The organism is Shewanella sp. HN-41, assembly GCF_000217915.1.
Taxonomy (GTDB): Bacteria; Pseudomonadota; Gammaproteobacteria; order Enterobacterales; family Shewanellaceae; genus Shewanella.
On sequence record NZ_AFOZ01000024.1, the window covers coordinates 1 to 55266 of the forward strand.

General features: G+C 46.2%; 44 protein-coding genes, 9 tRNA genes and 3 pseudogenes. 26 read left to right on the forward strand and 30 right to left on the reverse strand.

What is annotated here, in order from left to right:
• Positions 1 to 25: 25 nt before the first annotated feature.
• Positions 26 to 649, reverse strand: a complete 624-nt coding sequence (locus SOHN41_RS09460; RefSeq protein ID WP_007648226.1) for a DUF2987 domain-containing protein — start codon at positions 647 to 649, stop codon at positions 26 to 28.
• Entirely contained in the window at positions 642 to 1454 is an 813-nt protein-coding gene (locus tag SOHN41_RS09465; protein WP_037458678.1) for a glucosaminidase domain-containing protein, read from the reverse strand. Before SOHN41_RS09465 ends, SOHN41_RS09460 begins: the two co-directional genes overlap by 8 nt.
• A 370-nt stretch (positions 1455 to 1824) precedes the next feature.
• Here SOHN41_RS09465 and SOHN41_RS09470 point away from each other — a divergent pair, with 370 nt between their 5' ends.
• Positions 1825 to 2748 carry a YvcK family protein gene (locus tag SOHN41_RS09470; RefSeq protein ID WP_007648230.1) on the forward strand — a complete coding sequence of 308 codons (924 nt, stop codon included), beginning with the start codon at positions 1825 to 1827 and terminating at the stop codon, positions 2746 to 2748.
• Between the two features lie 73 nt (positions 2749 to 2821).
• Here SOHN41_RS09470 and SOHN41_RS09475 read toward each other — a convergent pair whose 3' ends face one another.
• The 5 genes from SOHN41_RS09475 to SOHN41_RS09495 all read right to left on the reverse strand — a co-directional run bounded on the left by SOHN41_RS09475 (position 2822) and on the right by SOHN41_RS09495 (position 6370).
• Entirely contained in the window at positions 2822 to 4015 is a 1194-nt protein-coding gene (locus SOHN41_RS09475) for an amino acid aminotransferase (protein ID WP_007648232.1), read from the reverse strand.
• Between the two features lie 295 nt (positions 4016 to 4310).
• Positions 4311 to 4397: transfer RNA gene (locus SOHN41_RS09480), tRNA-Leu, on the reverse strand.
• A gap of 49 nt (positions 4398 to 4446) precedes the next feature.
• Positions 4447 to 4520 (reverse strand) — tRNA-Cys (locus tag SOHN41_RS09485).
• Between the two features lie 21 nt (positions 4521 to 4541).
• Positions 4542 to 4617 (reverse strand) — tRNA-Gly (locus SOHN41_RS09490).
• A 319-nt stretch (positions 4618 to 4936) separates the two neighbouring features.
• Complete coding sequence (locus tag SOHN41_RS09495; protein ID WP_007648234.1) at positions 4937 to 6370, reverse strand: glyceraldehyde-3-phosphate dehydrogenase; 1434 nt, start codon at positions 6368 to 6370, stop codon at positions 4937 to 4939.
• Positions 6371 to 6573: 203 nt separating this feature from the next.
• Between SOHN41_RS09495 and SOHN41_RS09500 the strand changes: the two genes are divergently transcribed.
• Both SOHN41_RS09500 and gap read left to right on the forward strand, forming a co-directional pair.
• The gene (locus SOHN41_RS09500; protein WP_037458664.1) at positions 6574 to 7458 is read left to right on the forward strand and encodes a DUF2989 domain-containing protein; all 885 of its coding nucleotides are present in this window, start codon (positions 6574 to 6576) and stop codon (positions 7456 to 7458) included.
• A gap of 206 nt (positions 7459 to 7664) precedes the next feature.
• Positions 7665 to 8675 carry a type I glyceraldehyde-3-phosphate dehydrogenase gene (gene gap / locus SOHN41_RS09505; RefSeq protein ID WP_007648238.1) on the forward strand — a complete coding sequence of 337 codons (1011 nt, stop codon included), beginning with the start codon at positions 7665 to 7667 and terminating at the stop codon, positions 8673 to 8675.
• Between the two features lie 89 nt (positions 8676 to 8764).
• Here gap and sodC read toward each other — a convergent pair whose 3' ends face one another.
• The 6 genes from sodC to astE all read right to left on the reverse strand — a co-directional run bounded on the left by sodC (position 8765) and on the right by astE (position 15734).
• A complete protein-coding gene (gene sodC / locus SOHN41_RS09510) occupies positions 8765 to 9277 on the reverse strand; it encodes a superoxide dismutase family protein (RefSeq protein WP_007648240.1) in 513 nt (170 codons plus the stop codon).
• Between the two features lie 306 nt (positions 9278 to 9583).
• A complete protein-coding gene (gene nadA / locus SOHN41_RS09515; RefSeq protein ID WP_007648242.1) occupies positions 9584 to 10666 on the reverse strand; it encodes a quinolinate synthase NadA in 1083 nt (360 codons plus the stop codon).
• A gap of 133 nt (positions 10667 to 10799) precedes the next feature.
• Positions 10800 to 12368, reverse strand: coding sequence for a dihydrolipoyllysine-residue acetyltransferase (locus SOHN41_RS09520; protein ID WP_007648244.1), 1569 nt, complete (start codon positions 12366 to 12368; stop codon positions 10800 to 10802).
• 9 nt (positions 12369 to 12377) lie between these two features.
• Positions 12378 to 13355: an alpha-ketoacid dehydrogenase subunit beta gene (locus tag SOHN41_RS09525; RefSeq protein WP_007648246.1), complete on the reverse strand. Its 978-nt coding sequence runs from the start codon at positions 13353 to 13355 to the stop codon at positions 12378 to 12380.
• A gap of 3 nt (positions 13356 to 13358) precedes the next feature.
• On the reverse strand, positions 13359 to 14537 hold the full coding sequence (locus SOHN41_RS09530) for a thiamine pyrophosphate-dependent dehydrogenase E1 component subunit alpha (RefSeq protein ID WP_037458668.1): 1179 nt from the start codon (positions 14535 to 14537) through the stop codon (positions 13359 to 13361).
• Between the two features lie 162 nt (positions 14538 to 14699).
• The gene (astE, locus tag SOHN41_RS09535) at positions 14700 to 15734 is read right to left on the reverse strand and encodes a succinylglutamate desuccinylase (protein WP_007648256.1); all 1035 of its coding nucleotides are present in this window, start codon (positions 15732 to 15734) and stop codon (positions 14700 to 14702) included.
• Between the two features lie 328 nt (positions 15735 to 16062).
• Here astE and msrA point away from each other — a divergent pair, with 328 nt between their 5' ends.
• On the forward strand, positions 16063 to 16542 hold the full coding sequence (gene msrA, locus SOHN41_RS09540; protein WP_007648257.1) for a peptide-methionine (S)-S-oxide reductase MsrA: 480 nt from the start codon (positions 16063 to 16065) through the stop codon (positions 16540 to 16542).
• A 90-nt stretch (positions 16543 to 16632) separates the two neighbouring features.
• On the opposite strand, the gene pgm is transcribed toward msrA, so the two are convergent.
• Positions 16633 to 18285: a phosphoglucomutase (alpha-D-glucose-1,6-bisphosphate-dependent) gene (pgm, locus tag SOHN41_RS09545; RefSeq protein ID WP_007648258.1), complete on the reverse strand. Its 1653-nt coding sequence runs from the start codon at positions 18283 to 18285 to the stop codon at positions 16633 to 16635.
• A gap of 68 nt (positions 18286 to 18353) precedes the next feature.
• A complete protein-coding gene (gene seqA, locus SOHN41_RS09550; protein WP_007648259.1) occupies positions 18354 to 18908 on the reverse strand; it encodes a replication initiation negative regulator SeqA in 555 nt (184 codons plus the stop codon).
• 296 nt (positions 18909 to 19204) lie between these two features.
• On the opposite strand from seqA, the pseudogene SOHN41_RS09555 reads away from it, so the two are divergent.
• From SOHN41_RS09555 to efp, 6 genes and pseudogenes are all read left to right on the forward strand, one after another.
• Positions 19205 to 19980 (forward strand): annotated as a pseudogene (locus tag SOHN41_RS09555) (alpha/beta fold hydrolase).
• A gap of 101 nt (positions 19981 to 20081) precedes the next feature.
• A complete protein-coding gene (locus tag SOHN41_RS09560; protein ID WP_007648263.1) occupies positions 20082 to 20303 on the forward strand; it encodes a DUF2788 domain-containing protein in 222 nt (73 codons plus the stop codon).
• 11 nt (positions 20304 to 20314) lie between these two features.
• Positions 20315 to 20587, forward strand: coding sequence for a LexA regulated protein (gene ybfE / locus SOHN41_RS09565; protein ID WP_007648264.1), 273 nt, complete (start codon positions 20315 to 20317; stop codon positions 20585 to 20587).
• A gap of 56 nt (positions 20588 to 20643) precedes the next feature.
• Positions 20644 to 21171, forward strand: coding sequence for a flavodoxin FldA (gene fldA / locus SOHN41_RS09570; RefSeq protein WP_007648266.1), 528 nt, complete (start codon positions 20644 to 20646; stop codon positions 21169 to 21171).
• Positions 21172 to 21273: 102 nt separating this feature from the next.
• Positions 21274 to 22452, forward strand: coding sequence for an elongation factor P maturation arginine rhamnosyltransferase EarP (earP, locus tag SOHN41_RS09575; RefSeq protein ID WP_007648267.1), 1179 nt, complete (start codon positions 21274 to 21276; stop codon positions 22450 to 22452).
• Positions 22453 to 22497: 45 nt separating this feature from the next.
• Positions 22498 to 23058, forward strand: coding sequence for an elongation factor P (efp, locus tag SOHN41_RS09580; RefSeq protein ID WP_007648268.1), 561 nt, complete (start codon positions 22498 to 22500; stop codon positions 23056 to 23058).
• 143 nt (positions 23059 to 23201) lie between these two features.
• Here the strand turns inward: efp and SOHN41_RS09585 are convergent, their stop codons facing one another.
• Positions 23202 to 24380, reverse strand: coding sequence for a glutamine synthetase family protein (locus tag SOHN41_RS09585; RefSeq protein ID WP_237703915.1), 1179 nt, complete (start codon positions 24378 to 24380; stop codon positions 23202 to 23204).
• A gap of 397 nt (positions 24381 to 24777) precedes the next feature.
• Positions 24778 to 26160 (reverse strand): Na+/H+ antiporter NhaC family protein, encoded by a 1383-nt coding sequence (locus tag SOHN41_RS09590; RefSeq protein WP_007648270.1) that lies wholly within the window; start codon positions 26158 to 26160, stop codon positions 24778 to 24780.
• A 684-nt stretch (positions 26161 to 26844) separates the two neighbouring features.
• Here SOHN41_RS09590 and SOHN41_RS09595 point away from each other — a divergent pair.
• From SOHN41_RS09595 to SOHN41_RS09605, 3 genes are all read left to right on the forward strand, one after another.
• Positions 26845 to 28059, forward strand: a complete 1215-nt coding sequence (locus tag SOHN41_RS09595; protein ID WP_007648271.1) for a pyridoxal phosphate-dependent aminotransferase — start codon at positions 26845 to 26847, stop codon at positions 28057 to 28059.
• Positions 28060 to 28264: 205 nt separating this feature from the next.
• Positions 28265 to 28852, forward strand: a complete 588-nt coding sequence (gene yfbR / locus SOHN41_RS09600) for a 5'-deoxynucleotidase (RefSeq protein WP_007648273.1) — start codon at positions 28265 to 28267, stop codon at positions 28850 to 28852.
• A 25-nt stretch (positions 28853 to 28877) separates the two neighbouring features.
• On the forward strand, positions 28878 to 30227 hold the full coding sequence (locus SOHN41_RS09605) for an anti-phage deoxyguanosine triphosphatase (RefSeq protein ID WP_007648275.1): 1350 nt from the start codon (positions 28878 to 28880) through the stop codon (positions 30225 to 30227).
• Positions 30228 to 30395: 168 nt separating this feature from the next.
• On the opposite strand, the gene SOHN41_RS09610 is transcribed toward SOHN41_RS09605, so the two are convergent.
• Genes SOHN41_RS09610 through zwf form a run of 4 tightly spaced genes read right to left on the reverse strand, consistent with a single transcriptional unit; the run spans position 30396 to position 35089 of the window.
• On the reverse strand, positions 30396 to 31037 hold the full coding sequence (locus tag SOHN41_RS09610) for a bifunctional 4-hydroxy-2-oxoglutarate aldolase/2-dehydro-3-deoxy-phosphogluconate aldolase (RefSeq protein WP_007648279.1): 642 nt from the start codon (positions 31035 to 31037) through the stop codon (positions 30396 to 30398).
• Positions 31038 to 31057: 20 nt separating this feature from the next.
• The gene (edd, locus tag SOHN41_RS09615; RefSeq protein ID WP_037458680.1) at positions 31058 to 32884 is read right to left on the reverse strand and encodes a phosphogluconate dehydratase; all 1827 of its coding nucleotides are present in this window, start codon (positions 32882 to 32884) and stop codon (positions 31058 to 31060) included.
• Between the two features lie 24 nt (positions 32885 to 32908).
• On the reverse strand, positions 32909 to 33607 hold the full coding sequence (gene pgl / locus SOHN41_RS09620) for a 6-phosphogluconolactonase (RefSeq protein ID WP_007648283.1): 699 nt from the start codon (positions 33605 to 33607) through the stop codon (positions 32909 to 32911).
• 9 nt (positions 33608 to 33616) lie between these two features.
• Positions 33617 to 35089, reverse strand: a complete 1473-nt coding sequence (gene zwf / locus SOHN41_RS09625) for a glucose-6-phosphate dehydrogenase (RefSeq protein WP_007648284.1) — start codon at positions 35087 to 35089, stop codon at positions 33617 to 33619.
• Between the two features lie 312 nt (positions 35090 to 35401).
• Here zwf and SOHN41_RS09630 point away from each other — a divergent pair, with 312 nt between their 5' ends.
• Both SOHN41_RS09630 and pyk read left to right on the forward strand, forming a co-directional pair.
• Complete coding sequence (locus tag SOHN41_RS09630; RefSeq protein ID WP_007648285.1) at positions 35402 to 36256, forward strand: MurR/RpiR family transcriptional regulator; 855 nt, start codon at positions 35402 to 35404, stop codon at positions 36254 to 36256.
• 185 nt (positions 36257 to 36441) lie between these two features.
• A complete protein-coding gene (pyk, locus tag SOHN41_RS09635) occupies positions 36442 to 37881 on the forward strand; it encodes a pyruvate kinase (protein WP_007648286.1) in 1440 nt (479 codons plus the stop codon).
• A 166-nt stretch (positions 37882 to 38047) separates the two neighbouring features.
• Here pyk and SOHN41_RS09640 read toward each other — a convergent pair.
• Together SOHN41_RS09640 and SOHN41_RS09645 are read right to left on the reverse strand one after the other, a co-directional pair.
• Positions 38048 to 40326 (reverse strand): annotated as a pseudogene (locus SOHN41_RS09640) (acyl-CoA dehydrogenase).
• Between the two features lie 15 nt (positions 40327 to 40341).
• On the reverse strand, positions 40342 to 40980 hold the full coding sequence (locus tag SOHN41_RS09645; RefSeq protein WP_007648289.1) for a TetR/AcrR family transcriptional regulator: 639 nt from the start codon (positions 40978 to 40980) through the stop codon (positions 40342 to 40344).
• Between the two features lie 218 nt (positions 40981 to 41198).
• Here SOHN41_RS09645 and SOHN41_RS09650 point away from each other — a divergent pair, with 218 nt between their 5' ends.
• Positions 41199 to 43064: a M2 family metallopeptidase gene (locus tag SOHN41_RS09650; RefSeq protein WP_007648290.1), complete on the forward strand. Its 1866-nt coding sequence runs from the start codon at positions 41199 to 41201 to the stop codon at positions 43062 to 43064.
• 81 nt (positions 43065 to 43145) lie between these two features.
• Here the strand turns inward: SOHN41_RS09650 and smrA are convergent, their stop codons facing one another.
• Positions 43146 to 43736 (reverse strand): DNA endonuclease SmrA, encoded by a 591-nt coding sequence (gene smrA / locus SOHN41_RS09655; protein WP_007648291.1) that lies wholly within the window; start codon positions 43734 to 43736, stop codon positions 43146 to 43148.
• A 134-nt stretch (positions 43737 to 43870) separates the two neighbouring features.
• Between smrA and SOHN41_RS09660 the strand changes: the two genes are divergently transcribed.
• Positions 43871 to 44446 (forward strand): hypothetical protein, encoded by a 576-nt coding sequence (locus SOHN41_RS09660; RefSeq protein WP_037458673.1) that lies wholly within the window; start codon positions 43871 to 43873, stop codon positions 44444 to 44446.
• A 45-nt stretch (positions 44447 to 44491) separates the two neighbouring features.
• Complete coding sequence (locus tag SOHN41_RS09665; protein WP_007648293.1) at positions 44492 to 44989, forward strand: YchJ family protein; 498 nt, start codon at positions 44492 to 44494, stop codon at positions 44987 to 44989.
• Between the two features lie 126 nt (positions 44990 to 45115).
• On the opposite strand, the gene SOHN41_RS09670 is transcribed toward SOHN41_RS09665, so the two are convergent.
• The 3 genes from SOHN41_RS09670 to SOHN41_RS09680 form a co-directional block, all read right to left on the reverse strand.
• Positions 45116 to 47299 carry a sensor domain-containing phosphodiesterase gene (locus SOHN41_RS09670; RefSeq protein WP_007648294.1) on the reverse strand — a complete coding sequence of 728 codons (2184 nt, stop codon included), beginning with the start codon at positions 47297 to 47299 and terminating at the stop codon, positions 45116 to 45118.
• Between the two features lie 198 nt (positions 47300 to 47497).
• Complete coding sequence (locus tag SOHN41_RS09675; protein WP_007648295.1) at positions 47498 to 47785, reverse strand: DUF406 family protein; 288 nt, start codon at positions 47783 to 47785, stop codon at positions 47498 to 47500.
• Between the two features lie 189 nt (positions 47786 to 47974).
• Positions 47975 to 48463 carry a VC2046/SO_2500 family protein gene (locus tag SOHN41_RS09680; RefSeq protein WP_007648297.1) on the reverse strand — a complete coding sequence of 163 codons (489 nt, stop codon included), beginning with the start codon at positions 48461 to 48463 and terminating at the stop codon, positions 47975 to 47977.
• Positions 48464 to 48588: 125 nt separating this feature from the next.
• Between SOHN41_RS09680 and SOHN41_RS09685 the strand changes: the two genes are divergently transcribed.
• From SOHN41_RS09685 to SOHN41_RS09695, 3 genes are all read left to right on the forward strand, one after another.
• Positions 48589 to 48673 (forward strand) — tRNA-Tyr (locus SOHN41_RS09685).
• A 40-nt stretch (positions 48674 to 48713) separates the two neighbouring features.
• A tRNA-Tyr gene (locus tag SOHN41_RS09690) sits at positions 48714 to 48798 on the forward strand.
• A gap of 99 nt (positions 48799 to 48897) precedes the next feature.
• A tRNA-Tyr gene (locus SOHN41_RS09695) sits at positions 48898 to 48982 on the forward strand.
• A 265-nt stretch (positions 48983 to 49247) separates the two neighbouring features.
• Here the strand turns inward: SOHN41_RS09695 and queE are convergent.
• Positions 49248 to 49916 (reverse strand): 7-carboxy-7-deazaguanine synthase QueE, encoded by a 669-nt coding sequence (gene queE, locus SOHN41_RS09700; protein WP_007648301.1) that lies wholly within the window; start codon positions 49914 to 49916, stop codon positions 49248 to 49250.
• 176 nt (positions 49917 to 50092) lie between these two features.
• Here queE and queC point away from each other — a divergent pair.
• A pseudogene (gene queC, locus SOHN41_RS09705) lies at positions 50093 to 50843 on the forward strand (7-cyano-7-deazaguanine synthase QueC).
• The gene (rrtA, locus tag SOHN41_RS09710; protein WP_037458676.1) at positions 50840 to 51433 is read left to right on the forward strand and encodes a rhombosortase; all 594 of its coding nucleotides are present in this window, start codon (positions 50840 to 50842) and stop codon (positions 51431 to 51433) included. Before queC ends, rrtA begins: the two are co-directional and overlap by 4 nt.
• 94 nt (positions 51434 to 51527) lie before the next feature.
• Here the strand turns inward: rrtA and uvrB are convergent, their stop codons facing one another.
• Together uvrB and SOHN41_RS20155 are read right to left on the reverse strand one after the other, a co-directional pair.
• Positions 51528 to 53534, reverse strand: coding sequence for an excinuclease ABC subunit UvrB (gene uvrB / locus SOHN41_RS09715; protein WP_007648309.1), 2007 nt, complete (start codon positions 53532 to 53534; stop codon positions 51528 to 51530).
• A gap of 659 nt (positions 53535 to 54193) precedes the next feature.
• Entirely contained in the window at positions 54194 to 54331 is a 138-nt protein-coding gene (locus SOHN41_RS20155; protein ID WP_007648314.1) for a hypothetical protein, read from the reverse strand.
• Positions 54332 to 54933: 602 nt separating this feature from the next.
• Here SOHN41_RS20155 and SOHN41_RS09720 point away from each other — a divergent pair.
• The 3 genes from SOHN41_RS09720 (at position 54934) to SOHN41_RS09730 (ending at position 55243) form a co-directional block, all read left to right on the forward strand.
• Positions 54934 to 55009 (forward strand) — tRNA-Asn (locus SOHN41_RS09720).
• Positions 55010 to 55062: 53 nt separating this feature from the next.
• Positions 55063 to 55138, forward strand: a tRNA-Asn gene (locus SOHN41_RS09725).
• A gap of 29 nt (positions 55139 to 55167) precedes the next feature.
• Positions 55168 to 55243 (forward strand) — tRNA-Asn (locus SOHN41_RS09730).
• The last annotated feature ends 23 nt before the right edge of the window (positions 55244 to 55266 follow it).

Here is a 55266-nt window from a genome sequence, read left to right on the forward strand (position 1 = left end):
GGCATTTTTATTGTTCCTCAAAGCGCTATTTCACCCAGGGGCTTAATATCGTGGGTGGCTGGCTAAAGCGTAACGAATTCAACGAACCAAGCTCTACGGTGGTTAATTTAAAACTGCTTTTGACTTGCTGTTCACGTCCATCAACACTGACGCTGATGTCTCGCTCGGGACTAAACTCAAAATTCAGCCCTGCTATTGGCGCCCTAAAATAGCGCATGGGGAATCCTTGCATGGCGCCAAGCAAATTATCCATTTCTTCGACAAGTTGCTGCAACTGTGCTTTATCGTACTCTGTTAGGGTCCGTTTAGCACGGACCTGCATCGCAATCGCGCAGCCCTCGGCACTATCAGCAAAATTCAGATTAACCAAGGCCCGCTGATCCTTTAACTCATCATCAAAGGGGATAAATAACCGCTGAGCCGATGTATAGGTCAATGGCGTTGAAGTTTTTTCACTCGAAATAGTACCGCTTTGGATAATGCAATTTGATTGCATAGGGACACTGAACGCAACTTCAACGAGTTGATAACCGCCTTTATTAACCTGCTTTAATCTATCATAAAATCCTTTATATTCAAGGGATATTGTGGCTGAGTGTGCCATAGACGTCCACAAGCACAGCCCCGCTAACAAGCATTTTTTATACATCAAGCTTCACCAAGTATTTTTCATTGTGACGTAACATATCGAGCAGTTCATCGATATAAGCCTCTTGCCTTTCAGAATAATTCACTAATCCATAAATTAATTGATCAGCGGTGGGCTCTAGCTCCTGCGAACGTAAGTCGGCACGAATAGAACGAAATAATGCATAGGCAGTATTCGCATTCAAATTGCGCATATAAGACGACACTGAGGCATCTACCGAAGGAAAGACTTTGACTTCGTGGATTTTTCCTGAGCCACGGGAAGATGGCACAATGCCACAACCCTCGCTAAAGCACCATTCGCCAAAGAAATTAAAACCTTCTCGAGCGAAACGTGAACTCCCCCAACCCGACTCATTCGCAGCCTGAATCAGCACCATAGATTCTGGCACTATATCAACACGCTTGAGCAAGCTGTTCAGTGACTTAGTATCAATATTTCGTGCGGCATACTGATATTTATCAAAAAGTTGATTGAGCTGTGCTAGCTGTGTTTCCGATAAACTCTCACCATTCTCAATCAGCTTACCCATGTCGCTCACGAAATCACGCTCAGTCGTGATAATGGCATTTTGTTGTTGAATGATGGGTCTTAGGAAATCGAAAAAAGCTTTCTTCTTTTGAGCAATATCGTTTATAGCTGAGAAGTCAGGTACTTGAGTCACAGGATCGACTGAGTTTTCCAATTGGGCCACAATGGACACAGACTCATCAGCGGTCGGGATGAGCCAAATTCTCAGCGAAAATATTGCTAATATCACCATGGCTAACGCCAGTGTAAATGAACCTATTCTACCCGTTTTCAATAAGCCACCTTTGCTCTCAGTCTGTATTGGCAAAATAAACGCCAGATTATATGTCATATCTCGGATTTTACGAAATCGAGTGTTCTTGAGCCGATATTGATAAACGACATCAATAAAAGCATGGCAAGTCTGTCGTGAGCCGTCAGAAAAGTGCAAACTCCCATAGGTGGAATATTTAAGTCGAATTTTTAGTGCATGCATTTGACTGAGCTTTTATACTAAGGTTCCCATAACCGACAGAACCATTTAATGCATTTAGATGGCCATCGATTGGAACCGCCCCGCCTAAATTAGGTTTAAATAGCGCAATTTAGGTTTAGCGGATGGACAGACCAAGATTTTATCGGGTATTCAGGAAGGAGCAACCCATATGCAGCATCAGCTCTTAAATCAGTATAATCATGTTGTCGCCATAGGTGGAGGCCATGGTTTAGGCCGAGTTCTCTCATCACTCGATTTTCTAGGTAAGCGCCTCACTGGCATTGTCGCCACAACGGATAACGGTGGCTCAACTGGCAGATTAAGGGCGCAGCAGGATTGTATTGCTTGGGGCGATCTTCGTAATTGCCTATCACACCTTGCCTATCGCCCTTCTGTCGGCTCACAATTGTTTGAATATCGTTTCCAAGGTGACACTGAGTTGAGTGGCCATAATCTAGGAAACCTAATGCTGCTGGCACTCGATCAACTTTGTGTTAGACCACTCGAAGCGGTGGATCTTATTCGAAATCTGTTGAAAATAGAGACTCGGCTTATTCCGATGTCAGAACAGCCTACTCACTTGGTCGCCCTTCAAGCATGCGGTAGCAAGGTTTTTGGTGAAGTGAATGTCGATAACATGGCTGAAGCACCTATTGCACTGTGCCTTGAACCCATGGTAGACGCCACCTTTGAAGCCTGCGAAGCCATTCGCCAAGCCGATCTGATTATCTTAGGCCCTGGTAGCTTCTTGACCAGTATCATGCCACCCCTCCTATTGCCCCGTTTTGCAAAACGTGTGGCGGCATCGAAAGCGCCGGTGATCTTTATTGATAATCTCGATGAGGAATCATCCCCCGCAGCTCAATTTAGCCTTGAACAACGCATTGCTTGGTGCCATCAGGTAATTGGAAAGCCAGTGATCACTAAGGTGCTACGTCACGGGGAGCAGGTTCGTTTAGACACCTTAGTTAACTATTTTCCACTCAAAAACAGGCATAATCCCAATCTGCATGATCAAACGGGACTAAGGGATGCACTGAGTGCTGTGCTGCGAATAAAATCGGATTTAGGCCTACAATCCCTCGCCTGTTAATTGATCTTCAAAAATGTGAAAGGACAGCCTAGGCTGTCCTTTTCGTTATGGCGAATATCACCATGGCGATGGCTTAAAGTACTTGTGCAATAGCCTTGCAGATCACTGGCATGTTGGTTTTAGTCATACCAGCAACGCTAATGCGGCCAGATCCCACAATATAAACACCAAATTCATCCTTTAGGCGTGCAACTTGGGCTTTATTTAAGCCTGAGAAACTGAACATGCCATTTTGACGGGAAATAAAGCTAAAGTCCTGAGTCACGCCTTCGGCTTTTAAGCTGTCAACGAACAGAGTACGCATTTCTGCGATACGCTCACGCATCTCCGTCACTTCTTGTACCCACATGGCTTTCAATGTCGCATCACCCAGGATGGTGCTAACGATCAAGGCACCGTGGGCAGGTGGATTTGAATAATTTGCGCGAATGGTGCGTTTGACTTGACTAAATGCGCGTATGGCTGCATCGGTGTCCTCGGCAACCACAGTCACGGCACCGATACGTTCATTGTACAAACCAAAATTTTTAGAGAATGAGTTCGCCACTAATAGTTCAGGCACTTTAGCTGCGACTAAGCGTAAACCCGCAGCATCCTCTTCAATTCCACTACCAAAACCTTGATATGCAAAATCAAATAATGGGACCAGTTTTTTATCGGCAAAAAGCTGGGCAACGCTATCCCACTGCGCCAAGGTTAAATCGATACCGGTTGGATTATGACAGCAACCATGCAGCAGAATGATATCGCCCACTTCGGCATCGGCAAGATCCGTCATCATGGCATCAAAATCGATATCATGGGTGCTGGCATTGTAATAACCGTACTCTTTGACCGTTAATCCTGCGGTCTCAAAGATATTTTGATGGTTTGCCCAAGTGGGATTACTCACCCACACGGTACGGGATGGGGTGTTACGCAGTAAAAACTCGGCTGCGATACGTAATGCTCCCGTACCACCAGGCGCTTGGGCCGTTGCGGCACGACCCGATGTGGTCAGTGCACTGCCCGCACCAAACAGCAGTTCTTGTACTACGCGGTTATAGGCTTGTACGCCTTCAATCCCTAAGTAGTTTTTTGTCTTCTCTTGCTCGAGCAACAGTGCCTCAGCCTTTTTAACAGACTGTAATACGGGGGTCTGTCCTGCTTCGTCCTTATAAATCCCCACTCCGAGGTTGACTTTATCTTGGCGAGGATCAGCCTTAAAAGTGTCTGTTAAGCCAAGGATGGGATCGGCGGGTGCAAGTACTACCTGAGAGAAAATCATGACTACTTATCCTAAATATTCGCGTGTAGGGAAATTTCGGCTTATTTATACCACTCTCTTAGGAGGGGTAATAGCTCCTTATTCCCGATCTAAATGAAATTGTTTCACTATTATGGATTTATCAAAATAATTGGCAAATAGATGAGATATCTTCGGCGTGTATGGTGAATAGTTTTATAAATGTTATTTTTACTGCCTAGGTCACAATAGGATGACAGGAATGATCGTAGGAGAGATAAAAATAACATTGATTAAAGTAAAAAGGCCTAACAATTAAGTTAGGCCTTTCTAATTATGGTACCCGAGGCCAGACTTGAACTGGCACGCTGTTACCAGCGAGGGATTTTAAATCCCTTGTGTCTACCGATTCCACCACTCGGGCAAACTCTGTGTATTAACGACGGGAATTGTGTCATTAACACCTTAATCTATGGAGGCGCGACCCGGAGTCGAACCGAGATCGACGGATTTGCAATCCGCAGCATAGCCATTCTGCCATCGCGCCAATCTACCAAGCATTAAAATTTGGAGCGACATATCGGGTTCGAACCGATGACCTATACCTTGGCAAGGTATCGCTCTACCAACTGAGCTAATGTCGCCTTTTATGCCTGCATTCTCAGAGAAATAATCTAGTCGCTTTCCCTGACTGCGGATTGGCATTCTACCGATTTAGATCCCAGAGTCAATCAACAATTTTTAAAAAATGATCTTATCCGCATCGTTTGCCCAATAAACCACCATCACCCAACAAAGTTGCTGTTTCATTCATCAATTTAGGTTTTTGTAGATGATTACGCTAAATAAATAAGTGGTAGAACCTAATTGATTATTTAGTCTGTGTTAACTCACTACAAAAGAGCGCAAAACAAAAGCGCCCTATTGGGCGCTTTTGGCTCGAACAGAATCTATGCAGGTAAGTTACGCAGGTAGAGATAGCGTCGTTAAACCTAACATGGTTTGCATTACGCCAACCACTTGGCAACTGTAACCAAACTCATTGTCATACCACACGTAAAGAATCGCGCGCTTACCTTCAGCAATGGTTGCTTGCGAATCAACCACACCCGCGTAGCGAGAACCCACTAAATCGCTCGATACAATCTCAGTAGAGTCGGTGTAATCGATTTGATTTTGTAGCGGTGATTGTAGCGCGATATCTTTGAGGTATTCATTCAGTTCATCTTTATTGGTTTCAGCATTCAGATTCATGCTGATAATAGCCATAGAGACGTTGGGTGTTGGTACACGAATCGCATTACCAGTTAACTTGCCTGCTAATACAGGTAACGCTTTAGCAACGGCTTTCGCTGCACCTGTTTCGGTGATCACCATATTCAATGGTGCACTGCGGCCACGGCGGTCAGCGCTGTGATAGTTATCGATCAGGTTTTGATCGTTGGTATAAGAGTGGATAGTTTCTACGTGACCATTCTCGATACCGTACTTATCATTCACGGCTTTCAGTACAGGTGTAATGGCATTGGTGGTACAACTTGCCGCAGAAACGATAATATCTTCAGGTGTAATATCACCTTCGTTCACGCCGTAAACGATGTTCTTGATCGCGCCTTTTGCAGGAGCTGTCAGCAATACTTTGCTCGCACCAGGGCTCTTTAAGTGTAAGCCTAAGCCCGCTTCGTCTTTCCAAATACCCGTGTTATCTACAACAAGGGCATCAGTGATGCCGTATTTGGTGTAATCCACTTCATCTGGCGAGTTTGCGTAAATGACTTGGATATATGTACCGTTAGCGATGATGGCGTTGTTTTCTTCGTCAACTTCTACGGAGCCATTGAATGGACCATGGACTGAGTCACGACGCAGTAAGCTGGCGCGTTTTTCTAAATCGCCCTTCTTACCACCACGTAAGACGATAGCACGCAGTCTTAATTTGTTGCTGCGACCAGTGCGCTCAATCAGTAATCGCGCTAATAAACGTCCGATACGACCAAAGCCATAAAGTACTACATCACGAGGAGCAATGTCATCGGCATGGTCTACGGCATCAGCTAAGGCTTTTGCCATATAACTTTCGATTTCACTGGCATCGGTATGGTCACGCCAATAGTTAACGGCAAGCTTACCAATATCCACTTTGCATTGTTTAACGGCGAGTTTGCTTAAGGCTTGAACGAAGGGGAAACTCTCGCGTAAACGTAATTTTTCGCCCACATGGCGACGAACTAAACGGTGCGCTTTAATGATTTCAATAGTAGAAGCATTGAGTAACGGCTTACCATAAACCACTACTTCGACGCCCTGGTTACGGTACAACTTGCCCAACAAAGGCTGCATCGCCTCTGCCATTTCAAAACGTTCTTGCCAACTTTGTAGGTGTTTATCAGCGCTCATTTACAGATCCTTTATCTCACTTTTCAATAAAATGTACTGAAAGGTTTGAGTAACATGACGAAAAGACCAATAATCTTATATAGGTTTTAGGGAAAACCCTGTTTTGGTCGGCGCCATTGTAATGAAAAGCGTGCTTTCTTGCCAGTAAGATATTTTCCGTAAATCTGTAATTTTATTAGAAAAAATATCATTTGGAGAGTATTTTGAGACGAAATCTAGTAATAATTACATCATTTATGCTCGGGATGAGCTTTTTCGGTCTTTTAGGTTGTGATAATAGTCGAAATATCACAACGATTTGTAAAAATAATCCTGAAATTTGTGCCGATCTGCATAAAGATGGCTGGTGCATGAGGGAGAAAACCAAGCTCATTCAAAACCGCTTCGATTTAAAAGACAATCTCAATCCCACGGGAAAGCAGCTCTATCTGCAACTCACCTATCTTGAGGACTATAGCCGCTGTATCGAATTGGCCTCAGGGGTACAACATATCATCCACACCAATCGCACCGCAGACAGAGCAAGGGCATTTAGGCTCAGTACCCAAAATTTAAGCCTGTTGCAAGAACAGACACGCGAACGGCAAGATCCCTTTATGTCCTATTATCAATGGACTCGTTTTGGTGATACTGCGGCATTGAATCGATTGCTAGATCTAGAAAATACGGGTGAAGTTACCGATCCCTTTTTACTCGCCCAGGTGGCAACTTATTACAGCAATCGAAATGCCATTAAAGCGCAACAACTCTACCTTAAGGTTTTTGCAGAGATCCAATATGATGATTTCGACGTCAACTGGTTGCTTGGACTCGCTTCGACCTATCGTCAAACACAGGAACTGGAAAAAACTTATATGCTGACCAAGGCTAATTTACTACTTACGCAGCAGAAGTATTCTGAGGATAAAATGCTAGCCTTGATCGGTGGCAACAAAAGTTTGGCGGCAGAACTCGACAGCTATGCCGAGAATTTAATTGATTCGTTAAAGAATGGTAAATATCCAACTAGCACGGTGAGATATTGGCTCGAACCACAGGCTCAAGGCACAGCCAAGCCAGCCCTTGACGCCTCGGTCGACGAAAAATAGCCCAGTTTCTGAGTTGGCAAAATGTTTGCCATTTTGTAATTTTTTACCCAAAAAGACCGCTAAAAATAGTAAATTCGCGAGCGATGTAAAAAAACACCTAATTTGTTAACCAAATATAGGGGAAATTGCCGAATTAACTTGACGATAGCTGTCAGTTTGGTAATTTTACTACCAGTTGAATTTTATAATCACCAGAGGGATATGAGATGACTATCCGTGTAGCAATAAATGGCTATGGCCGTATCGGTAGAAACGTATTACGCGCCTTATATGAAAGCGAAAAAGCGTATCCAATTAAGATTGTCGCTATTAACGATTTAGGTGACGCTTCCATCAACGCTCACCTGACAAAATACGATTCTGTTCATGGTCGTTTCAATGCCAAAGTTGATCATGATGCCGAAGCCATTTATGTCAATGGCGATAAGATCCTGACTTTCCAAGAACGTGATCCTGCAAAATTGCCTTGGGGCGAGCTGCAGGTTGATGTGGTTTTCGAATGTACGGGTATCTTCACCTCTAAAGAAACTGTCCAACCCCATTTAACCGCTGGCGCGAAGAAAGTGATTATTTCTGCTCCAGGTAAAAATGTGGATGCCACCGTAGTTTACGGTGTGAACAACAATGTACTGACTTCAGACATGACTGTGATTTCAAATGCGTCATGTACCACTAACTGTTTAGCGCCTTTTGCTAAGCCGTTAAATGACGAGATTGGTATCGAATCAGGTTTGATGACTACCATTCACGCCTATACCAACGATCAACGTTTATCAGACGTGTACCACACAGATTTACGCCGTGCCCGTGCTGCGGCGCTGTCGATGATCCCAACGAAAACGGGCGCAGCTGCTGCCGTAGGTTTGGTTGTACCTGAATTACAAGGTAAATTCGACGGTTTAGCGGTACGTGTACCTACAGTTAACGTGTCTTTAGTGGATTTATCATTCATCGCTTCCCGTGATACTACGGTTGAAGAAGTGAATGCCATTATCGAACGTGCTGCCAGCGTTGCACCATTGAGCGAAGTATTAGCGGTCAACAAAGAGCCATTAGTGTCTATCGACTTTAACCACAATGCGTTTTCGTCAAACTTTGACGCCACGCAAACCCGTGTAAATGGTCGTTTAGTCAAAGTGATGTCTTGGTATGATAACGAGTGGGGATTCAGTAACCGTATGTTAGATAACGCGGTTGCCCTGATGAATGCGAAGTAATCTTATCGCGGTATAAAAAAGCCCCATAATTGGGGCTTTTTTATTGCTTTAATGACCAAGTCCGTAAGACTTACGAGTATTGCTAAGGATCAATTTATTATCCCGCAAGCGACCCGCGCACCACCACCGCCTAAGGCTGCAGGATGATCAGAATGATTATCTCCACCTGCATGGATCATTATCGCGTGGCCTTTTAGATCGCTCATTTTCAGCCGTGGAGCCAAGACCGCTTGAGTGGCAGAACCATTTGCATCGACATAAAGCGCGGGAAGATCACCAAGGTGCCCTTCCCCCCACGGCGTACCATGGGCATTAGTTGAAGCGGGATCATAATGGCCGCCTGCAGCACCCGCTGCCACCATTTTTCCGTCTTTTTCCTTCGGATCGCAACTCGCGTTTTGATGGACATGAAACCCATGTAATCCAGACATCAAACCATTCAAGGATGGGGTAAATACCACCCCATATTTAGATTCTGAAATAGTCACTTGACCGACACTTTCACCAACGCCTTTTTCACTAACAAGATTCATTGGCACGCTAACGTCAGCAAATGCACTGGCCGTTGACATTGAGGCAAGCAATAACACGATTTTTTTCATACCCTTCTCCATGGCTTAGTTCATTGCAAAGTTAAATTAACACCACGCAAGAAAGTTCACTATCTCCTGCGCTTAGCTATATCAAATTTAGATCAACAACTCAGAATAGGTAAGTAAAATAGATTTTATTTCTATGGATTGAAGAATCTATGTCTCTAATAAAGAAGAATTCCAAAGTGGAGTCATAGTGTTGAGCACGACTGATTCGTAGCTTATTACTTAGTATTGTGAGCCAAAAAACTAAAAATTAAATCCCCGCCAAATGGCAGGGATTTAATTTTTAGTGACATTAATGGAACACCTTGATTAAGCGTTGCCTTTAACCTTCATATTCAGCGTTTTGGCGAAATCCAGCATCCGTGTCAATGGAATAAGCGCCTTAACTCTTAAGTCTTCATCCACAAAGATTTCATGGGTGGTTTTATCGCTATCGCTAAGTGATGCTTCAATGGCTTTTAAGCCATTCATCGCCATCCAAGGGCAGTGGGCGCAGCTCTTACAGGTTGCGCCATTTCCACCCGTTGGCGCTTCGATTAAGGTTTTACCCGGCGCCGCCTGCTGCATCTTGTAGAAAATGCCGCGATCGGTCGCCACGATAAAACGCTCATTTGGCATAGTCTGCGCAGCTTTAATCAACTGACTGGTCGAGCCAATAGCATCGGCCATCGCCACTACACTGGCGGGTGATTCAGGGTGCACTAAGATAGCGGCGTCGGGGTAAACGCTTTTTAAATCCCGTAGTGCATTGGCTTTAAACTCGTCGTGAACGATACAATCGCCCTGCCACATCAACATGTCGGCGCCCGTCTGTTTGGCGATATAACTGCCTAGATGACGGTCTGGTCCCCAAATGATTTTTTTACCTTCACTGTCTAAGTGCTCAACGATTTCAAGGGCAATACTTGATGTTACTACCCAATCGGCGCGGGCTTTAACGGCCGCTGAGGTATTGGCGTATACCACTACGGTATGATCTGGGTGCGCATCACAGAAGGCGCTGAATTTATCGATGGGACAACCTAAGTCCAATGAACAGGTTGCCTCCAGAGTCGGCATCAGAATGGTTTTTTCAGGGCTTAAAATTTTAGCGGTTTCGCCCATAAATTTCACCCCAGCGACAATTAACGTCTTGGCGGGATGATCACGGCCAAAGCGCGCCATTTCGAGGGAGTCGGAAACACAACCACCGGTTTCTTCGGCAAGGGCTTGAATTTCAGGATCGGTATAGTAATGGGCAACCAATACCGCATCTTTTTCAATCAGCAACTGCTTGATACGTGCCTTGTAGTCCGCCTTTTGTGTATCAGACAAAGGCACAGGCTTAGGCGGAAACGGATAATCAATGGTCTCTATTGTTGGAGCAAATGGGCTGGGGGCTAACTGACTCATAACACATCCATCAGGATAACAACGTCCGGGAATTATACGTAATCGGGATCAAAAGATTAACCCATTTGTGCAAAGCAAATAAAAAAGGACGCCCTAAAGCATCCCTTTACTGTCAAATCCACGTGCCAGTGGCTTAGCGCATGGCTAATAGCATCTCTTGAGGCTGCTCAAGATACTGTTTCCACAAATTACAGAAACGAGCAATGGTGCCACCATCGATCACTCTATGGTCGCCAGACCAACTGACTTGCATAATTTGGCGGGCTTCGACTTCACCTTTCGCATTAAAACGTGGCAGAGTTTGCAACTTGCCTAAGGCCACAATCGCCACCTCAGGTTTGTTGATGATAGGTGTTGCCACTGTGCCACCTAAGGCCCCAATGTTAGAGATAGAAATCGTGCCATCTTTCAGATCCGCTGGCGCCACACGACCACTGCGGGCCGCTTGGGTCAGACGGGTAATCTCTGCCGCGACATCTAAAATGCTCTTGTCCTGCACATCTTTGATGTTGGGTACCAAGAGACCGACTTTAGAATCCACCGCCATGCCGATATTGTGACGCGCTTTGTAGGTCAACTCCGTACAATCGGCATTGACTTGGCTATTCATCACCGGAAATTGGGTTAATGCCAGCGACATAGCCTTCATAAAGAAAGGCATCATGGTCAGCTTCACTTCATCGGATGAATGCTTAACCTTCATACTTTCACGCAGTGCCACTAAGTCTGTTAAATCAAACTCTTCGCAATAGGTAAAGTGTGGGATGTTCGATACCGATTCCATCATCATGCGTGCCATAACAGCTTTTACGCCGCGAATAGGCTCGACAATATCCGCCTTCTGAGCTGCAGCCAAACTCGATCCCACTTGGGTTGGGGAAGTTGCTTGGCTTGGAACCGTGGCAGAAACCGGGCTATCGACGCTCCGTGTTTGGTAGCGAGTGATATCTTCTTTATACACACGGCCATGCTTACCACTGCCAGGTACATTGCTAAGGTCGATATCTAACGCCCGCGCCATACGGCGAACCGCAGGGCTTGCTAAGGCTTTACCTTGACGGACAGGTTCTGCACTCATAGCCTGCGCGGCTGGTGCCGCATTTGCCACAGTAACTGTATGTGCCGTTGCTGCAGGTGCAGATATCATCTGCTCAACTTCAATGGCATATAAAGGTGCATGCACCTTGGCTAACTGCCCCTTGCGATAATGCAGCTTGGCAATTTTACCCGCTTTAATGGCAGGTATTTGCACTAGGGCTTTATCTGTCATCACATCGGCAATCGGCTGATCCTCAACCACGGTATCGCCTTCCTGCACTAACCATTCGACCAGTTCACACTCCACAATGCCTTCACCAATATCGGGCAGTAGGAATTCTTCGATACTGGATGAACTCGCCACGGTTTGAACCGTTGCCGCAGGCATTGGGGTAGTATCAAGTGGTGCAGGAGCTGCCTCAGCGCCTTCAATTTGCACGGCATAGAGCGGTGCATGCACCTTAGCAATATCACCTTTCGCGTAATACAGCTTAGTCACCACGCCACCAAAGGGCGCGGGGATCTGCACTAGTGCTTTGTCTGTCATCACATCGGCTATCGGTTGGTCTTCAACTATGGTATCGCCTTCTTTAACCAGCCATTCAACGAGTTCACATTCAACAACGCCTTCACCAATGTCCGGCAAAATAAAATCTTTAATCATACCGGACTCCTAGAAGTTCACTGATGCTTTGATGGCTTCAAATGTCTTAAGCGCATCGGGCATATATTCTTTTTCATGGACGAGTGGATATGGTGTATCTAAACCACACACTCGGCTGATGGGCGACTCGAGATATAAGAAACACTCCTGTTGAATCGTTGCCGCAATTTCCCCCGCAAAGCCACCCGTCAGCGGCGCTTCGTGGTTGATAAGCAGTCGTCCCGTCTTTTTAACTGAATCGGCGATAGTATCTACATCCCAAGGTGCTAAAGTGCGAAGATCGATAACCTCACAGGAAATACCTTCTTTAGCCGCCATCTCGGCTGCCTTTTCAAGGATTTCCATCTGTGCGCCCCAAGCGACGAGAGTAATGTCTTTACCTTCACGAATTACTTCGGCCTTGCCCAGTTCGATTTCATAGTCACCTGAGGGCACTTCACCAACGGAGGCGCGGTACAAACGCTTAGGTTCAAAAAACACCACAGGGTTTTTATCGCGAATTGACGCCAATAGTAAACCTTTGGCTTGCTCAGGATTACGGGGCACCACCACTTTTAAGCCTGGGGTTTGGGTAAAATACGCTTCAGGTGACTGGGAGTGATAATGACCACCGGCAATACCGCCACCGTAGGGTGTACGGAACACTAAACTGCCCACATTGAACTCATTACCGCTGCGGTAACGGAACTTGGCGGCTTCGTTAACGATTTGATCAAACGCCGGAAAGATATAATCGGCAAATTGGATCTCGGCCACGGCTGTCATGCCATTTGAGGCTAAACCGTTAGCAAAACCTGCAATACCTTGCTCTGTCAGCGGCGTGTTAAAGCAACGATCACGGCCAAATTTCTCTTGAAGCCCCGAAGTTGCACGAAATACACCACCAAAGTGGCCAACGTCTTCGCCAAACACTACCATGCGCTCATCGGCTTGCATGGCGATAGATAAGGCCTCATTGACGGCCTGTAACATATTCATTTCTGCCACGGCTTATAGCCTCCCTGCGCTTTTGGGATAGGATTGCGGATATTTTTTGATGTGTTCTTTAAGCTCGCTGAGCTGTTTTTTCAGTGCAGGCGTTGGTTTGTCGTACACATCTTCAATAATTTCATCCAGCATAGGCACTGGGAGTTTTTCAGCTACTTTTACCGCAGCTAGGACTTCCTCACGGTATTGCTCATGCAATTTCACATCATCTGCTTCGGCTAACCAACCTTTATTGATGAGCCATAGCTTAAAACGTTTCACCGGATCATGTTGTTGCCACTTAGCTTCTTCATCTTTAGAACGATAGCCAGACGGATCGTCTGAAGAAGAGTGAGCACCGAGACGATAGGTCATCGCTTCAATCAGTACTGGCGCATTATGCTCAATCGCATAGGCGCGAGCCTGTTGGGTTGCGGCTAATACGGCCAACATATCGTTACCGTCAACCCGAATGGTGTGCATACCATAACCCACCCCACGACTCGCGATACCGTTGCCAGCAAACTGCTCTTCGGTTGGAGTTGAAATGGCGTAGCCATTGTTACGACAGAAGAAAATCACTGGGCATTTTAATACTGCCGCCATGTTGAGACCCGCATGGAAGTCCCCTTCTGACGCCGCGCCTTCGCCGAAATAACAGACGGCGACATTACGCTTGCCCTGCATTTTCAGGCTGTAACCAACGCCTGTCGCCTGTGGGATTTGCGTCGCCAGTGGCGATGAAATCGTTTGATAGTGCAATGCTGCACTACCGTAATGGATCGGCATTTGACGACCTTTACCTAGGTCTTTCTCATTACTGAACATTTGGTTCATAAACTGTTCAGTCGTAAAACCGCGGTAACGCAGCGCCGCATGTTCGCGATATTGCGCGAGGATAACATCCTCTTGATCGAGTGCTGCAACACTGCCAACAATCGCCGCCTCTTCGCCCGTACACGTCATGTAGAAGCTGATGCGCCCTTGACGTTGAGCGCCTAACATACGTTCATCGAGTACCCGAGTGAACACACAGGTATCATAAATTTTGGTGGCTAGGGCTTCATCTATTACAGGCAAAACCGCGGTTTCATAGGTAGTGCCATCTGCTTGTAGAATTCTCAGGATAGGAATGTGAAGCGATGCCTTATCCAAGAAGCCGACACGGTGCACTGTATCAGTGTTGAGTGTTGCTTTGCTCATATTGTGCTCTTGTTATCTCGTTACGTCGCAAAAGAGTTGCGGCGCCTAATTTATACGAATATGCCGGACGAACATTACGTTAACGTAAACTACCTATCAACCGTTGGCACAGTCCGAACCGCAAGTTATCCCCGGATTGTATGTATATATTGCTTTACAACCTTAGCGAACGTTCGGATTGACTGCGGGGATCAGGCAAATCACCGTTCTATTACCAATAGGCACCTTAGCGTTGGGAAATACTATGGCTTCAAATTCTTGTTCTACTTTGATTTCTTGCCCACCTTCCCGCGCAAGCACAAAGCCCCTAGGGAAAGATCTGAAATTTTCGACATCGGTGGCAAAGGTAAATTCAAAATCATCATAGTGTTTGTTAATCACTCGGCAAACTTGGTACAAGTTCACCTTATTGGCATCAAATTCAACCAACTCTAACGGCTTAGCAGTGATCAAGCGCATAAACATCTCTTGGGCGGCAATAAAACGCGTCATGTCGTTTTGTCCCATGGGATAGACCTTGCCTAGCTCAATGGTAAAAGCATCGGCGCCGTATTGCTCCGAGGAGAAGTAGCTAAAAGTGGTGGTCGGTTCATGGTGAAACAGCACTGTATCTACGCCACTTGCCGCTAAAAACATGATTTGCTCACCGCTATAGGCGCGGCCCGGCCGATAGGGATAGATAGCGAACTTTTCATGCTTCGAGGCACGCATCGCCGTGTGTAAGTCGTAGTGAATGCGATGCCGACCTTCTGCCGCAGCGGTAAAAAAACGGTCCACATAGGCTTCAAGCTTTTTCGCCCGCACCCGTTCTGGATTGACTAAACCCGGCGGATTGGAATGCTCACCGCTGAATAGACGATTCATATTTTCGTCGATAATGCGGGTGCCATTGTTGATCGCTAATGGGTTACCGATAAGAAATAGCGTACGTTGCTTAGCGATGATTTTTTGCTGGAGAAGCTGTTTGATTAAGGAATTACAGAGTTCGATCGGGGCAGTTTCATTACCATGGACACCGCAGGAGAGGATAATATCTTTACCTTCGTTTTGGACAGGCTCAAAGACTATCACCCCCGTATCCCATACTTCCACTCGGGTATGCTCCCCAAGCATAAAGCTGAATTCATCCCCGAGGTGCTCGGGATTGGCAAGGGTCAAGGCTAAAAAATCCTTTGAATCTAACAGAGCTTGTAACACAGAATTCTCCTTATAATGGTGTGCTAAAGGTCAGTATCGAGTTCAATAAAACTCAGTATCAAGAGCAATAAAACAGTGCATGACGGCAATCGGCTGTACTCACCTTTAAAAGCGCATCAATACTAACACAAGTTTTTAGGGCGTATCTCGGTCATTCTGGTCGTACAACTGAATTTTGCTGTAAAAACCGAGGCTAACCCTGTTGATAAACAAAGCGCAGCGGGAGGTGGTCGCGGTCCGCATGGAATATATTTTCATTCCGATACTTGCTTTTATGCAGGAGATTTATCACAATCCTTAGCCATCTAGACTTCTATTGGATTTAATTATGGCGTTAGCAACCTTCGGTGCCGGCTGTTTCTGGGGCGTAGAATATTTTTTTCGACAAGTGAATGGCGTATTGAATGCCACTTGCGGATACATGGGCGGCAATAACGCCGCGACCACCTATGAAGAAGTCAAGAAAGGTAAAACTGGCCATGCCGAAGTCGTGCAAGTGGAGTTTGATCCGGCCCTTGTCAGTTATGAAGAATTACTCGATGTGTTTTGGAAAAACCACAATCCAACTAGCCTGAACATGCAAGGTGGCGATATAGGCACCCAGTATCGCAGTACGATTTTCTTCCATGACCGTGAGCAAAAAGCCATTGCCGAGGCGTCAAAACTCGCTTTTGCCCGTTCCGGCCGTTGGGGATTGCGCCATATAGTGACAGAGATAGTGCCACTACAGCAATTCCATGTGGCCGAGGAATACCATCAAAACTATATCGATAAGAACAACTTACCGAGTTGTCATATCGAGTATTAAGCCGAGTTTGGCAAAACTAAAACAAAAACGCACTCAATCTTAGGTCGATAAAGAATTGAGTGCTTTTTTTTATGGCAAAGCAGTCAGGATTTACGCGCTAAGGGCCTTATCAATTAATGCCTGTGCATCCTTAATGATCTCGGCAAGATGCTGCTCGCTGATAAAGCTCTCACCGTAGATCTTAAATAAGGCTTCGGTGCCCGATGGGCGCGCAGCGAACCAACCATTAGCCGTAGTCACTTTAATGCCGCCAATCGATGCATTGTTACCCGGTGCATGGGTCAATACCGCTTCAATCTGTTCACCCGCCAACTCAGTTGCATTTAAGGTATCGGCATTGAGTTTGGCAAATTTGGCTTTATTTTCGAGGCTAATCGGGCTATCAATGCGCTTATAGAAGCTTTGACCGAACTGAGCGACCAGCTCCTGATGACGTTGTCCCGGTGTTTTACCTGTAACCGCAAGCATTTCTGCTGCAAGCAGTACCAAAATAAAACCGTCTTTGTCGGTACACCAAGTCGTGCCATCACGGCGCAGGAAGGCGGCGCCTGCGCTCTCTTCTCCGCCAAAGGCGATGGTGGCATCGGCTAAACCATCGACAAACCACTTAAAGCCAACGGGCACTTCGAGCAATTTCTTACCGTGGAAGGCGCAGATTTTATCGATAAGCGCGCTCGATACCAGCGTTTTTCCAATGGCTAAGCTATCACTCCACTCGGATCTGTGGGTCAGTAAGTAATCGATAGCGACCGCGAGATAATGATTCGGGTCCATTAGACCTGTACCAGGGCAAACGATACCGTGTCTGTCATAGTCGGGGTCATTACCCACGCATAAATCGAAGGAGTCCTTATGGGCGAGCAAACCAGCCATCGCATAGGGAGATGAGCAATCCATGCGGATTTTCCCGTCTTTATCCAGTGGCATAAAGCTAAAACTCGGGTCGACTCTGTCATTAACTAATGTGATATCAATACCATAGTGTTGAGCAATCGGCCCCCAATAATGGATACCCGAGCCACCTAATGGATCGACACCTAGCCTAAGATTTGCATTAGCAATGGCTTGCATATCAATCACATTTTCTAAATCAGCCACGTAGGGAGTGATTAAATCGATGGCATGCACATAGCCCGAAGTCAGTGCATCGGCATAGGCGATTTTATTCACCCCCTTAAGCTGGGCGCGTAGATAATCATTGGCACGCGTTTCAATCCACGCGGTGATATTGCCTTCTGCAGGACCACCATGGGGAGGATTATATTTGATCCCACCGTCCTGCGGCGGATTATGGGACGGGGTAATGATCAGACCATCACTTTGGGCTGTACCATTGATATTTGCCTCACGATTAGCGCAAATGACCGCATGGGAAACCACAGGTGTCGGCGTAAAACCATCGTGTTGTTGAATACGCACTGTCACTTTATTTGCGGCCAAGACTTCAATCGCAGAGACGTAAGCGGCGTAGGATAAGGCATGGGTATCTATGCCAAGGAACAATGGCCCATCGATATTCACCGATTGGCGATAATCCACCACAGCTTGGGTAATGGCCAAGATATGATCTTGGTTAAAACTCCCCAGAAAAGCACTGCCACGGTGGCCAGAAGTGCCAAAGGTCACCCGTTGGCCGGCATCATCCACATTGGGTTTGATGCTGTAATAATGGCTCATCAGTTTTGGAATATTCACCAGATCCGTCTGATTTGCAGTTTGTCCTGCCCGTTGATGTATTGCCACCTATCCTCTCCTACTGGAAAATCGGTTAAATAGTTTGAAATGCCGTATGGTTGCGGCGTGGATAAATCTTATACGCGTTCGGCGATAGTGCTGGCGACCTGAGCATCGCAACCAAACTGCGCTAACACTTCCGATAAAATAGCGCGTTTTTTCGCGGTATTATTGTTTGTGGTCACCCAGAAGCCGCTGCTGCCGATTTCCTTCGGGTTCGCCGAAGGGCTCGCCTGCAGTAATTCTTCACGTGAACGCGCAAAATAGAGGCGATCGCGGCCTTGGATCAGCAGGATCTGTGAAAAGGATTCTTGGCTTTGCTGATATAAACTCTCGAGCAAAAATAAGAAACGCCCAACAGCCCCTTTTTGTAATGATAATCTGTGCTCATCGACTAACTGGTTAAAATCAGCGGCAGACACGAGCGTTGCTTGAACAGGTAATACAATTTGCGACTCAGGCTGCGCGGCTTCTAAACTTGGCTGACTAATAGCCTGTGGCTCGGTTTGCTCAACCGTATTGACGGACAGGCCGAGTAATCGACGAAGAATGTCAGAGGCGCTCTCACCAATGCGTTCTGTTTTGCTGGCAATATGACGATAGAGCTCTTCATCCACTTCGATATATTTCATAACCTTATTATCCTTTGTTATTCGATAGGCAAAACCGAAAAAATGTACTACGGACGAACCTAGTAAAAGGATCGTTGCGATCGCCTCCCAGTGTATCTATCTCTATCAATCTGATAAAGCATCATTAATCTAAAAATGCGTGAAATTGCACATCAAATTATCACAAGGTGGGTAATCGCTGAAAAAGCAGCCAAGTTCAGCGTTGTCCTAGGGCAAAAACCGCGGCACTCTTGTCAAACTAAACGTATTAAGGGCACAATCCGCAAAACTTTTTGCACCACAGCACAGGTAAATCCATGAATTTTGTAACCTCAGGTCAAGGAGAAGCCGTTCTCCTTATCCATGGACTATTCGGCAATTTAGATAATCTTAAGAGCTTAGGCCAAGTCCTCGAAGCTAATCATCAGGTTATCCGCATCGATGTACCGAACCACGGCTTGAGTGAGCATTGGACGCAGATGGATTACCCAAGCTTAGCTAAGGCCATGGTGGCATTGTTAGACAAACTCAAGCTTGAGCGAGTGCATATTGTCGGCCATTCCATGGGGGGCAAGATTGCCATGGCAACCGCCCTTGCCTATCCCGAACGTATTATCAGCCTCGTCGCTGCCGATATTGCGCCTGTGGCCTATCAACCTGACATGATCTGGTGTTTGCTGCCTTAGAAAGTCTGCCACTCGAAGGCCATACCGACCGTCGCTTCGCCCTTGCTCACTTAATCGCGGGCGGCATAGATGAAGCCACGGCCCAATTTCTCCTTAAAAACCTGCAACGAACTGAAACAGGCTTTCGCTGGAAAATGAACTTAAGCGGCTTGAAAGCCTGCTATCCCAATATCATCGGCTGGCATAACCAGCCCGGCGCATTAGAGCAAGTCTATACTGGCCCTACCCTTTTTATCCGTGGTGGTGATTCAAACTATGTGACCGCTGAGCACCGTGAAGAGATTATGCGCCAATTCCCTGCGGTACAGGCTAAAACCTTAGAAGGTTGTGGCCATTGGTTACATGCGCAAAAACCGGCCATATTTAACCGAATTGTGTCTGAATTTATTGACAAACAGGCAATGTAAATGACGAGGATCCATGACCTAAATCATATAGCAGCCGCCATCTTGATGTGATATATTCGCGCCTCTTTTAGCCTTAGAAGACTCTAGAGGACTAAGAAAGTATGTTATCTCAGTACATGGAACAAATTGAAACCATTGGTCTGAACCTGTTTTTTGCAGCGATATTTTTCTTTATCGGCATGGCCATCCATGATGTGCTCAAACAGGGTAATGTGCCTAAATTTGGTCGATTTATTGTTTGGTTAGTGTTATTTCTCGGCTGCGCCGGGTTTATTGCAAAAGGTATTATCCAGATGTCCTGGGAAGGTTCAGGGATCGGTTAAATAACAAGAACATGGCAAAAGAAGCAACAGACAGAACCACCATTGACCTTTTTGCCAATGAAAAGCGCCGGGGCCGACCACGTAGCAATCCTTTGTCCCGTAGCCAACAGCTCAAGGTCAATAAGCGCAACCAGATCCAGCGGGATAAAGCCAAAGGATTAAAGCGAATAGAGTTAAAGGTGTCACAAGATTTGTATGACGCCTTGAATGAGCAGGCATTGGCCAGTAACATCAGCCGTAGCCAGTTAATCGAATTCATTCTTCAGCAACAAATTGAATGTTGAACAATCGATAGCAGCAAGATTAACATATAAGTGAACTAGATATTAAAGGGTAGACAATGGCAACTGTAGGTCTTTTTTTCGGTAGCGACACAGGCAACACCGAAGCTGTCGCCAAGATGATCCAGAAAAAACTGGGTAAAAAAATGGTTGAGGTGAAAGATATCGCCAAGAGCACCAAAGAACAGATCGCAGAATATGACCTGCTGCTGTTCGGGATCCCAACCTGGTATTACGGCGAAGCCCAATGCGACTGGGATGATTTTTTCCCAGAGCTTGAGCAAATCGATTTCACCGACAAACTTGTCGCCATTTTTGGTTGTGGAGACCAAGAAGACTACGCCGAGTATTTCCTTGATGCCATGGGCATGGTAGGTGATATCGTTCAGGCGCGTGGTGGCATTATCATCGGCCATTGGCCAACGGCCGGATACAACTTCGAAGCCTCTAAGGGCCAAGTCGATGACGACCATTTTATCGGTTTAGGGATTGATGAAGACCGCCAACCAGAATTGACCGAAGAACGTGTCGATGCTTGGGTTAAGCAAATTTACGAAGAAATGTGCTTATCTGAATTAGAAGATTAATTTGGCTAGCCATTCGATGAAAGCGGCCTTGACGCCGCTTTTTTTATGCATAGACATCGACAATCAACTCGTTTCACCCTTGAATAACGACATACCATAATCATGATCAACACGCCCCGCTCCAACCACTGGGATATCTTTTGCACCGTCGTCGATAACTACGGCGATATTGGCGTCACTTGGCGTTTAGCCAAGCAGATAGCCAGTGAGTATCAGATCCCCGTCAATTTGTGGGTCGACGATCTCGCTAGCTTCTCGCATATATTACCGACACTCGATCCGCTCAAGACTGTGCAAACTTTTAGTGGCGTGAATATTTTTCATTGGACTAAGCCTTTACCTATAGCGTTTACTGCCGGTTCTGTGCTCATAGAAGCCTTTGCCTGTGAATTACCTGAACAGGTAAAAAATCAACTGATGCATATGCATCAAGTAGATCCCAAATCTGTGCCTATCTGGTTGAATTTAGAGTATTTAAGTGCCGAGGATTGGGTAGAAGGTTGCCATGGTTTGCCATCGTTACAGGCCAGTGGTTTGAAAAAGTATTTCTACTTTCCTGGTTTTAGTGCCAAAACGGGTGGACTCATCTGCGAGCAAGATTTGTTTGCCGAGCGCGATGCTTGGCAAGCCGACACGGCCAATAAGTTACAGCTTTTTAGTCAGCTAGGTCTTAAGGGGATTGAGGCTCAAGATACTGTGATTAGCATCTTTAGCTATGAGACCGAGGCACTGCCCGCGTTATGCGAGTTATGGCAGCAATCGGCCGAGAAAATCCATGCGCTGATCCCCAAGGGTCGCAGCCTAAACAGTCTGACGCATTTACTGCCCTGTGATATTGCCGCTCTAGTGCCGGGTCAGCAGATAAATCATAGCAATTTAACCTTGCATATTTTACCCATGACAGACCAACAGGGGTTTGATCGCCTGCTGTGGAGCTGTGATTTTAATATTGTGCGTGGTGAAGATTCCTTTTTACGCGCCCAATGGGCCGCAAAACCCTTCATTTGGCACATTTATCCCCAAGAAGATGATTATCACCTCGTAAAATTAGAAGCTTTTCTCAAACTTTACTGCGATAATCTGCCACCTAAAATTGCTTGTTATTGGTCTGAATTGAATCTTGCGTTCAACCAAGCACAGCAATCAGCCGTGAGCCTTCACTGGCAAAACCTTAATCCTGTTAATTTGCCCTTGTTGCACCATGCTAAACAATGGCCAATTAATGCATTAAATGCTGCAGATCTCGCTACTCGACTAGTCCAGTTCGTTAAAAACAGCTAAGATACTGCGCGAAAACAGAAAAATCTAAATATAGGAAATAGTGTAATGAAAACTGCTCATGAAATCCGTCCTGGTAACGTGATCATGTTAGATGGCAGCCCATGGGTTGTGCAGAAAACTGAAACAACTCGTTCTGGCCGTAACGCTGCTATCGTTAAGTTAAAGTTGAAAAACTTACTGCTTAACTCTGGTACTGAAACGACTTTCAAAGGTGAAGATAAGTTAGAAGACATCATCCTAGATCGTCTTGATTGTACTTATTCATACTTTGCTGATCCTATGTTTGTATTCATGGATGCTGAATACAACCAATACGACGTAGAAGCTGAAAACCTAGGTGATGCAGCGGCTTATATCGTTGACGGTATGGAAGAAACTTGCCAAGTGACTTTCTACGACGGTAAAGCAATCTCCGTTGAAATGCCAACCACTATCGTACGTGAAGTAACCTACACTGAGCCTTCTGCTCGTGGCGATACTTCAGGTAAAGTGATGAAGCCAGCCACTATCACTGGCGGCGGCACTATCAGCGTTGCTGACTTCGTAAAAGTAGGCGACAAGATTGAAATCGACACTCGTACTGGCGAATTCAAGAAGCGCGTCTAATCGCCCTTCCCGTTTCCAGACGAAGAAAAGCCAGTGCAAGCACTGGCTTTTTTGTCGCTGTTTTTTAGTCGCGTGATTTGTGGGATGTCGAGTCACTCAAGGGAATAGACGTTATCCAGCAACATCCCCTCATTAAATAAGTGCTAACATTGCGGCCCTAAGAAACGTCGCTCCCATGCGCCTATCTCACTCAAATAACTTTGAAACTCGATTTCCTTCACCGACACAAAACCCGTGATAAAATCATCCCCGAGTAAGCGCCTTGCCGAATCACTTTGGCGCATTTGCGTTAATGCAGCGAGAAATGTCTGCGCTAAGTCATGGCTGCTATCATAGGCACTAGCGGTTTCTGGCGCGCTTGGGGATAGTTTTTCTTCCATTCCCGCAAGTCCCGCAGCCAAAGATGCCGCAATCATCAAATAGGGATTAGCATCGGCGCCCGCAATACGATTCTCAACCCGTCTCGCCACTGGCGCACTCAATGGCACACGTAAGCCAGTGGTGCGGTTATCAACGCCCCAGCTTAAATTAATCGGCGCTTGGCTACCGGAAATATATCGCCTAAAAGAATTGATATTGGGTGCAAATAACAACATCAAATCAGGCAAATACTTCTGTAATCCTCCGATGTAATGGTGGAAACGTTCACTATCGCTGCCATCCTCATGGCTGAATATATTTTTGCCTTCTGAGTCCACGACACTTTGATGTAAATGCATAGAACTGCCGGGTTGGCCCGCTATGGGTTTAGCCATAAAAATCGCATTCAAGCCATGTTTAATGGCGATTTCTTTCGCCGCATATTTAAACATAAAGGCCTGATCTGCTAAGGCCAGTGGATCACCATGCACTAAATTAATCTCATACTGCGATAGCCCCATCTCATGGATCCAAGTATCTCCCTTGATCCCCATCGCATCGATGGCGGCATTAAACTCATCCCAAAATGGTGCTAGTTCATTGATCATATTCATGCTAAACGCAGATTGCCCATTTTCAGCACGACCACTTTTCGAAATGGGCGCCTGATACGGAACGCTCGGATCGGTATTTGCCTCCATCAGATAAAATTCAATCTCGGGGGCGACAACAGGCGTGAGTCCAAGGGTTTGGTAACGGGCCAATACATTTTTTAAAATGGAACGCGGCGCAAATGGACATAAACTGCCATCGAGCAACACACAGTCATGGATAGCAAATGCCCGCGGTACTGTGCTCCACGGGATCATTTTTAGGGTACTGTAATCGGGGACGAGTAACAGATCAGGATCGGCATCGGGAAAGATGGGATCGTAGGAATACTCACCGGTAATGGCCTGCATCGAAATCGCTTGGGCAATGCGCAGCTCTGCCCCCCTGAGCAAAGCTTCGGGCTGGCATCAGCTTCCCCCTCGGATAACCAGAAATATCAGGGAATAAACATTCGACATCACGTATTGTACCGTGCTGGAAAAACGCAGTAAGAAGGGTTGAGTCCATTTGATCCGTTGGCCGCTAATGTTGAAAATAACACCATGAAGGACGCAGAGTATAATCAGGCTTGCTGTTGAAAAGCTATATAGTTAATACAAAAACGTAAAATATAAATGACAAGCTCGTAAAATATAATTTAGCAATAACAAAGTCAGCTTAACTCTCTTGACGCTGTGGTATTTATCGCAAGCATAAAAAAACCAGCCTAATCAGCTGGTTTTTCAAATTAATCGCGCTTGTATTTGGTTAGGCAATCACAATAAAGCCGATAAACGCAAACACTGCAGCAATAAGTGCATAGGGCAACTGAGTCACGGCATGGCTCACTAAGTTACAACCTGAGCCCTGCGCCGCCAAAACCGTTGAATCAGAGTAGAAGCACGCTTGGCTACCAAATGATGATGCCGACAACAAGGCACCAATCACTAACGGGATATCCGCTCCAACCGATTGCGCCAGTGGCATCACGATTGGAATGGTCACCGCAAAAATCCCCCAACTCGAACCCGTGGCAAACGCGAGGATCGCCATGGATAAAAACACCACTGCGGGTAGCAATTTAGGCGTCATAAAGGGGCTTAGGGAGTCAATCACGTACTGTGGTAGCAATAACTGATCGCACACATCTTTAAAGACAAACGCGGCAATCACAGTCCCAATGGCAGGTAACATGCTCTTAAAACCATCGATCATCTGATCCATCATCTCTGACAATGGCATCAAACGCTGCACCGCATAATAAGGCAGAGTAATAACCAGTGTCGCTAGCAAGCCTTTCCACACGTCGATATCAAAATAAACGGTAAAGGCAACAAGTAACAGGATTGGCACGAGAAAGTTATGCAATTGGCCTTGATTGTCGGCATGCTTAAATTCTTCTTCAATCGCTTTAACCGCATATTCATCGGAGGTCTGTACTTGATCAAAATCCACCTGTGCCTGTGCAGGCTCACCTTGAGCCGCACGTAACTGTGCAGTTTTCATCGGGCCAATAGCAGGTACTATGCCTAATGCCACAAGTAGCACCATAGCCACGGCTAACCAAGCATAAAGCATGTAAGGAATAGCCTGCATGTAGACTGCAATGCCCTGACCTTCCGCTGCCACTCCGTTATCGACCAGTAAGCCTCCAAAGAATACCGCCCAAGTCGATAAGGGCACGAGTACGCACACAGGTGCCGCAGTCGAATCGACAACATAGGCGAGCATTTCACGGGACACTTTAAACTTATCTGTGACACGCTTCATGGTTTCACCCACGGTCAGCGCATTGAGATAATCATCGATAAAAATCACGATCCCGAGGATAAAGGTCATAAACAGGGAAGATTTAGGCCCTTTGGCAAATTTCAGCGCATTACGGCCAAAGGCCAGTGCACCGCCTGTACGCACTAAAAGTGCGATTAAGGCACCAAAACAACCACAGACTAAAATCAGCCAACCAATGGTTTCATCGGCCATGACTTTTAATGAGACACTGGCAAAATTATTTAAGACTTGGACAGGATCGAGTAACAGAAAACCCGTTACCGCGCCGATGATCAGGGACAAAATGGGGCGGCGTAACCAAATAGCTAGCACCAAGACCACCAAAGGTGGAATAAGACTTAACGCTGTCGGTTCAGACATGCACTTAGGTCCTCTAAATAAGTCGCCTAAAAGGCAAAAGTTTTTAGAACAGCGCCTGAAATCACCTCGATACAGAGCGCCAACACAGCTGCTTCATGATGACCCTGCTGATAAAACCCGCTAAAAGCTTGCTATCTGAGGTGCCTTGCCAAAAACATCGCGCAGAAAATAAAGCGCATCGAATATTGAGTCAACTATAAATTTATTCTGAGGCGAAATAATTTCATCCTTCACTCAAAATAAAATAATAACACTATGATATATAACATATTTGATCAATATCAATGAAAAACCTCCTTGGTAGAAAATGCTTAATAAGCATTCAGTTAATTTGCCTAATTATTAATATAGACTCGAACAGGGCATTATCCCTATTTATTAAAAAAGTGTTAAATAAAATCAGTGGGTAAGAAGTATCAGTTCAACAACTTTACTCAAGTGCTATCTGAGTGTTTCAAGCGGATCATATGCCAGCCAACCAAAAGTCATTTAAACCTAAATTTGATTAATATTTAGAATTTTAAACTTGTACATATTTCATTAATTGACTGTTAAAGCATATTTAACTAACCCGTTTTGTAAAAAAAAGTTGTTATCTGTGCTTTAACCCTCTTCCTTAACCGATAAAATTTCGTTATGGTGCGCTAACTTAAGCCCAAATTAACTGCATGTTTCGAGGTGTAAATGCGCCCTATCATCAAATCCAATAAGCTGGATACTGTTTGCTATGACATCCGCGGCCCAGTGCATAAGGAAGCCAGACGTTTAGAGGACGAAGGTCATCGAATCCTCAAACTTAACATTGGTAATCCGGCCCCCTTCGGTTTCGAAGCGCCAGAAGAAATTGTGCGCGATGTGATCCTCAATTTACCCAGTGCCCAAGGTTACTGTGAGTCGAAAGGATTATTCTCTGCCCGTAAGGCCATAGTGCAGCATTATCAAGCCCAGGGGATTTTTGGTGTCGATATCGAAGATATCTATATAGGCAACGGCGTTTCAGAACTTATCGTGATGGCCATGCAAGGCTTACTCAATACCGATGATGAGATCTTAATCCCCTCCCCCGATTATCCCCTATGGACGGCGGCGGCTAACCTTGCGGGCGGCAAAGCCGTGCATTATCGCTGTGATGAAGAAGCGGATTGGTTCCCCGATCTTGATGACATTAGAAGCAAAATTTCCGCACGTACCCGCGGTATCGTACTGATCAATCCCAACAATCCAACCGGTGCCGTCTATAGCCGTGAATTACTGTTGCAGGTTGTCGAGCTTTGCCGCGAGCACAGTCTTATCCTATTTGCCGATGAAATTTACGACAAAATTTTATATGACGAGGCTAAACATATTCCTGCGGCGAGTCTATCAGACGATATTTTAACTGTGACCTTTAATGGTCTATCAAAAGCTTATCGCGCTGCAGGATTTCGTGTCGGTTGGATGATGCTCTCTGGCAATCTTAAGGCCGCTAAAAGTTACATCGAAGGCTTAGAGATGCTGTCCTCTATGCGCCTGTGTGCCAATGTGCCAAACCAGCATGCAATCCAAACGGCCCTAGGTGGTTACCAGAGTATTAATGAGCTGATCCTGCCAAGTGGGCGGCTGACAGTTCAAAGGGATGCCTGTTATGAGTTACTCAACCAAATTCCAGGTGTGAGTGTGAAAAAACCTAAAGGTGCACTTTATGCTTTCCCTAAATTGGATATGAAGAAATTCAATTTGCGGGATGATGAGCGTCTGGTACTGGATCTCTTAAGGGAAAAGAAAATCTTACTCGTTCAGGGGACTGCGTTTAATTGGCCTGAACCCGATCATTTACGTGTCGTATTCTTACCCTATAAGGAAGATCTCACTAAAGCGCTGACCGAGTTTGGTGCTTTCCTTGAGACCTATCAACAATAATCAGTTGGAAGCAAGATTTTGATGTGTAAAGCGATCCTTGGGATCGCTTTATTTTTGTCTTTTTCATAAAATCCCTAGGATTTGCGCTCACTTGTCATTCTTGGCTGTGATAGTCTAAAGATTAACGCTAGTCTGTGCTTATAGGCACAAGTGATTTTCATTGCAGATCATTGCGTTATCTAGTTAATTCAATAGAAGGACCACTATGAGCCACCTATTTGCCCATTTAGCTCGGATGAAACTCATTCAACGCTGGCCCTTGATGTACAATGTGCGCCCTGAGAATGTACAAGAACATTCATTACAGGTTGCTATGGTTGCCCATGCACTGGTGATCATCAGCAATAAAAAGTTCGGCACAGCGCTCGATCCTCATCAAGCCACGAGTCTGGCGATTTTTCACGATGCCAGTGAGATCCTTACGGGTGACTTACCGACACCGGTTAAATACTTCAATAAAGAAATTGAGGCTGAGTATAAAAAAATCGAGGCCATTGCCGAACAGCGTATGCTGGACATGGTACCGGAAGAGTTTAAAGAGGATTATCGCAGCCTGTTTATCAGTGATTACGCAGACCCCATTTACAAGACCATAGTGAAATCCGCCGATACCCTGTGTGCCTATCTCAAATGCCTAGAGGAAAACCGCGCCGGTAATACCGAGTTTAATACCGCCCGTAAACGCCTAGAGGCCATGCTTGCCGCCAATGTCGATCCCGCGGTGAAGTACTTTATGGATTGTTTTGTCCCAAGTTTTACCCTGAATTTAGACGAAATAAACAAGATGCTTTGATTTTCTACTGCCGTTAGGAATACATATGACTTCAAGTGTTTGGCAAGAACGCCGCCATGGTGAAGATAAACAAAGGCGCAACGATCACCGCAGCCCTTACCAAAGGGACAGGGCACGTATCCTCCACTCCGCCGCCTTTCGTCGCCTGCAAGCAAAAACCCAAGTGCTGGGCGTGGGAATGAATGACTTCTATCGCACTCGGTTAACTCACTCACTCGAAGTTTCACAAATTGGTACGGGTATCGCTGCCCAATTAATCCGTAAATATCCTGAGCATAAACAGCTATTAGACTCCATGAGCCTGCTGGAATCCTTATGTCTTGCCCACGATATTGGCCATCCGCCCTTTGGCCACGGTGGTGAAGTGGCATTGAATTACATGATGCGCGATCACGGAGGCTTCGAAGGCAATGGTCAAACCTTTCGTATTTTATCTAAGCTTGAACCCTACACCTTAGATTTTGGAATGAATCTCTGTCGCCGCACTATGCTGGGGATTTTGAAGTACCCCGCGCCGCGTTCACAACTATTTATTCCATGTGAGCATACTGCAATCACCAGCCACAGACAGCTTAAACCGTCACAATGGCCGCCCGTGAAGGGCATATTCGACGATGATAATGACATTTTTGCCTGGGTGCTTGACCCCTTATCAGAGTCGGATAGAACGCGTTTTACTTCGGCGCAGCAAAGCACTCATCCGGCCCTGCACCACTATCCTCACCTGAGAACCCAGTTTAAATCCTTCGATTGCTCGATTATGGAATTGGCGGATGATATCGCCTATGCAGTACATGATCTTGAAGATGCCATCGTTATGGGAATAGTCACATCATCCCAATGGCAGCAGGATGTTGCCCCGGCACTGACCCACAGCAATGATGCTTGGATTAGGCAAGAGTTAGCCGATATCGGCAAAAAACTGTTTTCCCATGAGCATCATCTACGTAAGGATGCCATAGGCACTTTGGTCAATGGTTTTGTCACGGCTATTATCATTACAGAAGATCCCGCTTTCGAAGAGCCTTTGCTACGCTTTAATGCCAACCTTGAACCCGAATTTGCCATTGCACTCAATGTACTCAAGCAATTGGTGTATAAATATGTAATTCGTAAGCCCGAAATGCAAATGCTCGAATACAAAGGGCAACAGATTGTGATGGGATTATTTGAGGCTTTTGCTTCCGATCCCGAACGTTTATTGCCACTGAACACCCAGGAGCGTTGGCGAGAAAGCGTGCAGTTGGGCTTAAACAGTCATAGGGTATTAGCCGACTATATTTCAGGAATGACGGATGAATTTGCGGGGCGATTATATCAGCAGTTATTTAGCCCCAAGGCGGGTTCGAATATTGAGTTGAGCAAGGAAATGTAAGCCAAAGATATTGAACTGTCCAATTTGTCCATAACGGCCAGACAATTCGTAAAAGTCTGAGCTTCTATAAAAGTCAGGCCGCTAGTACAGCGAATCTTTATCAACGGGCTAATATGAAGCATAAAAAACCACCTTGCGGTGGTTTTTTATTTTATCGCTATCAAATGTTTATAAAGCGCCGATGGCATCTTTACAAAGCTGAGTAATACGGTCCCAATCACCCTGCTCCATTGCATCCGTTGGTGCTATCCAGCTCCCGCCAATACAATCGACATTTTTCAGTGCTAAATAATCTTTATAACTGCTCGGTGTAATGCCACCTGTTGGGCAGAAGCGAATATCCGCTAATGGGCCCGAAAAGGCTTTCAGTGCATCGACGCCACCCGAGGCTTCCGCCGGGAAGAATTTAAAGTGGGTGTAACCGAGTGCCATTCCGGCCATCACCTCAGAAATACTGGCAACACCTGGAATTAAAGGGATTGGCCCCTGCATACCCGCTTTAAGCAATTCAACCGTAGCCCCCGGTGTGATAATAAACTGCGCGCCAGCGGCAATGGCTTGCTCGAGCTGGGCCTCATTTAAGATAGTACCCGCGCCGACTAAGGCTTCTGGCACTTCCTTAGCAATTTTAGTGATGGCTTCAAGGGCACATGAGGTGCGTAAAGTAACCTCTAACACACTGATCCCGCCTGCAACCAGTGCTTTGGCGAGTGGTACTGCATGCTCTATTTTGTTAATCACCATAACAGGAACAATAGGGCTGCGTTTAAAAATATCTTGCGGTTGTAATGACCAGTTATTCTCAAGCATTGCGTTATTCTTCCTTAGTTTTAATAAAGTTCATCGATGGCGTTAGTACAGCGCGCACCCGTTTCAGGACTGCTCAAGTTTGCACGCAGTGCGCTAAATAACTCACGCCCCATGCCATAACGTGAACGATGTAAATTCACCTCACCAACGGCTCTGGCGGCAAGTTCAGTCTCGGACACCAGTAGACTTAATTCACCGGTTATCGCATCGACGCGGATCAAATCGCCATCTTGTACTTTGGCAATCAAACCACCATCAAGGGCTTCTGGTGTTAAATGAATGGCGGCAGGCACTTTGCCCGATGCACCAGACATACGACCGTCGGTCATCAGTGCCACTTTAAAGCCTTTATCCTGCAACGAGCCCAAGAGTGGCGTTAGCTTATGCAGCTCAGGCATACCATTGGCTTTGGGACCTTGTCCTTTAACCACAACAACACAGTCCCTGTCTAAAGCACCGGCTTTAAATAACGCGTCAAGTTTGTTTTGATCGTCAATCACTACCGCGGGCGCTTCCACCACCCTGTGTTGGGCTTGAACCGCAGAGACTTTAATCACGGCGCGGCCCAAGTTACCCTTTAGCAGCTTTAAGCCACCGTTATTTTGGAAAGGTGAAGCTACAGACGTTAATACTTCAGCATCTAAACTCACCGTTGGCCCATCGACCCAACGCAGCTCACCATCGAGCAGTCTTGGCTCTTGGGTGTAACGGTGAAGGCCAAAGCCCGCCACGGTATTTACATCTTCGTGCAGTAAGCCTGCATCGAGCAATTCTTTAATTAAGAACGCCATACCACCTGCAGCGTGGAAATGGTTAATGTCTGCGTGGCCATTTGGGTACACTCGAGCTAGCAATGGCACTGCATCGGATAATTCGGAAAAATCATCCCAGTTAACGATGATGCCCGCCGCACGTGCTGCAGCGACTATATGCATAGTCAGGTTTGTTGAACCACCCGTAGCCAACAGCGCTACTATGCCATTGACGACGGATTTTTCATTAACAATTTCACCGATGGGGCTGTATTGACTGCCCATTTCGGTTAAACGGCACACCTGTTTGGCCGCCATTCTGTTTAAGGCTTCGCGCAGTGGGTCATCTGGATTCACAAAGGATGAGCCAGGTAATTGCAGGCCCATCACTTCAAGCATCAGCTGATTTGAGTTCGCCGTACCGTAGAAAGTACAAGTCCCCGCACTGTGGTAAGACTGAGCTTCGGCTTCAAGTAACTGTGCACGGTCCACTTTACCTTGGGCAAATTGCTGGCGAATGCGGGCCTTTTCTTTGTTTGGGATCCCGGATTTCATTGGGCCGGCCGGTACAAACAACATAGGTAAGTGACCGAAACTTAAGGCACCAATTAATAGACCGGGCACAATCTTGTCGCAGATACCGAGCAGTAAGGCACCATCAAACATATTGTGGGATAAGCCCACCGCCGTTGCCATGGCAATCACTTCGCGGCTCAATAGGCTCAATTCCATGCCGGGTTGACCTTGGGTCACACCGTCACACATCGCAGGAACACCACCCGCCACCTGTGCTACACTGCCGACTTCCTGACAGGCTTTTTTCAGCAGTTCAGGATAGCTTTCATAGGGTTGGTGTGCAGATAACATATCGTTAAATGCCGTGATTATGCCGATGTTCGCCTTAGTCAGCTGACGCAAGGCATTTTTATCATCTGGATTACAGGCGGCAAAACCGTGGGCTAAGTTACCGCAACTTAAGGAGCTGCGATGTACCCCATGGTTACGGGCATCGTTCAATGCGGCAAGATAAGCTGCGCGTGACGCTTTGCTACGGACAATAATTCTGTCGGTAACAGCTTGAACTACTGAGTGCATGATTACTGAGTGCATTGTGACTCCTTAAGCGCTCCAGAACACATCAACGGGCGTTTTACGCTGCGCGAGTACGGCTCTGATAGGCATAGCATTAACATCATCATTTTCTAAAGCTTGACGATATACGGATAATTTCTGTTCCCCGACCAAATGCAGATAAATTTGTCTGCTATTGAGAATTGCACTTTTGGACAGGGTGATCCTGCCGTGGGGAGCCGTTGTCGGGTTAGTTGCCACACACAGCGCCTGTGTCGATAACGCTTCGTTAAGTTCCGCACTGCAGGGAAACCATGAACAGGTATGGCCATCGTTCCCCATACCCAGTACGACCACATCGAAGGGACGCGGAAAGTTTGACAATAATTCTGCTGTCATATCGGCCCCCGCTTCTGCGGTCGCGAACATATTTTTCAAACCGCGGAATTTGGCATTGGCCGCTCGATTTTGCAGCAGATGTTCACGCACCAGTCGTTCGTTGGACGCACTGTCTTCGACATCGACCCAGCGCTCATCGGCAAGTGTGATGTAAACATCGCTCCAGTCAATCGACTGCATACTGAGCAATTCGAATAGCTTAAGTGGTGTTGAGCCACCGGAAACCACCAGACTCGCTTTACCGCGAACATCGACGGCTTCCTGCAACTGACTCGCAATCTTGTTCGCCAGCTGTTGCTCAAGCGCGACAGGGGTATCAAAGGATTTAAATACGGTTTCTTTTATCATCAAAGCCCCCTATTCATCCCACGAACGACCATCTTTGGTGATCAAAGCAACCGATGCCACTGGCCCCCATGTCCCCGCAGGATAAGGTTTTGGTTTTTCGTTGCTCTGTTCCCATGATTGGATAATGCCATCGACCCAAGTCCATGCCTGCTCCACTTCATCGCGGCGCACGAACAGTGCTTGGTTACCGAGCATAGCTTCGAGCAATAGACGCTCATAGGCATCGGCAATTCGTTCGTTTTTAAAGGTATCCGAGAAACTCAAATCGAGTTTGGTGGTTTGTAAACGCTGCTTCTGCTCTAGACCTGGCACCTTGTTCATCATCTGGATCTCAACTCCTTCATGGGGCTGCAGACGAATCGTCAACTTATTTGGTGGCAGATTACGATAGCTTGAGCGGTACAAGTTATGGGGTGGATTTTTAAAATACACCACAATTTCAGAACTCTTAAACGGCATGCGTTTACCGCTACGTAAATAGAAAGGCACCCCAGCCCAGCGCCAGTTGTCGATATCGACCCGCAGCGCCACAAAGGTCTCAGTGTGAGACTGTAGATTAGCGCCCTCTTCCTCTAAATAGCCTGGGACAGGGCTACCCTTCAAGAAACCGGCGCTATACTGACCGCGTACGGTATTTTCATACACATTGTCAGCATTGATGGGGCGCAGTGATTTAAGCACTTTCACTTTTTCATCGCGGATACTGTCGGCGTCTAAGTTCACGGGCGGATCCATGGCAACCAGTGTCAGCACTTGCAGTAAATGGTTTTGGATCATGTCACGCATTTGACCCGCTTTATCGAAATAACCCCAGCGGCCTTCGATACCGACTTCTTCAGCAACTGTGATCTGGACATGGTCGATCGTGCGGTTATCCCACTTGGAGGCGAACAAAGAGTTCGCAAAACGCAGCGCAATCAAATTTTGAACGGTTTCTTTACCTAAATAATGGTCGATTCGGTAAACCTGGCGTTCTTTAAAATAGGCGGAAACTTGATCGTTGATAACGTGGGAGGATGCTAAATCGGAGCCGATGGGTTTTTCGAGTACCACGCGAGAATCGCTGTGGATAAGGTTTTGTTCATGCAAACAGCGACAAATCTCACCAAAAATAGCGGGAGGCGTCGCAAAGTAGCTCACCATCACTCGCTCTTCGGGTTTGAGCAAATCATGGAAAGCACTGTAGCCTGCCGAATCCGTAAAATTAGTGCCGATATAGTGGCAGCGGGACAGAAAGCGTTGGAGTGTTGCTTCGCAAAGGGGTTCTTTGACGAAGGTGTTTAACGCAAGAATGACTAACTCTCTAAATTCATCCTGACTAAACTCATCTTTTGCGACACCGATTACTTTCGTATCTTTATCGAGAAGTTCAGCCTTATCTAACTGGTATAAAGAAGGTAACAACTTGCGTCGTGCCAAGTCGCCTTTAGTACCAAAGAGTACGAAGTCACAAGCTTTGGCGCCTGATGTTGTTTTGCCCATTGCGTTACGCTCTCCTTTGTATGTCGTGTCCCTTCATGCCGATGAAGAAATCCACACTTTTGTTGTAATATAACAACAGAATTTGTTAAATGCATCTATTTTTATCAATATTAACATTTTGGTTAACTAGGCACTTAGCGCATAAATCTGATATGCTTTTTGTGCTTAAATTACTGAAGGTAGTAAAATCTTATTTCAAAATTGTACTAAAAAATTACTACAAAGCAGCGATTTAGTGGTGTAACCATTTTGCTCTGCCCCACTAAACAAAAATAAATAAAATTACATTCTCAATTTAGCGGACGTACGCGTATGAATACCCTAGAAAAGGTTCAAAAAAGCCTCACCCATTTTAGTAAGTCAGAACGCAAGGTTGCAGAGGTGATCTTAGCATCTCCACAAACAGCGATTCATTCCAGCATCGCCACACTGGCTAAGATGGCAGATGTCAGTGAACCTACTGTGAATCGTTTCTGTCGCCGCTTAGATACCAAAGGCTTTCCTGATTTTAAGTTACATCTAGCACAAAGTCTTGCTAACGGTACACCTTATGTGAGCCGACATGTTGAAGAAGATGATTCTCCCGAGTCGTACACGACAAAAATTTTCGAATCTTCAATGGCTTCATTAGATACCGCCCGTCAAAGTTTAGATGTTTCAGCCATAAATAAAGCAGTTGATATTCTGACTCAAGCTAAAACCATTTCTTTCTTTGGCTTAGGCGCTTCCGCCTCTGTGGCCCATGATGCGCAAAATAAATTTTTCCGTTTTAATGTACCTGTCATCTGTTTTGACGATGTTCTGATGCAACGCATGAGCTGTATAAACAGCAATGAAGGTGATGTTGTGGTGCTGATTTCTCACACAGGCCGCACTAAGTCATTGATTGAAATAGCACGTTTAGCCAGAGAAAACGGCGCAGCTGTGATTGGTATTACTGCACGCAACTCACCTTTGTCTATGGAATGTACACTGCCAGTGACAATGGAGGTGCCTGAAGATACCGATATGTATTTGCCCATGGCCTCGCGTTTAGCCCAATTGGTGACTATAGATGTATTGGCAACGGGTTTTACCTTACGTCGAGGCCCACGTTTCCGTGACAATCTTAAACGTGTTAAAGAGGTGCTGAAGGAGTCTCGTATCAATAAAGATCCGATACTGTAATTCACTTCCTATCCTAAAAATGGCTAGTGCAAATCGTCCTTCTAGCCATTTTTAGTGCAAATTTCAGCGATGCCTCACAAATTTGAAACATAACTTTAGATCAATTTGATTGTAACTTTACTACATAATCTGGAATAGCATGGTAATATAGTCCCAAGATTTTTTTAACTTTAACGGAGTATCTTATGTTCCGCAGAACCAAAATCGTCACCACCCTTGGCCCCGCCACTGATCGTGATGATAATCTACGCCGCATCATCGCGGCAGGTGCAAATGTTGTACGTCTAAACTTTTCCCACGGCTCCCCTGAAGATCACCTAAAGCGCGCAACTCAAGCCCGCGAAATAGCAAAAGAGTTAGGTGTTCATGTTGCTATTCTTGGCGACTTACAGGGCCCTAAAATTCGTGTATCTACTTTCAAGGACAACAAAAAGGTCCAATTGAAATTAGGTCAAGCCTATACCTTAGATGCTGACTTAGCGAAAGGCGAAGGCGACGAGAATCAAGTGGGTATCGACTATAAGCAGTTACCTGACGATGTGAATGTCGGTGACATTCTGATGCTAGACGATGGCCGAGTGCAATTACGTGTCGAACGTGTTGAAGGCCGTAAAGTCCACACCACAGTGACAGTTGCTGGTCCTTTATCTAACAATAAAGGTATTAACAAACAAGGTGGTGGTCTTTCTGCTGCGGCGCTGACGGAAAAAGATAAGGCTGATATTCTTACGGCAGCCATGATCCAAGTCGATTACTTGGCAGTCTCTTTCCCACGCAGTGGTGCCGATCTCGACTATGCCCGTTCATTAGCACAACAAGCCGGCAGTAATGCGCTTATTGTTGCCAAAGTTGAACGTGCCGAAGCGGTTGCCAGTGACGAAGCCATGGATGATGTGATCCTCGCTTCTGACGTTGTCATGGTTGCCCGTGGCGATCTTGGGGTTGAAATCGGTGATGCGGCCCTGGTTGCAGTGCAGAAGAAGCTTATCGCCCGTTCACGTCAATTGAACAAAATCGTCATCACTGCAACGCAGATGATGGAATCGATGATTTCAAGCCCAATGCCAACCCGCGCCGAAGTGATGGATGTCGCGAACGCAGTACTCGATGGCACCGACGCCGTGATGTTATCGGCCGAAACGGCGGCGGGAGATTTCCCTGAAGAAACCGTTAAAGCCATGGCGAACGTGTGTCTAGGCGCCGAATCTCACCCTAGCGTGAAAGTATCTAAGCATAGATTAGATGCGCGGTTCACCTCGGTTGAAGAAACCATCGCATTATCGACCATGTACGCGGCAAACCACCTAGAAGGTGTTAAAGCGATTATCGCCTTAACCGAATCGGGAGCGACACCGAAACTGATGTCGCGCATCAGCTCTTCACTGCCGATCCTAGGTTTATCCCGTCATGCAACGACACTGGCTAAAATGGCGCTGTATCGTGGTGTATTACCAATTTACTTCGATTCAACTATCTATCCAGCCGATCTATTAGCGCAAAAAGCCTTAGAATCACTGACAGCTGCCGGCTATTTACAAAGCGGAGATTTAGTCTTAATGACTAAGGGCGACGCAATGGAAACTATCGGTGGCACAAACACTTGTAAAGTGCTGATCGTTGCTTAAGTTTCTTCTCGTCACTCAAGCTGACTAGAAACACAGCCAATAAAAAACCACCTGATAAAGGTGGTTTTTTATTTCTTGCATTCAGTGGCAGCGATGTCAGATGAAAATCCAAACGGCTCAATGGTACAACTTGATTAAACCGCTTGGCTCAAAGTACAGGCCATCACTATAGGGTTTCAAAGTCGTTCACGTTAATCGCCGCTAAACGTAGCTTATCGGCATGCTGCAACTTTTGCTCTTCATCGGCGGTGATGACCCCAGTTTCGAGTGCTTTTGCAAACAAGATTAGATTAGGTACTTTTGCTGGTAGCTCACCAGCACGCTGGGCTTTCTTCAGCTTTTTATAGATATCTTTACAGACATATTGCGCCACAAACGCTTGTTCAACCTCGGCAATTCCCCCGATATCGCCTTCAAACTCAGGACAGAGGAAGGTAATACGTTCACGGGCTGGCCCTGGTTTTAACATCCCCCCGACGAGTTCGGTGACCATTTTATCACTTGGTGCATTGAAGTGATTGCCGAGCGGGAAAATTAAGCCATGCAGTAACCATGCCACAGGACGATTTGGGAAATTACGGATAGTGTCTTCCAACGCTTTTGCAGCTAAGTGTAAACGGTTAGCCATGACATACCGTACTGCGGGTAAATCGTCCTGTTGACGGCCATTGTCTTCAAACAGTTTTAGGGTGGCAGAACCTAAATACAACTGGCTCAATACATCCCCCATACGGGCCGAGAGCATTTCTTTGCGCTTTAAATCGCCGCCCATGATCAGCATTGATAAATCTGTCATCAGGGCTAAGGCCGAGGATATACGTGTCATATCTTTATAGTACTGTTTTGTCTCACCGCTCACTGGCGCGCTGCCCAAACGGCTCCCCGTGAGAGCATTAAATAACGCACTGAAGGCATTACGGGTGGCATATCCCATATGCCCCATCAACAATGAATCGAACCGTTCAAGCGCTTCATGCTGATTTTCCATCGCGGCCGCTTCCATTTCGGCCAGAACATAGGGATGGCAACGAGTTGCGCCTTGTCCGAAAATCATCAAAGAACGAGTTAAAATATTCGCCCCTTCCACAGTGATTGAAATCGGGTTTGACATATAAGGGTGGCCTAAATAGTTTTTCGGCCCTAATTGAATGCCCTTACCCGATTGAATATCCATGGCATCGTTCATCACAGAACGACCTAATTCCGTCATGTGGAACTTAGCAATGGCAGTCACGACCGAAGGTTTCACCTTAAGATCGATACCAGTGGTCGTTAAACGACGCGCTGCTTCTAATTGATAAGTGTTGGCAATAATACGGGCAAGTGCTTCTTGCACCCCTTCAAATTGGCCAATTGCCATACCAAATTGGTGACGGACATAGCTATAGGCCGTTGTCGTCTTCGTCGCCATATGGCCAGAGGCCGTTGCCAGTGCAGGCAATGAAATACCTCGGCCCGCCGACAAACACTCAACTAGCATGCGCCAACCTTTACCGGCAAACTCTGGGCCACCGATAATCCAATCCAGCGGGATAAACACATCTTTACCTTGGGTGGTGCCGTTCATAAATGCCATACCCAAAGGATTATGGCGGCGACCAATGACCACGCCAGGGTGATCCGTTGGGATCAGTGCACAGGTAATGCCTAAGTTTTTCTTATCGCCGAGTAAACCTTCAGGATCGCGCATTTGGAACGCTAAACCAAGAACCGTCGCCACAGGTGCAAGCGTGATATAACGCTTATCCCAGGTGAGTTTAAGGCCGAGCATTTCTTCGCCATTGAAAGTATCACGGCACACAATCCCCACATCCGGAATAGCCCCAGCATCACTGCCCGCTTCTGGACCTGTTAACGCAAAACAAGGAATTTCATCACCTTTGGCCAAGGCAGGTAACCAACGTTCTTTCTGCTCGCTAGTCCCATAATGGGTCAATAGTTCGCCGGGGCCTAATGAGTTAGGCACCATAACAGTTACCGCGGCGCTGACACTACGGCTGGCTAATTTGCTGACAATAGTCGAGTTGGCATAGGCTGAAAATGCTTTTCCCCCAAACTTTTTAGGTATGATCAGCGCAAAGAAACCTTCTTTCTTGAAGAATTCCCATAGCTCTGGCGGTAAATCTTTACGATTATGCACTATGTCAAAATCATCGATCATCTTCAGTGCCGTCATCACTTGATTATCGATAAAGTCTTTTTCTTCGGCGCTAAGCACAGGTTTGCCATAGCTATGCAGCGTATTCCAATTAGGGTTACCGCGGAATAACTCCCCTTCCCACCACACATCACCCGCTTCCATCGCCTCACGCTCAGTATCGGATAATGGCGGTAATACTTTTTGAAAAAATGAAATACGGGCTGGGTAATAAATTGCTTTCTGATATTTTTGACCGCAAACAACAGGACAACGGCTATCAGGGCAAGGATTATAATCGTTAACATAATCAAGACCTTTTATTAGGATACAACGGGGACTGAAACACCAGCCGCCATGTAGGGAATGACTTTGCGGATAACGGCTTCAATGTCGTTATGCTCACCAAACTCCGCCGCAGCAATATCGTTTAAGGCATCTGCAGAGGCCATAGTGAACACGATAGTGCCTAGGGTAAAGTGTAAGCGCCAGAACATCTCTGCGGGTGGAATATGGGGCGCACTGGCCGAAACAGCCCTGACAAAGGTATCCAAATGTTGCCCATAATGGGTGGTGATAAACCAACGCAAGTGCCCTTGGCTTTCGATATAACCTCGGCCTAAAAGCTGTAGGAAAATCGTGGTGCCTTCAGTACGTAACTTATTGAGCTCTAAAAGCGGATTGACTAAAGAAGAGAAGATCTCTTCTAGACTGGCCTGTGAAGAGGCCGCATTTAATCGCTTTATTTCAGCCGCAGCAGCAGGCATAAACACATCTAAATAACGAGCTAACACAGCACGGATCAGCTCTTTTTTAGAGCCAAAGTGATAATTAACCGATGCCAGATTCACCTCTGCTTTGCTAGTGATGAGTCGCAGGGAGGTTTCGGAAAAGCCCCTTTCGGCGAACAGTTTTTCTGCGGCATCAAGAATTCTCGTTTTTGTATCGGATCGACTTGCCATTCCGTGACCTTGAATTAATTTAAAACACTCGTTTAAATTAAACATTGGCACTCAGGATGTCAAACTAAAAATGGCCAAATACACTGCTTTAGCGACGATAATGCCAACAAAATATTAACTCATGACCACAAACAACAAAGAAAGCCATTTAGCCTTGTGCAAAAAACGCCTTTGTTAGGTAAAATGCATAACACAAAAACAACAAAGGATTGCAAAATATGGCTATTCTATTGAATCGTCCCTCAAAAATCGCCTTCACTGTCGCGTTAGCGCTGGGATTAACCGCATGTAATGACGCGCAAGACAAAACCGAAAACACGGTTTCTTCGCAAACTACGACGATAAATACTGTGCCAGATAAGGCGCAGGCCATTGCATTTATTACAGATGCCGAAGCACAAATGGCACAGTTATCCATAGAATCCAACCGGGCCGAGTGGATTTACAGCAATTTTATTACCGATGATACTGCGGCACTATCCGCCGCCGTTGGTGAGAAAATCAGTGCGGCATCGGTAAAATATGCAACCGAGGCGGCTAAGTACGCCAATGTGGATCTCGATCCCGTGAATGCCCGTAAGCTCAACATACTGCGTAGCGCCTTAGTATTACCCGCGCCGCTCGATCCAACGAAAAATGCCGAGCTTGCCCAGATAAGCTCAGAGTTAAATGGCTTATACGGCAAAGGAAAATACTGTTTTGCCGATGGTAAGTGCATGACTCAACCTGAGCTTTCGACTCTGATGGCCGAATCCCGCGATCCCGCCAAACTGTTAGAAGCATGGAAAGGCTGGCGTGAAATCGCCAAACCTATGCGCCCGCTATTCCAGCGGGAAGTCGAATTAGCCAATGAAGGCGCCAAGGACCTCGGCTATGCAAATTTATCCGAGTTATGGCGCAGCCAATATGATATGAAACCCGATGATTTTTCACAGGAACTCGATCGTTTATGGGGACAAGTAAAACCCCTTTATGAGTCATTACATTGTTATGTGAGGGGTGAACTCAACCGAGAATATGGTGATGCCATCGCCCCAACGACGGGCCCGATCCCCGCACACTTACTCGGTAATATGTGGGCCCAGCAATGGGGCAACGTATACGACTTAGTCGCACCTGATAATGCCGATCCGGGTTACGATGTTACCGAACTCTTAGAAGAAAAAGGCTATGATGAGCACAAGATGGTGAAGCAAGCAGAAAGCTTTTTCACTTCCTTAGGTTTTGCCGAATTACCTGAAAGCTTCTGGGCCCGTTCTTTATTTGTTCAGCCAAAAGATCGTGATGTGGTTTGCCATGCCTCGGCCTGGGATCTGGATAATCTCGACGATATCCGCATTAAAATGTGTATCCAGAAAACCGCTGAAGATTTTACCGTTATTCACCATGAGCTGGGACATAATTTCTATCAACGTGCCTATAAACTACAACCATTCCTGTTTAAAAACAGTGCTAACGATGGTTTCCATGAGGCCATTGGCGATACTATCGCTCTCTCCATCACTCCGAATTACTTAAAGCAAATTGGTTTGTTAGAAGATGTGCCCGATGCCTCTAAGGATATTGGTCTCTTGCTGAAACAAGCCTTAGATAAAATTGCCTTTCTCCCCTTTGGTTTAATGATCGATCAATGGCGCTGGAAGGTCTTTAATGGTGAAATCACACCGGCGCAATATAACCAAGCTTGGTGGGATTTAAGGGAGAAATACCAAGGCGTTAAAGCACCAATGGCGCGTAGCGAAGCAGATTTTGATCCGGGTGCGAAATACCATGTGCCAGGCAATGTACCTTACACTCGTTACTTCCTTGCCCACATTTTGCAGTTCCAGTTCCACCAAGCATTATGCGAAACCGCAGGCGATAAAGGGCCAGTTCATAGATGCAGTATTTATGGCAATCAAGCGGCCGGTGAAAAGCTCAATAAAATGTTAGAGCTAGGCTCGAGCCAGCCCTGGCCTGTTGCCTTGAAAGAAGTCACAGGTAAAGACGCTATGGATGCAAAAGCCGTACTGGACTATTTTGCGCCACTGAAAATATGGCTTGATGAGCAGAATACCGCCGCTAATCGTCAATGCGGTTGGTAGTTTAGCCGTCAACTTGTGATACATGAAATAAAAATGCCCAATCGATTTGGGCATTTTTATTTTCCACTTAACCGAAACCTCTTAACGCCAGCCCATTCCCTTGCGGTTAGCTTCTTTATTTGCAAGCTTTAGTTGCTCCGATTTCGTTAGCATCACATACAGCGCCCCAGTTCCGCCCTGCTCGGTTTTCGCCGAATGATAGGCAAGCACCATATCAAGCTGAGATAACCAATGACATACCGCGGATTTCAGCAGTCCAGCGACGGGTTTACTATTATGGCCTTTACCATGAATGAGCATGACGCAGCGTTCGCCATGGGCCTGTGCCGCTAACAAATAGTTCAGCACGGCATCACGGGCTTGGTTGAGGCGATAAGCATGCACGTCCAATTCCATCTTAATACTATATTGTCCAAGCCTGAGTCGTTTAAAAACAGCGCCTTGAACGCCCTCACGTTTAAAACTGACGACATCGTCTGGGGTGAGAACGGGAATAAGGCTTAAGTCCAATGGCATACAGGCCAAATAGGCTTCACGCTCTAAGGCATCACGCCGCTGTAATTGCTCAGTTGTCAGTGCCGTTGGCCGTAAATTAACGGCACGTGCATCACCTTTTAATGGCATCACTCCCGCCATTTCTTCAAAAAACAGTGCTGCTCCGTCATCCAGCATGGCATGCTCCTTTCACTACTTTAGTATTACTGCACATTTTTAGTGCAAAAACACACTTTGTAAACATTCAACACTTTAGTTCGGTGGGCGCCTCCATTATAGTGGCGCCATGATTGCTTGATTAGAATAATGTAATGAGATTTTTGCTGCTAGTCCTGATATGCCTATTGTCGACCCCGAGTTTCGCCAATCCAGCTAAAACCCAAGCGACTGCAACGGCGGATCAGCTGATTAATGCCAATTATTCACTCTTTACAAAATCCTTTACCGAACTCGCCCCGGAAGTCACTGGCGAGATTTACACTGAAGATGCCAGTTATCTCTCTGAAAGCCAAAGTAAAGAGATCTATTATGGCCGTGACAGCATTGTGGCTATTTATCAAAAGTTTTTCGATAAAATTCGCACTAAGAAAGCACGAATTGATATCGATTTTCGCATACTAAAACGTAAAATGGTCGGTAGCAGTGCCATAGATACTGGCTATTATTTAGTGCGATTCTACCCCGCAGAAGAAACGGGTGAGCCTGTGAGTGAATTTGCAGGCAAATTTGTTATTGGCACTCAAAAAGTGTCTTCGACTCGCTGGAGTGTGACCTTAGATATGAATAACCGTGCAGAACCTAGCTTTTATCTCAATGCTAAGCCAGTGCCTAACTTATACTATGGTCGTCAGTTCTCACCTTTGCCTGACAGCAAAAAGACAAAATAGACTAACCTCATTATTTTATAGCTAATTTTTTGAATTTTAACACCCATGAATCCAGATACTTTCTGCCCCTGCGGCAGTGCACAATACTATCAAGATTGCTGTAAACCACTGCATATTCATGTGGATTTGGGGGACCGTATAGCGGATTCTCCCGAGCAACTTATGCGTTCACGTTACAGTGCGTTTGTATTGAAAAATTTTGATTACATCATTAAAACTCACCACCCCGATTTTCTTGGTGATTTGACCCTAGCGGGTCTTCATCGCGGGCCTCACCCCCACTGGCTCGGGCTCGATGTACTCGATTCAAGCGAAAAACTCGCCATCGCAGGGCACAGGGAGGGGACGGTAACCTTTAAGGCTTGGTACAAGCTAGAGGGGGAGATAGATGCTATCTATGAATGCTCGGAGTTTATCCATCAACAGGGGCGCTGGTATTACACCCACGGCCGACAGATGACGGCTAAATTACCTAGTAGAAATGATCCCTGTGTTTGTCATAGTGGTAAAAAATTTAAGCAATGCTGCTTAAAGACGCTCTGAAAACAGCAGTAGCTTAAACCCATCATAAAACCCTAAATGCGGACAATCGCATAATGCCCTGCATATTGAAAATGTTATGACTCGGAGAATAATCTCTAATACTAAAGGCAGTGTTGCAGCAAATAATTAGTGCGTTACCATAGGCGTGCTTTGCGCCGACAATAAAAACTGTGCAAATTCAGGCTCTCGCAGTGCAGGACTATACAAATAACCCTGTGCTTGATGACAGAAACTCTTCGTCAAAAAGTCCTCCTGCTCTGCTGTTTCAACACCCTCCGCCGTTAACGAAATATTCAATGCACTCGCCATAGCAATAATCGCGGACACAATTTCACGGCTCTCGCGACTTATCGTCAGATCGGATATAAAGGAGCGGTCTATTTTCAGCTTACTGATCGGGAACTGTTTTAAGTAACGCATCGAACTGTAGCCAGTGCCAAAATCGTCGATAGCCAACCCAACACCTAACTCGGCTAACTCTTGGCACAGTATAGTTGCATGGCGAATATCGCCCATTAACTCTGTTTCAGTAATTTCGAGGATCAAGGTTTTGGGCTTCAAGCGATAGCGAGTCAGCAATTGCCATACCTGCTCATACAAATTGCCGCTAAAAAATTGCCGCGCTGACACATTCACATGCATGCTCAAATCGGGATTATGGTGTTGCCAAAGATTTAGCTGCCGACAAGCCGCCTCAAGCACCCAGCTACCAATCGCATTGATCATCCCCGATTGCTCGGCGATATCGATAAATGCACCAGGGTAAAGCACCCCTTTTTTCGGGTGATGCCAACGGATCAACGCCTCGGCACCTATGTAGGTTTGCTGCTCAAGATCCCTTAGCGGTTGGTAGTAGAGTTCAAACTGCCGCCCACGAATGGCACTGTGCAGATCGCGCTCAATTTGTGCATCTTCCTTAAAAGCACTCAGTAATGTGCTGTTAAATACTTGTATTGCGGTGCCCTTTTTCTTTTTCGCATATTGCACTGCAATATCTGCGCAGGTCAAAGGTGCGAATAAATTAGCAACTGAGGCGATATCGACCACGGCTAAGGCGGGTTTAGGCTCTATTTGCTCACGGCCGATCAGTATAGGCATGGCTAAATGTTGATACAAACGCGTGCTGAAATAGTCGAGATCATAGACGGCGTGGCTGTCCGTGAGCAGCACGGCAAATTCATCGCTCCCGACTCGGGCAATTTCAGTGGCTTTATTGACCTCAGAAAAATGTTTTAAGCGTCGCCCGATTTCAATTAATAGACTGTCACCATTCTCATGACCATAGGTATCGTTAAAACGCTTAAACCCAACCAGATCGACAAGGAGCAGCAGCCCCTGCGTCGTGCGTTCTAACACTCGATTGAAATGGCTACGATTATGGAGTCCCGTCAAACTACAGCGCCACGCTAAGCGCTCGAGCTCCGCCTTATAATTGTGTTCATCGGTACTTTCTTCCCCCGACACTAAGGCATAATGGTTACCGCGGTCGGTGATAAACTGGCTAACAACAAATTTAAGCCAATAACGGCTGCCGTCGACACGGCTAAACTGCACTTCACCCTTGGCCTGCTCCCCACGGTAAATTTGTGCAAGAGTATGCTCTGCTAGTTCACTGTGTTGCTTGAATAACGCGAGTTCCCGCAGATTCGAACCTATACTGTTATCCCGCAAGACACCGGTAATATCTGCGTGGGCTTGGTTCACATACTCGACCTTTTCCGTATGCAGATTAATCAACATACTCATTTGCCGAGATTGCTCGGTTGCACAGCGAAAGAGACTAAGCCGCTCTTCTTTATCATAGGTATATTTAGTGGCTAAGGTGAGGGCTAATTGATCGGCCATTTGGCAAGCGAGGTGAATTTCACTATCGTGCCAATGGTGGGTCACGTGGGCGCGTTCAATGCAGAGTATGCCTTCAAGACGGCCATTAATGCGGATACCAACATCGAGGCTAGAGAGCACTTGCCTTGGATGAAAATAAACCCCAGTCAACTCACTTAACCGAGGGTCGACTAAGGTATTACCTGCATCAATATGACGGTGGTTTTTGAGCTCCTGCAGATAATGGGGAAAATCCTTGAGCAATCTAGGTCTATGTACCTCTTGCAACATCATAGAACCAAATTGTGCGACCAAAGATTGGGTCTGCTGATCGGCGGAAAATATCCATACCGATACCAAGGAAACCGCTAAATTCTGGCACAACAATTCTGTCGCTAACTCTGCGGTCTTCGTAAAATCGCCCTGCTGCTTAGCCGTCGAATGTACTAAAGACTCCAATAAATGCTGATGTTGACGTCGCTTCACGCTGGTCCCTACAAAACTTCGTGTTGGGTAACTACTGTACTGCTGCGACTAATGCACTCTATCAGAGAAAGCGCATTAATTGAGCCAATATGTGCTTATTTTTGTCGGAGCAGATTACACTATCTTCATTCAACACAGCAATATCGAGCATATTTAATTACAAATTAAATCACTATTGCATCAGAGCGATATAAGCAACTACAGACTATTTTCTAGTTGAAAAATCATCTTTTCAGCACTGACATCAAAGGTTAACTGTAAACTCACTCCGGACTCAGTCGGCACACTCTTTGCCAAGGTTTGGCTAAAACGCGCCTTGGCTCGTTCGCTCATCGCATCGGCATCGTTTTGCGCGTTAACGCCGTTAAAATGCAATTCTAGCAGGGTATCGTGTTCATCGATGACGGCGCCTATATCGACAAAGCTACCGCAATCTGTACATGTGTCATTCACTGTGTGGGCCTGCGCCGCAATAATACCTTTCATTAAACATTCCTCTCTTGAGCCATAATGTACACCCTATGCTAAGTCACCTATCCGTTTGGGTGTTCTAGGCAGCGAGTGCGGGATAATTTGCCCATTATTATAGGCAATCCAGACTGAACAGACTTAGGTTTAGCTCACGCTTGTCCGATGGTTTATGTCATCGATAATGATTTATAGTGAATTTATCCCTCAAGCTGTGGCTAATAGGGGCACTAAATTGCGTTGGATCGCTAATTGATCGGCAAAATGCATAATATCAATCTTAGGGGATGTGAGTTGCCCACGTTGGCGTAATTGAGTGGTCAAGTCGCAGTTACTGAGCACTTCGGCCATTGCCATCGATTCTCCACCACGGATAACCAACGCCTCTGGGCATATCGCCTGTTGCAATTGAAATGCCCTCGCCCCAGCTTGATTAAACATCGGGCTATTATCGACTATGGGTTCGCCTAGGGATAAATCCGCCAGTAAAGGCTGCTTGGGTGGTAGCTCGAATTGGCGTTGTAATTTCTGTGCACTATCAAGCTCTTTTTGCCATTGAAACTGCGCCATGTCCCGAGCGTCGGCCGACAATAGGGACAACAACAGGGCAAACTCTCCTCGCCTGTTGTGTTCTATCGCCGCATTTAAGCGGGTGCCAATTTGGGCTTCGTTGACTAAAGGAACATCAATATGCATAAAAAAACATCATTAAAACAATTCGTTGTTAGTTAATCGACCAGTTGAGACATAACTTTAGGAAAATTTTTATCTTGGCTCTTTACATGCAAAAGGTTTCTGACTACTATGGCGGCCGCAATTGAGGAGGGGTTCCCGAGTGGCCAAAGGGATCAGACTGTAAATCTGACGGCTCCGCCTTCGAAGGTTCGAATCCTTCTCCCTCCACCATTTGCACTGAAGTAAGCACAACAACAATTGAGATATTCGTGGAGGGGTTCCCGAGTGGCCAAAGGGATCAGACTGTAAATCTGACGGCTCCGCCTTCGAAGGTTCGAATCCTTCTCCCTCCACCATCTTGTCCCAATCGTCAGCTGTGACTTTAGTCTCTTAGTTAATCTGCTGTAAGCTTAAACTCGGCCAAATGTTTAAGTATTTGTAAAAGAAAGTTTTGTGGAGGGGTTCCCGAGTGGCCAAAGGGATCAGACTGTAAATCTGACGGCTCCGCCTTCGAAGGTTCGAATCCTTCTCCCTCCACCATTTCTTACTTTAGTGTGAATATACTTCCCTCTTTAGTTTGTCTTCCCTAGCTTCATTCTTTATTGCCGTACCCGGTAACAGTCAAAAAAAAGTCGAGCGCTGTCGCAGTCACAATAGCCCATCTTTCTCTAGTAACTTATTACCCTTATGCTCAATTCTCCTATGCCGTATCTTGTCGATATTTTTAGCCCAAACTAGGTTAAACATGAAAAAACGCCCCATGGAAATGGGGCGTTTTTTATCAATCCAGGCTCACGCTGTGGTATTAATCGATATTTAAATATTTATGAGTTTGGATAGATAAACGCCAATTGCGGGCAATGCAAATTTTCATCGCCAGTTCCGTTGCTCTAGGCTTTTGGCTAATCGGCTGCAGGCAAATGGTCTTGGATGAAATATCGATACCTTTCAATAGCTCATCTAGCTCATCTAAGTGTTTTTCGGTGGCGATAGGATGTTTAATTTCATTAGCGCGATTAAGGGCCTGGGCCAACACGGGATAGCCGCCCTTCATATTCACCTTAGGTGAAACCGTGACCCAAGTGCTATCGTCGCAGAGCACTTCAAAGGTGCCACTGGTTTCAATTTGGGTGGCGAAGCCTTGACGGTGCAAGGTTTCGGTTAAGTCACGTAAATCGTACATACAAGGTTCACCGCCGGTGATCACTATATGCCACGCGGTAAAACCCTTAGCATGAAAGGCCGCGATAAGGCTCTGGGCGGTATGATTTGCCCAGCGACCAACAGTGCCGTCCACGGTAATCACTTGCTCTGGCGTGACTTTATTGGCCTCAAGGACATCCCAAGTCTGTTTAGTATCACACCAAGCACATCCCACGGGGCAACCTTGCAGGCGCACAAATATGGCGGGTACTCCGGTGAAGACACCTTCACCCTGAATGGTTTCAAAGACTTCGTTGACGGGATAGTTCATGCTGGCGTTCCATTTTTCTGGGGCGGCATTTATAGAGGATTTTAAGCCAAGCTGCAAGTTTTTACACTGACAACTCAGGCGCTGCGCTGGGAGCAAAGAGTTTTCAAGCCCTAATGCCTGAGTTACACTAGCGGCCTCTTTTTTTTGTGTTCAGTTAAGTGAACGGTGATTGGTTTATGGCAACTAAATTAGGCGCAAACGCGTTAGGGTCAACCGCAGCGGTATCAAAAGCAGTGGTGGTATTCAGTGGTGGACAAGATTCAACAACTTGTCTTATTCAGGCCCTCACCCAGTACGATGAAGTCCATGGGATCACCTTCGACTATGGCCAACGTCACCGTGAAGAGATTGAAGTCGCAAAAATCCCTCGCAAAACGTCTAAACATCACCAGCCATAAAGTGATGGATGTGAGCTTACTCAATGAGTTAGCTATATCTGCCCTCACCCGCGATGCGATCCCTGTATCCCACGAATTAATGGAAAATGGCCTGCCTAATACTTTTGTGCCTGGACGCAATATTCTGTTTTTAACCCTAGCGGGCATTTATGCCTATCAGTTGGGTGCGGACGCCATTATCACGGGCGTATGTGAAACCGACTTTTCTGGCTATCCAGACTGTCGCAATGATTTTGTCAAAGCCATGGAATCGGCCCTAGTACTGGGCATGGACAAAAAACTCCAGATAGTCACCCCATTGATGTGGCTTAATAAGGCGCAAACTTGGGCGTTGGCGGATAAATATCAACAGCTCGATCTCGTGCGTCACCATACACTTACCTGTTATAACGGTGTGGTAGGTGATGGTTGTGGCGATTGCCCCGCCTGCCATTTGCGCCAGCGCGGCCTAAATGATTATCTGCAAAATAAAGTCGATATTATGGCTTCTCTTGCGCACGCCAGTAAAAAAACCGAGCCACAAGCGTGAAACTTGGTCCCTACTGGATAGCATTGGTTGTCAGTTTGCTCTGTGCAGGCCTGTACGTTGCAGGACTGGCTACGCCCACTATCGATGATCTCTTCGCCTATCGACGCAGTGCCATTGCAGATGGCCAATGGTGGCGACTCGTTACCGGGAACTTGCTGCATACAAACCATTGGCATCTCTTAATGAACCTTGCCGGACTGTGGATTGTGCTATTTTTGCACCACTTCCACTATAGCGTTAAAGGTTTAAGTGTTTTATTTGCCCTACTGTGTTTACTCGAAGGCCTAGGTTTATACTTCGGATATCCGCAACTGCTGGGTTATGTCGGTTTAAGCGGCATGCTGCATGGCCTATTTGCCTATGGTGTGATGCGGGATATTCAGTGTCATATGCGCTCAGGTTATCTTTTACTCCTAGGCGTGATAGTCAAAGTTGGCCATGAACAACTTTATGGTGCTAGTTCCGATGTGACCGCCATGATAGGTGCAAGGGTTGCCACTGAAGCCCATTTGGTCGGTTTGATCAGCGGCCTGATATGCGCGCTTGCCATGCACCTCGCCATAAAATGGACACCTCAAGTGGCGAAATAACATCTCCTCAATAAAAAAGCCGCCTTAGCTAAGGCGGCTTTTTACACATCGATGATCCACGCTGTTATTTTACCTTTGACCGCTTTCAACCCCATCAAGCGGTGATTAATAGTTCCCTTAAGCGTTTGACTTCATCGCGCACGGCTGCCGCCTGCTCGAATTCTAAATTGCGGGCATGTTCATGCATTTTCTTTTCTAGCTTATCGATATCGTGACTTAATTGAGCTGCATCTGCATGATAATGTTTAGGTTTTGACTCGGCTACTCTGCCATAAACCGCTTTACTATCACGGCCATCATCGACATCCATCACATCGGTGATCCGTTTCACCACGCCCTTAGGCACGATTCCGTGTTTCAAGTTATGGGCACGCTGCCGTTCACGGCGACGCTCAGTTTCGCCCATCGCCTTGGCCATAGAATTCGTGATGCGATCCGCATAGAGGATCACCTTACCATTCACATTTCGAGCGGCACGGCCAATGGTCTGGATCAGTGAACGCTCGGAGCGCAGGAAGCCTTCCTTGTCGGCATCGAGGATACAGACTAAGGAGACTTCCGGCATGTCTAAGCCCTCACGCAACAGGTTAATCCCAACCAATACATCGAACTTACCTAAACGCAGATCGCGAATGATCTCGACCCGCTCGACCGTATCAATATCCGAATGCAAATAGCGCACTTTCACCCCGTGCTCGTCGAGGTATTCGGTGAGATCCTCCGACATACGTTTGGTTAACGTCGTGACTAATACCCGCTCATTAACGGCGACACGTTTAGCGACTTCCGATAATAAATCATCGACTTGTATACCAACTGGCCTCACTTCCAACTCGGGATCTAACAGACCTGTTGGCCGAACGACCTGCTCTACAATCTCGCCACCACTCTTTTCAAGCTCATAGGGATTAGGCGTAGCAGACACATAGATGGTCTGCGGCATCAACTGTTCAAACTCTTCAAATTTGAGAGGCCGGTTATCCAGCGCCGACGGCAAACGGAAACCGTACTCCACTAAGGTCGTTTTACGGGAACGGTCCCCTTTATACATAGCGCCAATTTGCGGCACTGTGACATGGGATTCATCGATGATCAGCAAACCATCGGCAGGTAAATAATCCAGTAGCGTTGGCGGCCCTTCGCCCGGGGCACGGCCCGACAGATAGCGGGAGTAGTTTTCGATACCGGAGCAATAACCCAGCTCGACCATCATCTCCACATCATATTGCACCCGTTCATGGATCCGCTGCGCCTCAATCAGCTTGTTATTATCCAAAAGCACTTGTTTACGTTCACGCAGTTCCTGCTTGATATGATCCGTTGCCTCGAGGATTTTCTCCCGCGGGGTCACATAGTGGGTCTTAGGATAAACGGTAGTGCGGGCAATGCGTTTGATGATCTGCCCCGTCAAGGGATCAAATTCACTTAAACGCTCGATTTCATCGTCAAATAATTCGACGCGAATGGCATAGCGATCGGAGTCTGCGGGGAAAATATCAATCACTTCACCACGAACACGGAAGGTACCACGCTGCAACTCAATATCGTTGCGCGTATATTGCAGTTCACTTAATCGCTTAAGAATATCCCGCTGCCCCATGGTATCGCCTTGGCGCAGATGCAATAACATTTTGAGGTAAGAATCGGGATCCCCCAAACCGTAGATGGCCGAGACAGAGGCGATCAATACCACATCTTTACGCTCTAGCAGCGCCTTCGTTGCCGAGAGCCGCATCTGCTCAATATGAGCATTCACAGAGGCATCTTTTTCAATAAAGGTATTCGATGCGGGCACATAGGCTTCAGGTTGGTAATAGTCGTAGTAAGAGACGAAATACTCCACCGCATTATGGGGAAAGAATTCCTTCATCTCGCCATAAAGCTGTGCAGCGAGGGTTTTATTCGGCGCCATAATAATGGTTGGCCGCCCCAATTTGGCAATCACATTCGCAATGGTGAAGGTTTTACCCGAGCCTGTTACCCCGAGCAAAGTTTGACAAGCGAGCCCCGACTCTAGGCCATCGATTAATTTTGCGATAGCAGTGGGCTGATCCCCTGCGGGGGCAAATTGTGATTCAAGCTGAAAAACAGATTCTGACACTCGTACATATCCTTGTGGTTAGTCGTCCCCATTCTAATCAAGTCGCCCGTTAAGCTCCAGTAGTTATCGGCCCAATAGACCGTTCGCACCTCCATACCGTCATAAGATGACAATTTTATGGACGGAAAATGAAATTTTTTGACCACAGCTTTTTGAGGCTAAAATTGGCCAAAAAAACACCCTAAAACACAGTGGAAATGGCAATTTAATACACAAGAGTGGGCTTTCACTCCATTACAAAATTGCAACCTAACTGAGAGCCAAATAAAATAGCGGTTGCTTTTGGTATAGTATTGGATTTATTGAATTTATTTTTTGTCGCCAAAATAGTGCAATTTAAGTCCATCGCCCATACCACAAGGCTTTGACGCCTGTTTTAAAGTACAACCCACAGGGTTATCCACAGAATTTGTTGATAAGTCAAAATAACCTAGGATCCACGCGGGATAGAGCACTGCTTTACCGCGAAATAACACCAAAGCAACATCTGGTAATTTAATTACATTTGATAAATGTTGCTACTTGTATCCATGGTCTTTAGATCAAAAACAGATAGTGCACCAAGCTTCGCTAGGACGGGCAATGCCCTACAAAAGGCTAGGTTCTTGATTGCCAGATGCGATAACGAGCACAGTGATGTCTGAGTTAATAGCTATCGATCAGCTAGGCGCAGCACGACGCTCATACAAGGCAACCTTGTTATCGTTCATCACATCGGCGCTCATAATCCGATAGTTCATTGTCCCTGTGTAGGTTTCCCCTAAACCCTGTGGCTCGATTTGATTGGCAAACTTCAACGTTATCACCACCCCAATGGGCTTTATTAAAACCATCCGTTAAACAATCAACAAAGTGCGCACTTTATCAGGCAACCATCATCGTCTGTGTCCGTTCGAGTTGGCGCAGAGCAAGCGATAAGCGAAGCAGCAATTAAAATGAGTAAAGTCTTTTCACGCATATCCTTATGATGCTTTAACTAAGGTGTAGTAGGTATTGGTTGGCAGCATGACCCCGTTTAAATCCCTCTGAAGTGGTTTACGACAACGTTATAACTGGTTGAGAGCTAGGGCACTTAAACCCCGTCGGAGGGATTAGAGAGAAAGTAAAGCGAGCTACGCCTTTATAAACCCTCGCTCTTAACCACCCAGCGTTCTAGCAGGCCGAAGGCCGCTCTGTTTTTACCCGCCCTAAGCCCAAAAATCTCCCCGCAAGAAACGCTATCTTGCGAAAAGTTAAGTTATTTCTTCATCAATATGATGATTTCTACACCACGATGCACATTAGATGAGCACTTAACAGCATAATTACACTTTTTTTAGTAACTCGAGTTGACTCATCCCACAGAGCGTTTTACTATGCGCTCCGTTCTCAACGAGTCAATACGACTGTGTGAAACGATTCCCCTGTAGTTCAGTCGGTAGAACGGCGGACTGTTAATCCGTATGTCACTGGTTCAAGTCCAGTCAGGGGAGCCACTTTCAACGAGTGTTTTGATACGTAAGAACAAAGCAGTAAGAGTAATAACGATTCCCCTGTAGTTCAGTCGGTAGAACGGCGGACTGTTAATCCGTATGTCACTGGTTCAAGTCCAGTCAGGGGAGCCACTTACTATCTCACTGCAGCGTTAAATGATTCCCCTGTAGTTCAGTCGGTAGAACGGCGGACTGTTAATCCGTATGTCACTGGTTCAAGTCCAGTCAGGGGAGCCACTTTAAGCAATCATGTTTTATTA

What these genes read in the sequence shown, in the direction of transcription:
- pyk (WP_007648286.1), top strand. Translation starts at nt 36,442, where the DNA reads ATGTTCCGCAGAACCAAAATCGTCACCACCCTTGGCCCCGCCACTGAT.
- smrA (WP_007648291.1), bottom strand. Translation starts at nt 43,736, where the DNA reads ATGCTGGATGACGGAGCAGCACTGTTTTTTGAAGAAATGGCGGGAGTG.
- SOHN41_RS09680 (WP_007648297.1), bottom strand. Translation starts at nt 48,463, where the DNA reads ATGCATATTGATGTTCCTTTAGTCAACGAAGCCCAAATTGGCACCCGC.
- zwf (WP_007648284.1), bottom strand. Translation starts at nt 35,089, where the DNA reads ATGGGCAAAACAACATCAGGCGCCAAAGCTTGTGACTTCGTACTCTTT.
- msrA (WP_007648257.1), top strand. Translation starts at nt 16,063, where the DNA reads ATGGCGTTAGCAACCTTCGGTGCCGGCTGTTTCTGGGGCGTAGAATAT.
- efp (WP_007648268.1), top strand. Translation starts at nt 22,498, where the DNA reads ATGAAAACTGCTCATGAAATCCGTCCTGGTAACGTGATCATGTTAGAT.
- SOHN41_RS09460 (WP_007648226.1), bottom strand. Translation starts at nt 649, where the DNA reads ATGTATAAAAAATGCTTGTTAGCGGGGCTGTGCTTGTGGACGTCTATG.
- SOHN41_RS09660 (WP_037458673.1), top strand. Translation starts at nt 43,871, where the DNA reads ATGAGATTTTTGCTGCTAGTCCTGATATGCCTATTGTCGACCCCGAGT.
- queE (WP_007648301.1), bottom strand. Translation starts at nt 49,916, where the DNA reads ATGAACTATCCCGTCAACGAAGTCTTTGAAACCATTCAGGGTGAAGGT.
- edd (WP_037458680.1), bottom strand. Translation starts at nt 32,884, where the DNA reads ATGCACTCAGTAGTTCAAGCTGTTACCGACAGAATTATTGTCCGTAGC.
- SOHN41_RS09650 (WP_007648290.1), top strand. Translation starts at nt 41,199, where the DNA reads ATGGCTATTCTATTGAATCGTCCCTCAAAAATCGCCTTCACTGTCGCG.
- SOHN41_RS09470 (WP_007648230.1), top strand. Translation starts at nt 1,825, where the DNA reads ATGCAGCATCAGCTCTTAAATCAGTATAATCATGTTGTCGCCATAGGT.
- nadA (WP_007648242.1), bottom strand. Translation starts at nt 10,666, where the DNA reads ATGAGTCAGTTAGCCCCCAGCCCATTTGCTCCAACAATAGAGACCATT.
- gap (WP_007648238.1), top strand. Translation starts at nt 7,665, where the DNA reads ATGACTATCCGTGTAGCAATAAATGGCTATGGCCGTATCGGTAGAAAC.
- SOHN41_RS09590 (WP_007648270.1), bottom strand. Translation starts at nt 26,160, where the DNA reads ATGTCTGAACCGACAGCGTTAAGTCTTATTCCACCTTTGGTGGTCTTG.
- SOHN41_RS09530 (WP_037458668.1), bottom strand. Translation starts at nt 14,537, where the DNA reads ATGAGCAAAGCAACACTCAACACTGATACAGTGCACCGTGTCGGCTTC.
- SOHN41_RS09610 (WP_007648279.1), bottom strand. Translation starts at nt 31,037, where the DNA reads ATGCTTGAGAATAACTGGTCATTACAACCGCAAGATATTTTTAAACGC.
- pgl (WP_007648283.1), bottom strand. Translation starts at nt 33,607, where the DNA reads ATGATAAAAGAAACCGTATTTAAATCCTTTGATACCCCTGTCGCGCTT.
- yfbR (WP_007648273.1), top strand. Translation starts at nt 28,265, where the DNA reads ATGAGCCACCTATTTGCCCATTTAGCTCGGATGAAACTCATTCAACGC.
- SOHN41_RS09560 (WP_007648263.1), top strand. Translation starts at nt 20,082, where the DNA reads ATGTTATCTCAGTACATGGAACAAATTGAAACCATTGGTCTGAACCTG.
- SOHN41_RS09520 (WP_007648244.1), bottom strand. Translation starts at nt 12,368, where the DNA reads ATGATTAAAGATTTTATTTTGCCGGACATTGGTGAAGGCGTTGTTGAA.
- sodC (WP_007648240.1), bottom strand. Translation starts at nt 9,277, where the DNA reads ATGAAAAAAATCGTGTTATTGCTTGCCTCAATGTCAACGGCCAGTGCA.
- ybfE (WP_007648264.1), top strand. Translation starts at nt 20,315, where the DNA reads ATGGCAAAAGAAGCAACAGACAGAACCACCATTGACCTTTTTGCCAAT.
- SOHN41_RS09495 (WP_007648234.1), bottom strand. Translation starts at nt 6,370, where the DNA reads ATGAGCGCTGATAAACACCTACAAAGTTGGCAAGAACGTTTTGAAATG.
- SOHN41_RS09605 (WP_007648275.1), top strand. Translation starts at nt 28,878, where the DNA reads ATGACTTCAAGTGTTTGGCAAGAACGCCGCCATGGTGAAGATAAACAA.
- seqA (WP_007648259.1), bottom strand. Translation starts at nt 18,908, where the DNA reads ATGAAATATATCGAAGTGGATGAAGAGCTCTATCGTCATATTGCCAGC.
- SOHN41_RS09675 (WP_007648295.1), bottom strand. Translation starts at nt 47,785, where the DNA reads ATGAAAGGTATTATTGCGGCGCAGGCCCACACAGTGAATGACACATGT.
- SOHN41_RS09595 (WP_007648271.1), top strand. Translation starts at nt 26,845, where the DNA reads ATGCGCCCTATCATCAAATCCAATAAGCTGGATACTGTTTGCTATGAC.
- fldA (WP_007648266.1), top strand. Translation starts at nt 20,644, where the DNA reads ATGGCAACTGTAGGTCTTTTTTTCGGTAGCGACACAGGCAACACCGAA.
- SOHN41_RS09630 (WP_007648285.1), top strand. Translation starts at nt 35,402, where the DNA reads ATGAATACCCTAGAAAAGGTTCAAAAAAGCCTCACCCATTTTAGTAAG.
- SOHN41_RS09475 (WP_007648232.1), bottom strand. Translation starts at nt 4,015, where the DNA reads ATGATTTTCTCTCAGGTAGTACTTGCACCCGCCGATCCCATCCTTGGC.
- earP (WP_007648267.1), top strand. Translation starts at nt 21,274, where the DNA reads ATGATCAACACGCCCCGCTCCAACCACTGGGATATCTTTTGCACCGTC.
- SOHN41_RS09665 (WP_007648293.1), top strand. Translation starts at nt 44,492, where the DNA reads ATGAATCCAGATACTTTCTGCCCCTGCGGCAGTGCACAATACTATCAA.
- SOHN41_RS09645 (WP_007648289.1), bottom strand. Translation starts at nt 40,980, where the DNA reads ATGGCAAGTCGATCCGATACAAAAACGAGAATTCTTGATGCCGCAGAA.
- SOHN41_RS09585 (WP_237703915.1), bottom strand. Translation starts at nt 24,380, where the DNA reads ATGCAGGCCATTACCGGTGAGTATTCCTACGATCCCATCTTTCCCGAT.